The 56,130-nt window shown below is 68.6% G+C and carries 54 protein-coding genes (1 of these 54 only partly in view); 31 read left to right on the top strand and 23 right to left on the bottom strand.

The window, feature by feature from the left end:
- The 4 genes in view from mtnA to KF889_28520 are tightly spaced (at most 19 nt apart) and all read right to left on the bottom strand, a layout consistent with a single transcriptional unit that may run on beyond the window.
- Positions 1-289 carry the 5' end (the start) of an S-methyl-5-thioribose-1-phosphate isomerase gene (gene mtnA, locus KF889_28535; protein ID MBX3503411.1) on the bottom strand. 815 nt of this gene lie to the left of the window's left edge, so the window shows 289 of its 1,104 coding nt (coding positions 1-289); it begins with the start codon at positions 287-289; the stop codon falls past the left edge of the window.
- Entirely contained in the window at positions 286-1,044 is a 759-nt protein-coding gene (locus KF889_28530) for a hypothetical protein (GenBank protein MBX3503410.1), read from the bottom strand. The genes mtnA and KF889_28530 overlap by 4 nt, the downstream gene beginning before the upstream one ends.
- Positions 1,045-1,058: 14 nt before the next feature.
- Positions 1,059-2,267, bottom strand: coding sequence for an MFS transporter (locus KF889_28525; GenBank protein ID MBX3503409.1), 1,209 nt, complete (start codon positions 2,265-2,267; stop codon positions 1,059-1,061).
- A gap of 19 nt (positions 2,268-2,286) precedes the next feature.
- Positions 2,287-4,620, bottom strand: coding sequence for a transketolase (locus KF889_28520; protein MBX3503408.1), 2,334 nt, complete (start codon positions 4,618-4,620; stop codon positions 2,287-2,289).
- A gap of 108 nt (positions 4,621-4,728) precedes the next feature.
- Between KF889_28520 and KF889_28515 the strand changes: the two genes are divergently transcribed.
- Positions 4,729-5,193, top strand: a complete 465-nt coding sequence (locus tag KF889_28515) for an Lrp/AsnC family transcriptional regulator (GenBank protein MBX3503407.1) — start codon at positions 4,729-4,731, stop codon at positions 5,191-5,193.
- Between the two features lie 51 nt (positions 5,194-5,244).
- On the opposite strand, the gene KF889_28510 is transcribed toward KF889_28515, so the two are convergent.
- Positions 5,245-6,375, bottom strand: coding sequence for a hypothetical protein (locus KF889_28510; GenBank protein ID MBX3503406.1), 1,131 nt, complete (start codon positions 6,373-6,375; stop codon positions 5,245-5,247).
- Positions 6,376-6,479: 104 nt separating this feature from the next.
- Here KF889_28510 and KF889_28505 point away from each other — a divergent pair, with 104 nt between their 5' ends.
- Both KF889_28505 and KF889_28500 read left to right on the top strand, forming a co-directional pair.
- Positions 6,480-8,129, top strand: coding sequence for an AMP-binding protein (locus tag KF889_28505; GenBank protein MBX3503405.1), 1,650 nt, complete (start codon positions 6,480-6,482; stop codon positions 8,127-8,129).
- A 2-nt stretch (positions 8,130-8,131) separates the two neighbouring features.
- Entirely contained in the window at positions 8,132-9,220 is a 1,089-nt protein-coding gene (locus tag KF889_28500) for an acyltransferase (GenBank protein MBX3503404.1), read from the top strand.
- Here the strand turns inward: KF889_28500 and KF889_28495 are convergent, their stop codons facing one another.
- From KF889_28495 to KF889_28485, 3 genes are all read right to left on the bottom strand, one after another.
- Positions 9,221-9,622, bottom strand: a complete 402-nt coding sequence (locus KF889_28495; protein ID MBX3503403.1) for a YcxB family protein — start codon at positions 9,620-9,622, stop codon at positions 9,221-9,223.
- 165 nt (positions 9,623-9,787) lie between these two features.
- A complete protein-coding gene (locus KF889_28490) occupies positions 9,788-10,948 on the bottom strand; it encodes an ArgE/DapE family deacylase (GenBank protein ID MBX3503402.1) in 1,161 nt (386 codons plus the stop codon).
- 10 nt (positions 10,949-10,958) lie between these two features.
- Complete coding sequence (locus KF889_28485) at positions 10,959-12,206, bottom strand: Zn-dependent hydrolase (GenBank protein ID MBX3503401.1); 1,248 nt, start codon at positions 12,204-12,206, stop codon at positions 10,959-10,961.
- A gap of 91 nt (positions 12,207-12,297) precedes the next feature.
- Between KF889_28485 and puuE the strand changes: the two genes are divergently transcribed.
- Entirely contained in the window at positions 12,298-13,212 is a 915-nt protein-coding gene (puuE, locus tag KF889_28480) for an allantoinase PuuE (protein ID MBX3503400.1), read from the top strand.
- Here puuE and KF889_28475 read toward each other — a convergent pair.
- Positions 13,121-13,816, bottom strand: a complete 696-nt coding sequence (locus tag KF889_28475) for a TetR/AcrR family transcriptional regulator (GenBank protein ID MBX3503399.1) — start codon at positions 13,814-13,816, stop codon at positions 13,121-13,123. The two genes, puuE and KF889_28475, sit on opposite strands and share 92 nt — an antisense overlap.
- A gap of 73 nt (positions 13,817-13,889) precedes the next feature.
- Here KF889_28475 and KF889_28470 point away from each other — a divergent pair, with 73 nt between their 5' ends.
- Entirely contained in the window at positions 13,890-14,804 is a 915-nt protein-coding gene (locus KF889_28470; GenBank protein ID MBX3503398.1) for an alpha/beta fold hydrolase, read from the top strand.
- A gap of 22 nt (positions 14,805-14,826) precedes the next feature.
- Positions 14,827-16,389 (top strand): AMP-binding protein, encoded by a 1,563-nt coding sequence (locus KF889_28465; GenBank protein MBX3503397.1) that lies wholly within the window; start codon positions 14,827-14,829, stop codon positions 16,387-16,389.
- A gap of 36 nt (positions 16,390-16,425) precedes the next feature.
- On the opposite strand, the gene KF889_28460 is transcribed toward KF889_28465, so the two are convergent.
- From KF889_28460 to gpt, 3 genes are all read right to left on the bottom strand, one after another.
- Complete coding sequence (locus KF889_28460) at positions 16,426-17,175, bottom strand: SDR family oxidoreductase (protein MBX3503396.1); 750 nt, start codon at positions 17,173-17,175, stop codon at positions 16,426-16,428.
- Between the two features lie 73 nt (positions 17,176-17,248).
- The gene (locus tag KF889_28455) at positions 17,249-18,580 is read right to left on the bottom strand and encodes an FAD-dependent monooxygenase (GenBank protein ID MBX3503395.1); all 1,332 of its coding nucleotides are present in this window, start codon (positions 18,578-18,580) and stop codon (positions 17,249-17,251) included.
- Between the two features lie 182 nt (positions 18,581-18,762).
- Positions 18,763-19,263, bottom strand: coding sequence for a xanthine phosphoribosyltransferase (gene gpt, locus KF889_28450; protein ID MBX3503394.1), 501 nt, complete (start codon positions 19,261-19,263; stop codon positions 18,763-18,765).
- A gap of 157 nt (positions 19,264-19,420) precedes the next feature.
- Between gpt and KF889_28445 the strand changes: the two genes are divergently transcribed.
- The 17 genes from KF889_28445 (at position 19,421) to KF889_28365 (ending at position 35,670) form a co-directional block, all read left to right on the top strand.
- Positions 19,421-20,215: a YjbE family putative metal transport protein gene (locus KF889_28445; GenBank protein MBX3503393.1), complete on the top strand. Its 795-nt coding sequence runs from the start codon at positions 19,421-19,423 to the stop codon at positions 20,213-20,215.
- A 9-nt stretch (positions 20,216-20,224) separates the two neighbouring features.
- Positions 20,225-20,656, top strand: a complete 432-nt coding sequence (locus KF889_28440) for a universal stress protein (GenBank protein MBX3503392.1) — start codon at positions 20,225-20,227, stop codon at positions 20,654-20,656.
- 29 nt (positions 20,657-20,685) lie between these two features.
- Positions 20,686-21,852: a deoxyguanosinetriphosphate triphosphohydrolase gene (locus tag KF889_28435; GenBank protein ID MBX3503391.1), complete on the top strand. Its 1,167-nt coding sequence runs from the start codon at positions 20,686-20,688 to the stop codon at positions 21,850-21,852.
- Positions 21,853-21,904: 52 nt separating this feature from the next.
- Positions 21,905-23,656: an arginine--tRNA ligase gene (locus KF889_28430; protein MBX3503390.1), complete on the top strand. Its 1,752-nt coding sequence runs from the start codon at positions 21,905-21,907 to the stop codon at positions 23,654-23,656.
- Between the two features lie 101 nt (positions 23,657-23,757).
- Positions 23,758-24,588 carry an SPOR domain-containing protein gene (locus KF889_28425; GenBank protein MBX3503389.1) on the top strand — a complete coding sequence of 277 codons (831 nt, stop codon included), beginning with the start codon at positions 23,758-23,760 and terminating at the stop codon, positions 24,586-24,588.
- Entirely contained in the window at positions 24,561-25,628 is a 1,068-nt protein-coding gene (nagZ, locus tag KF889_28420) for a beta-N-acetylhexosaminidase (protein MBX3503388.1), read from the top strand. The genes KF889_28425 and nagZ overlap by 28 nt, the downstream gene beginning before the upstream one ends.
- Positions 25,629-25,726: 98 nt before the next feature.
- Positions 25,727-26,539: a segregation/condensation protein A gene (locus tag KF889_28415; protein MBX3503387.1), complete on the top strand. Its 813-nt coding sequence runs from the start codon at positions 25,727-25,729 to the stop codon at positions 26,537-26,539.
- On the top strand, positions 26,536-27,237 hold the full coding sequence (gene scpB / locus KF889_28410; GenBank protein ID MBX3503386.1) for an SMC-Scp complex subunit ScpB: 702 nt from the start codon (positions 26,536-26,538) through the stop codon (positions 27,235-27,237). The genes KF889_28415 and scpB overlap by 4 nt, the downstream gene beginning before the upstream one ends.
- Positions 27,238-27,245: 8 nt before the next feature.
- The gene (locus tag KF889_28405) at positions 27,246-28,265 is read left to right on the top strand and encodes a tetratricopeptide repeat protein (protein MBX3503385.1); all 1,020 of its coding nucleotides are present in this window, start codon (positions 27,246-27,248) and stop codon (positions 28,263-28,265) included.
- Between the two features lie 92 nt (positions 28,266-28,357).
- Positions 28,358-29,881, top strand: a complete 1,524-nt coding sequence (locus tag KF889_28400; protein ID MBX3503384.1) for a tetratricopeptide repeat protein — start codon at positions 28,358-28,360, stop codon at positions 29,879-29,881.
- Positions 29,882-29,930: 49 nt separating this feature from the next.
- The gene (locus KF889_28395; protein MBX3503383.1) at positions 29,931-31,058 is read left to right on the top strand and encodes an ABC transporter ATP-binding protein; all 1,128 of its coding nucleotides are present in this window, start codon (positions 29,931-29,933) and stop codon (positions 31,056-31,058) included.
- 127 nt (positions 31,059-31,185) lie between these two features.
- Positions 31,186-31,452 (top strand): twin-arginine translocase TatA/TatE family subunit, encoded by a 267-nt coding sequence (locus KF889_28390; GenBank protein MBX3503382.1) that lies wholly within the window; start codon positions 31,186-31,188, stop codon positions 31,450-31,452.
- A gap of 32 nt (positions 31,453-31,484) precedes the next feature.
- On the top strand, positions 31,485-32,030 hold the full coding sequence (tatB, locus tag KF889_28385; GenBank protein ID MBX3503381.1) for a Sec-independent protein translocase protein TatB: 546 nt from the start codon (positions 31,485-31,487) through the stop codon (positions 32,028-32,030).
- Positions 32,031-32,105: 75 nt separating this feature from the next.
- Positions 32,106-32,867: a twin-arginine translocase subunit TatC gene (gene tatC / locus KF889_28380; protein ID MBX3503380.1), complete on the top strand. Its 762-nt coding sequence runs from the start codon at positions 32,106-32,108 to the stop codon at positions 32,865-32,867.
- A 75-nt stretch (positions 32,868-32,942) separates the two neighbouring features.
- Positions 32,943-34,220 carry a serine--tRNA ligase gene (gene serS, locus KF889_28375; GenBank protein ID MBX3503379.1) on the top strand — a complete coding sequence of 426 codons (1,278 nt, stop codon included), beginning with the start codon at positions 32,943-32,945 and terminating at the stop codon, positions 34,218-34,220.
- A complete protein-coding gene (surE, locus tag KF889_28370; protein MBX3503378.1) occupies positions 34,217-35,005 on the top strand; it encodes a 5'/3'-nucleotidase SurE in 789 nt (262 codons plus the stop codon). The genes serS and surE overlap by 4 nt, the downstream gene beginning before the upstream one ends.
- A 20-nt stretch (positions 35,006-35,025) precedes the next feature.
- Positions 35,026-35,670, top strand: a complete 645-nt coding sequence (locus KF889_28365) for a protein-L-isoaspartate(D-aspartate) O-methyltransferase (protein ID MBX3503377.1) — start codon at positions 35,026-35,028, stop codon at positions 35,668-35,670.
- A gap of 6 nt (positions 35,671-35,676) precedes the next feature.
- Here the strand turns inward: KF889_28365 and KF889_28360 are convergent, their stop codons facing one another.
- Complete coding sequence (locus KF889_28360; protein ID MBX3503376.1) at positions 35,677-35,925, bottom strand: hypothetical protein; 249 nt, start codon at positions 35,923-35,925, stop codon at positions 35,677-35,679.
- Positions 35,926-35,967: 42 nt separating this feature from the next.
- Positions 35,968-36,888, bottom strand: coding sequence for a LysR family transcriptional regulator (locus KF889_28355; protein MBX3503375.1), 921 nt, complete (start codon positions 36,886-36,888; stop codon positions 35,968-35,970).
- Between the two features lie 84 nt (positions 36,889-36,972).
- On the opposite strand from KF889_28355, the gene KF889_28350 reads away from it, so the two are divergent.
- The 4 genes from KF889_28350 to KF889_28335 all read left to right on the top strand — a co-directional run bounded on the left by KF889_28350 (position 36,973) and on the right by KF889_28335 (position 40,268).
- The gene (locus KF889_28350; GenBank protein MBX3503374.1) at positions 36,973-38,175 is read left to right on the top strand and encodes an acyl-CoA dehydrogenase family protein; all 1,203 of its coding nucleotides are present in this window, start codon (positions 36,973-36,975) and stop codon (positions 38,173-38,175) included.
- A 300-nt stretch (positions 38,176-38,475) separates the two neighbouring features.
- Positions 38,476-38,712 carry a TonB family protein gene (locus KF889_28345; GenBank protein MBX3503373.1) on the top strand — a complete coding sequence of 79 codons (237 nt, stop codon included), beginning with the start codon at positions 38,476-38,478 and terminating at the stop codon, positions 38,710-38,712.
- A 235-nt stretch (positions 38,713-38,947) separates the two neighbouring features.
- Complete coding sequence (locus tag KF889_28340) at positions 38,948-39,271, top strand: hypothetical protein (protein ID MBX3503372.1); 324 nt, start codon at positions 38,948-38,950, stop codon at positions 39,269-39,271.
- 10 nt (positions 39,272-39,281) lie between these two features.
- On the top strand, positions 39,282-40,268 hold the full coding sequence (locus tag KF889_28335) for an LLM class flavin-dependent oxidoreductase (GenBank protein ID MBX3503371.1): 987 nt from the start codon (positions 39,282-39,284) through the stop codon (positions 40,266-40,268).
- A gap of 156 nt (positions 40,269-40,424) precedes the next feature.
- Here the strand turns inward: KF889_28335 and KF889_28330 are convergent, their stop codons facing one another.
- Together KF889_28330 and KF889_28325 are read right to left on the bottom strand one after the other, a co-directional pair.
- Complete coding sequence (locus tag KF889_28330; protein ID MBX3503370.1) at positions 40,425-41,417, bottom strand: LLM class flavin-dependent oxidoreductase; 993 nt, start codon at positions 41,415-41,417, stop codon at positions 40,425-40,427.
- Between the two features lie 30 nt (positions 41,418-41,447).
- Positions 41,448-41,870, bottom strand: coding sequence for a VOC family protein (locus tag KF889_28325; protein ID MBX3503369.1), 423 nt, complete (start codon positions 41,868-41,870; stop codon positions 41,448-41,450).
- 194 nt (positions 41,871-42,064) lie between these two features.
- On the opposite strand from KF889_28325, the gene KF889_28320 reads away from it, so the two are divergent.
- Both KF889_28320 and KF889_28315 read left to right on the top strand, forming a co-directional pair.
- A complete protein-coding gene (locus KF889_28320) occupies positions 42,065-42,712 on the top strand; it encodes a hemolysin III family protein (protein ID MBX3503368.1) in 648 nt (215 codons plus the stop codon).
- Entirely contained in the window at positions 42,712-43,335 is a 624-nt protein-coding gene (locus tag KF889_28315) for a DsbA family protein (GenBank protein ID MBX3503367.1), read from the top strand. The genes KF889_28320 and KF889_28315 overlap by 1 nt, the downstream gene beginning before the upstream one ends.
- A 110-nt stretch (positions 43,336-43,445) precedes the next feature.
- Here the strand turns inward: KF889_28315 and KF889_28310 are convergent, their stop codons facing one another.
- The 7 genes from KF889_28310 to KF889_28280 form a co-directional block, all read right to left on the bottom strand.
- The gene (locus KF889_28310; protein MBX3503366.1) at positions 43,446-44,096 is read right to left on the bottom strand and encodes a glutathione S-transferase family protein; all 651 of its coding nucleotides are present in this window, start codon (positions 44,094-44,096) and stop codon (positions 43,446-43,448) included.
- Positions 44,097-44,209: 113 nt separating this feature from the next.
- Entirely contained in the window at positions 44,210-44,608 is a 399-nt protein-coding gene (locus KF889_28305; GenBank protein MBX3503365.1) for a nuclear transport factor 2 family protein, read from the bottom strand.
- An 80-nt stretch (positions 44,609-44,688) separates the two neighbouring features.
- Entirely contained in the window at positions 44,689-45,216 is a 528-nt protein-coding gene (locus tag KF889_28300; GenBank protein ID MBX3503364.1) for a methylated-DNA--[protein]-cysteine S-methyltransferase, read from the bottom strand.
- Positions 45,197-46,555 carry a helix-turn-helix domain-containing protein gene (locus tag KF889_28295; GenBank protein ID MBX3503363.1) on the bottom strand — a complete coding sequence of 453 codons (1,359 nt, stop codon included), beginning with the start codon at positions 46,553-46,555 and terminating at the stop codon, positions 45,197-45,199. Before KF889_28295 ends, KF889_28300 begins: the two co-directional genes overlap by 20 nt.
- Positions 46,556-46,730: 175 nt before the next feature.
- The gene (rpoD, locus tag KF889_28290) at positions 46,731-48,773 is read right to left on the bottom strand and encodes an RNA polymerase sigma factor RpoD (protein ID MBX3503362.1); all 2,043 of its coding nucleotides are present in this window, start codon (positions 48,771-48,773) and stop codon (positions 46,731-46,733) included.
- Positions 48,774-48,982: 209 nt separating this feature from the next.
- Positions 48,983-50,881 carry a DNA primase gene (gene dnaG / locus KF889_28285; GenBank protein MBX3503361.1) on the bottom strand — a complete coding sequence of 633 codons (1,899 nt, stop codon included), beginning with the start codon at positions 50,879-50,881 and terminating at the stop codon, positions 48,983-48,985.
- A gap of 60 nt (positions 50,882-50,941) precedes the next feature.
- The gene (locus KF889_28280; GenBank protein MBX3503360.1) at positions 50,942-51,400 is read right to left on the bottom strand and encodes a GatB/YqeY domain-containing protein; all 459 of its coding nucleotides are present in this window, start codon (positions 51,398-51,400) and stop codon (positions 50,942-50,944) included.
- Between the two features lie 199 nt (positions 51,401-51,599).
- On the opposite strand from KF889_28280, the gene carA reads away from it, so the two are divergent.
- Entirely contained in the window at positions 51,600-52,811 is a 1,212-nt protein-coding gene (gene carA / locus KF889_28275) for a glutamine-hydrolyzing carbamoyl-phosphate synthase small subunit (GenBank protein MBX3503359.1), read from the top strand.
- An 8-nt stretch (positions 52,812-52,819) separates the two neighbouring features.
- Positions 52,820-56,130: carbamoyl-phosphate synthase large subunit (carB, locus tag KF889_28270; protein ID MBX3503358.1), on the top strand; the 3,311-nt coding region annotated here is incomplete at its 3' end.

Below are 56,130 nucleotides of genomic sequence, written 5' to 3'. Positions count from 1 at the left end.
GCAGATTGACGGCAGTGGGCCGTGTCGCCATCAGGCGCTCATACGCGCGCCCCAGCATCGCGTCCGACCCGTCAGCGGCCATCGCCAGGGCCATGCCGTAGCCGGCGGTCGCGCCAATCAGCGGCGCGCCGCGTACGATCATGCCGCGGATCGCCGCTGCCGCGTCATCGAGCGTGCGTAGCGCGCGAATCTCGAAGGCGTGCGGCAGCCGTGTCTGGTCGATGACCTCGACGGTGCGGCCGTCCGCAGCCAGCCAGATCGTGCGATAGGGTTTGCCGTCGACGTTCATGCCACGCGCTCCACGGCGCGAGTCACGGCCCACTCTCCGACGAGGAGGATCGCCGCCACCAGCAGGCCGACGACCCAGATCACCAGGGTCGCCGCCATCGCCAGCGCAGTGTTGAGCATCGCCGTCGCCGCCAGGACCATGTGCCCCAGCCCGTCGCGGCCCGCCACCATGTCGCAGACGACCGCCAGCAGCAGCGCCAGCAACGTGGCATGGCGCAGCCCGCGCAGCAGGGCCGGTACCAGGCCGGCGATGCCGCTTGCGGTCAGCACGCCCAGCATGGCGGCGACGAAGGCCAGCGCGGCGCCAGTCGCGGCGGCGCGAATCCGGGTTTCCTCACCGACTCCCGACCAGAGGATGAAGATCGGCAGCAGCGTGACGATCAGCAGGGGGCTCAAGTCGCCGATCCAGATGGCGAGGAAGCGCAGGGCGCGGCCAAAGCCCGGCATGGCGATGGCGAACGCCCCGAGAACGACGCAGACGGGTGCGGCGATGGCGAGCCCGATCAGCGTGGCGAAGGCCACCGTGCGCACGGTGACGACGATCGCCGCCGAGAGATTCGGCCAATGGTCGGACAGCGCTTCGAGGACGCGTCCGGGCGCTGGCAGGATGTGCTCCGGCTGCACCTGGGCGGCGGCGGCGAACTGCCAGGCAGCGAAGCCTACGGCGAGCAGGGCTACGCCCAGGACCAGGCCGCCCGTGGGGTTGGTCCTGCTGAGTCCCCCAGCCATCGCCGATCGTGATCGTGCGTCGTTCATGCGTCGTCACTCTTTCAGGCCGCCGGCCGTCGTGCCAGCCGCGACAGGGCGAGGATAGTACCCAAGGATAGCGCAGCGGCGACAAGCGAGGCCAACAACGTCACCGTGACGCCGCCGCGCTCCATCAGCGCGGCGAAGACCACTGGTGCGATGGCGGTGACGACATTCAGCGGCACCGCCAGCCAGCCCATGTAGCGGCCGTACTCCGACCGTTCGAACAGCGCCAGCGGCAAGGTCGCGCGCACGACGGCCTTCAGCCCGTTGGCGATGGCGTACAGGGCCACGATCGCGAAGCCCGCGGCAACCGTGGAGCTGCCGGCCAGGCCGACCAGCAGCGCCACGGGCAGGGCGGCGGCGCCGATGATCGCCGAGTTCATGCTCGACAGGCGACTGGCAAGCGCGATCTCCATCAGGCGCACGATGATCTGGATCGGCCCCATGAACGACGCCAGGACGACCGCGGTCGCCGGCGAGTGGCCAAGCTCGCGCAGGATCTCGATCAGATAGAGCGTCATGCCGGTGTAGACGATGCCGCCGGTCGACAGACCGATCGCCAGCAGGGCGAAAACCATGGGCCGGCGCACGGGCGTCGGCGGCGGCGCGCCTGGGCTGCGCGGCGGTGTCGGTGGCAGGCGCGGTGGCGCCGAGGACGGCAATACCAGCAGGTGGATGGGCAGGCAGACCAGCAGGTGCAGGCCGGCGTAGAGCAGCACGGTGCTGCGCCAGCCCAGGGTCGCGTCGAGCGCGCCGCCCAGCGGCCAGAACACCGTCGAGGCCAGCCCGCCCACCGTCGTCAGAAGGGCCAGCGCCCGACGCGCGCCATCGCCGGCGATCTGGGCCAGGGCGATGGAGGAGATGGTGCCCATCATGACGACGCCGGCGATGCCCAGCAGCAGCCAGGCGGCGATGTAGGTGATGGCCCCCTGGGCCTGCGACAGGGCCGCCAGTCCGATCGCCCCCAGCACGGAGCCGGTGGCCATCAGGCTTCGCGCGCCCCTGCGATCGACGGTACGGCCGATGCGCGGCGCCAGCAGCGCGGCGACGACGAACATGATGGTCGGCCCGGCAAAGACGATCTCGGCCGGCAGGCGCAAGTCCTCGCCGATGTGACGGCCCATCACCGAGGGGGTGAAGAAGGTCGAGCCCCAGCCGACGATCTGCGTGACGCCGAGCCCGATGATCGAGACGGGCAGCGGGCGCGGATTGAACGAGTCGGCGGTCACCGCCGCAGTGTAGCGAGCGCTAGGCGCCGACCGCCACCGCCACCGCGTCGATGATCGCCGCCGCGTCGAGCCGCAGCTTGCCATAGAGGTCGGGGATGTCGCCGGACTGGCCGAAGCTTTCGATGCCCAGCGGCATGACGCGATGCGGGCCGACCGAGCCCAGCCACGACAGGGTGAGCGGATGGCCATCGAGCACGGTGACCAGCCGGGCGTTGCGCGACAGCGGCGCCAGCAGGCGCTCGACTGGCGCCGGTTCGCGCGACAGGCGACCCGTCGTGCGGCCGCGCTCGCGTTGCGCGGCGAGCCAGTCCTGGTGCAGGCGGTCGGGCGAGGTGACGACCAGCAGACCGGTGCCGGCGAAGTCGCGGACGACGCTGTCCCACGCTTCCAGCGCCGCGGGCGTCACCGCTCCCATGCAGACGATGGCGAGATCGGCGTCGGGCGCCGGCGGACGCAGCCAGTAGCCGCCATCGACGATATCGCGCGCCAGTTCCGGGCTCAGCGGGCGCTGCGGCTGGTCGAGCGGGCGGGTCGAAAGGCGCAGGTAGAGCGAGCCGCCCTCGGGCTTCTGCAGATGCTCGAAACCGAAGCGCAGCAGCACCGCCAGCTCGTCGACATAGGCCGGCTCGTAGCTCAGCAGGCCGGGCTGGCCGATGCCGATCAGCGGAGTCGACACCGATTGGTGCGCGCCGCCCTCCGGCGCCAGTGTGACGCCCGAGGGCGTGGCGACGAGGATGAAGCGGGCATCCTGGTAGCAGGCGTAGTTCAGGGCGTCGAGGCCGCGGGCGATGAATGGATCGTACAGCGTGCCGATCGGCAGCAGGCGGGCGCCGAACAGCTCGTGCGAGAGGCCCAGCGCGGCGAGCTGCAGGAAGAGATTGTTCTCGGCGATGCCCAGCTCGACATGCTGACCGCGCGGATCGAGGCTCCAGCGCTGGGCCGAGACCACCTTGAGCTCGCGGAACACGTCCTCGGCCGCGGTATGTGCGAACAGGCCCTTGCGGTTCACCCAGCCGCCGAGATTGGTCGACACCGTCACGTCGGGCGAGGTCGTCACGATGCGCTCGGCCAGGGGACCACCGGCGGCGGCGATCTCGTCGAGGATGCGGCCGAAGCCGGCCTGCGTGCTGGTGCGTTTCTCGCGCGGCGGCGGCAGTGAGTCGGGAATTGCGATCTCGGGCGCGCTGAGGCGGCGTGCGCCCTGGCGGTTGAACGGCGCCTTGTCGATGAAGGCGCGCAGTTCCTTGGCGTCGGTCTCGAGCCCGGCGAAGGGCTCCCATTCAGATCCCGACGGCACCCCCATGCGCGCCTGCCAGTCGCGCATCTGCTCGAGGTTCATCAGGCCGGCGTGATTGTCCTTGTGGCCGGCGAAGGGCAGGCCGTGCCCCTTGATGGTATAGGCGATGAAGCAGGTCGGCCGGTCGTCGTCCACCGACTCGAAGGCGTCGAGCACGGCCTGCATGTCCAATCCCGCGAGGTTGGTCATCAGGGCGTGCAGCTGTTCGTCGTCGTGCGTCTCGAGGATGCGGCGCACGCCGGGGAAGCGATTGAGGTCGCGCTTCAGCGCCTCCCTCCAGGCCGCGCCCCCCTGGTAGACCAGCGCCGAGTACAGTGAGTTGGGGCAATCGTCGATCCACTTGCGCAGATGCTCGCCGTCGGGAGCGGCGAAGGCGGCTTCCAGCTTGCGGCCGTACTTCAGCGTCACGACGCGCCAGCCGACCAGCTCGAACATCTCGGCGACGCGGCCGAACAGGCGGTCGTTGACCACGGAGTCCAGGCTCTGGCGGTTGTAGTCGATCACCCACCACAGGTTCCGCACGTCGTGCTTCCAGCCCTCGAGCAGGGCCTCGAAGACATTGCCCTCGTCGAGCTCGGCGTCGCCGACCAGCGCGATCATGCGGCCGATCGGCCGCTCGGGCGCCAGCTTCTTCAGCCGCACATAATCCTGCACGATCGAGGAGAACAACGTCATCGCCACGCCGAGCCCGACCGAGCCGGTCGAGAAGTCGACGTCGTCGGTGTCCTTGGTGCGCGAGGGATAGGATTGCGCGCCGCCCAGGCCGCGGAAGCGCTCGAGCTTCTCGCGCGTCTGGCGGCCGAACAGGTACTGGATGGCGTGGAACACCGGCGAGGCGTGCGGCTTGACCGCGACGCGGTCCTCGGGCCGCAGCACCGCGAAATAGAGCGCAGTCATGATAGTCGCCAGCGAGGCGCACGAGGCCTGATGCCCGCCGACCTTCAGGCCGTCGCGGTTGGGCCGGATGTGGTTGGCGTGGTGGATGGTCCACGCCGAAAGCCACAGCACTTTGCGCTCCAGCTCGCGCAGGAACCGCAGACGCTGGATGGGGGCCATGGTGGTCATATGGGAGGCATACGCCGGGATGTCGGGCAAGTCCTTGCGTTTGTGTTGATGTAGCCCGCGTGAAGGGTAGAATATTCCTGAGAATTAAGGATTCCAGGTATGATCTCCCTAGACGCCATCGATCGGCGCATTCTCGGCCAGCTGCAGAAGGACGGCCGGATCAGCAACGCCGATCTGGCGGAGCGCGTCGGCCTGTCCTCCTCGCCGTGCTGGCGGCGCGTGAAGGCGCTCGAGGAATCCGGCGTCATCAAGGGCTATGCGGCACAGGTCGATGCCCGCGCCGTGGGCCTGTCGGTCAACGTCTTCATGAGCGTGTCGCTCAGCACCCAGGTCGAGAAGTCGCTGCAGGCCTTCGAGCGGGCCGCCGCCAGCCGGCCGGAGGTCATGGAGTGCTATCTGATGACCGGCGACAGCGACTACCTGCTGCGCGTCGTCGTGCCCGACCTCGACGCCTACGAGCGCTTCGTCATGGACTTCACCAAGATCCCGGGCATCGCCCAGATCCGCAGCTCATTCGCCCTGCGCCCGGTGAAACAGGGCGCGGCGCTGCCGCTGGAGCGATGAGTCGAGCCGGTCTTTGTCCGACTCCGTGAAGGCGGCGAGAAGGAACCTGCCCTAGTTTCCCTTGTCGGCGGGCTTGGCCGGCGTCGGCGCGCGATAGCGCTCGCGGGCAGCCAGCGCGTCGCGCAGCTCGAGGTCGCGCCGCGCGGCGAGCGACAGCAGGCAGCGGTCGTGATGCGAGACGCGATCCTCGTCCGATACGTGCGCCACGCTCCAGCTGCAGTGGCGGTCGCGATAGCTGGCCCAGGTCTCGTGGGTCTGCGGATGCGGGACGACGCCGCCATTGACTGCCTGTCGCCCGGCCTCGGCGAGCCGACCCTCGTAGTAGGCGACCGCCTTGCGCGTCATGCAGCGATCCAGCGCCTCGCGTTCGGCCGCCAGGCCGTTGCACAGCGCGCGGATCGGCGAGGGAGCCAGCGCCGCCAGGGTCTGCGGCGGCTGGGTCGCGGGATTGGCCGGTCCGGCCACCGGCGTCGCCGGCACGCGTCCCTGGTAGGTGTCGTGCTTCTTGTCGCATTCGGCGAGAGTGGCCAGCACGCGCTGCGCGACGCGGGCCTCGCCCTCGGCGGCGATCTCGGCGCGCAGACGGGTCTCCACATCGCTGCCGCTGACGAACTCGGCGCTGTGGGCGTGCGCCAGGTAGCGCAGGGCCGCCGCGGTGTCCTCGTATCGCCTGATGCGCGAGGTCAGCGCGACGGTGCGCTGGGCGGGGATGGCGGCCGACAGGGCGCGCGCGGCGTAGGCGCAGTCGCGCATGACGGCGGCCCGCCAGGTGCCGACCATATGGCGCATCGCCGCCAGGCGGTTGCTGAACCGCACCAGCAGGCAGTCGCGCGCGACGACCTCGCGGGCGGGATCGAGGTCCCCCGTGCCGTCGGCCTGGCAGGCGGACGCGCTGCCGGAGAGCCACGCCGCCTGATCCTCGTCGAAGCGCGAGCGCTCGTCGGGCGTGATGCTCAGCCGCAATGCCCGCGCCGATTCGTCGATGCGCTGCGCGAGCCGGGTCATGACGACGGCCGAGCACAGGATCCGCGTCGCGACCCGCACCGGTGGCGTCGGATGGACGCAATCGGCGGGTGTGAGGACGGGTGGTGTCGCGGCCAGCGGCTGCGCCGACGATGGCGCCGGCAGGGCCGACAAGGAGAGGAGCAGGGCGCCGACTAGGGGCAGCCGGATCGATGGCATGGGCGGAATTCGGCGCTCTTGGTTGATTGTCGGCACAATACCACAAACCAGCGGCCTTGTTGTAGGGTGAGCCGCAAAAGGAAAGTGCAGCGGGAGAGAAGCAGATGCTGTCCTACGACCACGGCACATCGAGGACCAAGCTGATCGGCGAGACCATTGGCGCCTTCTTCGATCGCCAGGTGGCGGCCTATCGCGAGCGCGAGGCGCTGGTCGTGCGCCATCAGGGTATCCGCTGGAGCTGGGGCGAGCTGGCGCGCCGGGTCGACGATCTCGCCGCCGGCCTGCTGTCGCTGGGGCTGAAGCGCGGCGAGCGCGTCGGCATCTGGTCGCCCAACAACTCGGAATGGACGCTGACGCAGTTCGCCACCGCCAAGGCCGGGCTGGTGCTGGTCAATGTCAACCCGGCCTACCGCCGGGCCGAGCTCGAGTACGCCATGAACAAGGTCGAGTGCAGCGCGCTGATCCTGGCGCCTTCGCTCAAGACCTCGAACTACCTGGAGATCGTCGAGGACCTCGTGCGGGAGAAGAAGCTGCCGCACCTGAAGCACATCGTGCGGCTGGGCGGCGAGAAGACGCCGGGCATGCTGAACTTCGACGACATCGCAGTGGCCGGCGGCAATGCCGAGAAGGCGGCGCTGGCCGATATAGGCCCGACCCTGCAGTTCGACGATCCGATCAACATCCAGTTCACGTCAGGGACGACCGGCTTTCCCAAGGGCGCGACGCTCTCGCACCACAACATCCTCAACAACGGCTTCTTCGTCGGCGAGGGCCTGAAGCTCACGCCCGAGGACCGGCTGTGCATTCCCGTGCCGCTCTATCACTGCTTCGGCATGGTGATGGGCAACCTCGGCTGCCTGACTCATGGCTCGACCATGGTGTATCCCGCCGAGGCCTTCGATCCACTGGCCACCCTGCAGGCCTGTGCCGAGGAACGCTGCACGGCGCTCTACGGCGTGCCGACCATGTTTATCGCCCAGCTCGATCATCCGCGTTTCGCCGAGTTCGACCTGGAGAGCCTGCGCACCGGCATCATGGCCGGCTCGCCCTGTCCGATCGAGGTGATGAAGCGCGTGCAGAGCCGCATGAACATGCACGAGGTCACCATCGCCTACGGCATGACCGAGACCTCGCCGGTCTCGACGCAATGCGCCACCGACGATCCGGTCGAGCGCCGCGTCTCGACCGTCGGCCAGGTGCTGCCGCATATCGAGATCAAGATCGTCGACGGCGAGGGCAGGATCGTGCCGCGCGGCGAGACCGGCGAGTTCTGCACCCGCGGCTACTCGGTGATGACCGGCTACTGGAACGACGCGGAGAAGACCGCCGAGGCGATCGATGTCGGCGGCTGGATGCACACCGGCGATCTCGCGACCATGGACGCCGAGGGCTACGTCAACATCGTCGGCCGCCTGAAGGACATGGTGATCAGGGGCGGCGAGAACGTCTATCCGCGCGAGATCGAGGAGTTCCTGTACCGCCATCCCAAGGTGCAGGACGTGCAGGTCGTCGGCGTGCCCGATCCGAGGTACGGCGAGGAGGTCTGCGCCTGGATCAAGCTGCGCGACGGAGAGAGCGCGACCGACGAGGAGATCCGCGAGTTCTGCAAGGGCCAGATCGCCCACTACAAGATCCCGCGCTACGTGCGCTTCGTCGATTCCTTCCCGATGACCATCACCGGCAAGGTGCAGAAATTCATCATCCGCGACGAGGAGATCAGGCAGCGCGGCCTTGTGGCGCAGAAGACCGCGTAGCGATGGAACGCAACGCCAGCATTGACGCGTTCCGCGCGCTCGGCGCGCTGCTGGTCTTCTCCTTTCACACGCGCTTCCTGATCGGCAAGGAGTTCTCGACCGGCTGGACCGGCGTATCGCTGTTCTTCGTGCTGTCGGGCTACCTGATCGGCGGCCGGCTGCTCGAGCTCGCCGACCGCGAGCTGCCGCTGAGATCGGCGCTGGCTTCGTTCTACTGGCGGCGGACGATCCGCATCTTTCCTGTCTACATCGTCTTCCTGCTGGTCGTCACCGCCGTGGCCATGCTCACGCGCGACCGCGCGCTGCTCGATCCGCTGCCGTGGGCGTGGACCTACACCTCCAACTTCTTCCATGCTTCCTCGGCCTACGTGTTCGATCCCGTCATGGGGCCGACCTGGAGCCTCGCGGTCGAGGAGCAGTTCTATCTGCTGTTTCCTTTCGTCGTGCTGGTCCTCGGGAGGCGCGGGCTGGCGACCGCGCTGTTCGTCATGATCGTCGCCGGCCCGGTCGTCCGCGCCGCCCTGGCGATCGTCATCGACCACTGGCCACAATACTTCACCGCCAAGCACGAGGCGGTGTACGTCGCGGGGTTCACCCACATCGACGCCTTCGCCTTCGGCGCGCTGATCAACCTGTTGCCGGCGGCGCTGTGCGCCCGGCTCGGCCGCGGCTACGTCATCCTGGCCGCCACCGGCCTCGCCATTGTGCTGGGCTGGCTGACCACGGGAACCATGGACGGTGCGCTGTGGTTCTCGCCGACTGATGCCGGCGCGCAGCTGATCTGGGGCTATACCGCCGTCGACGTCGTCTGCATGCTGCTGATCTGCCGCGCCGTCGCCCGGCCGACCGATTCGCTGGGCCGCGCGACGGGGCCGATGGCGATGATCGGGCGCTGGTCCTACAGCTTCTACCTGATCCACCTGCCGATCATCTTCCTGGTGTCGCGCGCGCCTTCGACCCTGGGCGTCGATCTGCCCGGCTGGTTGCTCCTGATCATCGCCTTCGGACTGACGCTGGCAATCGCCCGCACACTCTATGAATGGGTGGAGAGGCCGGCCCTGCGCCTGAGAACGCGATTCGCAACCACCTGACTAACCGCGAACGGCGGGTTTGCCAATCGATTCCAGGCAGGCCCTGAAGGCGGCTTCATCGGCCGGCGACGTGAAGGCGCGCTTGGGTATCACGTGATACTGCCCATCGACCGGGTATATCCGATAGACACGACTGTCCTCTGCCCAGCGTCGATAGTCAGACCAGCTTGTACGCGACGTGTATCTCACCGATGAGAACGTCACGGCCACAGAATCCCACGACATCTCGGCGGCGTCGCGCAAGGCGGCGTATTGCGCGAACTGACGGCGTCCGACCTTGGGCAGATACAGCCAGTAAATCGCGGCAAGATAGACGGGAGCGCCAACCGCGCCGCCCGTCAACGCTAACGCGGCAACAAGAGAACCGCCCCATAGCCATGCGCCGGCCGCCGCGATCCACATGATTGCTATGCACGCATATGAGAACGTCCAGCCGGCCATCGTTCGCCAATGCGAACGCAACGCGCCGACAACGTCATCGGTGTCGAGCTGGAAAGAAGCCGTGTGCGTGACACCGCTATTCGACGGCGGTGTATTCGAGGGTACGCCGGCCCCGTCGAGCACAACTCAGCCCGCCAGTCCGTTCAGCGCGCCGACGACGGCGAGCTGGATGTGCGCGGCGTCGACCATCTGCGAAACCGGCACGCTTTCGTTGGCAGCATGGCCCTGCGCGCCCGAGCCGGGACCGAAATTGATGATCTCGATGTCGTCGTCGGCGAAATAGCGGCCGTCGCTGACGCCGGTGGCGTTGAGGAACTTCGCGCCTCTGCGCAGACGGGCGCGGATGGCCTTCTCGAAGGCGTCGACGCCCCGGCCGCTCTCCGGCGCGAAGAAGCCGTTGGTGCCGGTGAGGAACTCGACCTTGTAGCTGCCGCGCGGCTCGCCGGACGAGTCGACGACCTTTTTCAGCTCGGTGAAGGCGGCCTTGACCTTCTCGTTGGGCAGCAGCCGGCGGTCAATCTCGACCGTGCAGGCGCTGGGCACCACGTTGGTGTTGTGCCCGCCATGGAACATGCCGACGTTGACCGTCGACTTCATCGCGCCCGACACGCGGCCGGGCAGCACCTTGTCGTAATAGGTCTGCAGCACGGCCACGAGATGCATCATGCGCAGGATGGCGTTGTCGCCGGCAGCCGGGTTGCCGGCATGCGCCGCCTTGCCCTTCGTCGTGATGCGCGCCCACAGCACGCCACGCTCGGCGACGATCAGCTGGTTCTCGGTCTGCGCGCCGAGGATCAGCACATCGGGCTTCACCTTCCTTGTGGCGCGCAGATGCGCCATGCCGTCGGGACCGAGATTCTCCTCGTCGGCGACAAAGGTGAAGACGACCTCGCCGGCGGCCGGACCGCCGCGTCGCGCGATTTCCTCGGCGAGCCAGAGCTGCACCGCCATGCTGCCCTTGCAGTTGCCGGCACCCAGGCCGTAAACCTTGCCGGCCTTCAGCACCGCCTTGAACGGATCCGTGCTCCAGTTGGCGCGCTCGCCCACGCCCACCGTGTCGACATGCGCGTTGAAGACGACGCTGGCTCCTTTGGTCTTGGCCTTCATCCGCGCAACGACGTTATCGACCTTCTTCGTCTTGGTGACGGTCTCGACCTGATAGCCGGCAGCCTTCAGGCGCCTGGCGGCATAGGCGCAGATGCCGACGCTCTCGCCGGGCGGGTAGGGGCTGGGAATCGCGATCAGGTCCGAAAGAATCGAAACGAGGCTCTTGTCGAGAGCGGGCATGGATGGATCCTCAGCGGTTGGCCAGGCGCACCAGCGTCTCGACCAGCACGCGGGTGCCGGCAGCGAGGTCCTGGGGCGTGGCATTCTCGATCTCGTTGTGGCTGATGCCCCGCTCGCAAGGCACGAAGACCATGCCAGTGGGGCAGAGCCGGGCGATATGCATGGCATCGTGGCCGGCGCCCGAGGGCATATCCATGTTGGGCAGCATCAGGCGCTGTGCGGCGCTGCGCACGAGGTCGACGACCTCCTTGTGGAACACCGTCGGCGCCACGTTGGTGACCCGCTCGATCGTGGCGGTGCAGGGCGCGGCATGCTGTGCCAGGGCCTCGTGCAGCTTCGCCTCGTAGCGGTCGAGCGCCGCCATCTCGGGATGGCGCATGTCGATGGTGAAGGTGACGCGGCCCGGCACCGTGTTGGGCGAGCCGGGATAGACCTCGACGCGGCCGACGGTGAAGCGCAGCGTGTCCTCGGTGTCGCGGGTCGCTGCCTGCATCGCGCCGGCGATCGCGACGGCAGACACGAACGCGTCCCTGCGCGCCGCTCGCGGCGTCGTGCCGGCATGCGCTTCCTCACCCGTGATCGCCACGATATAGCGCCGGCTGCCCTGGATACCGGTGACCACGCCGATGGTCTTGCGCGCGTCCTCCAACCGCGGTCCCTGCTCGATATGCACCTCGACATAGCCGTCGAGCGCGTTGCCTGCCGGGCGTGCCGGCGCGGGCGCGGCGGCCAGCGTCTGCGCCAGTGCGTCCCTGAGCACCACGCCATCCCAGTCCTTCGCCTCGAGCATCGTCTGCAGGTCGTAGTGGCCGGCGAAGACGGCCGATCCCATCGCCCCGGGCTGGAAGCGGCTGCCCTCCTCGTTGGTCCAGGCCACCGCCTCGACCGGCCGCCTGGTCGGCACGCCGGCGTCCTCCAGTGCCTCCAACGCCTCGAAGGCGGCGAGCACGCCGTACATGCCGTCGAAGCGGCCGCCGGTGGGCTGGCTGTCCATGTGCGAGCCGCTGAGGATCGCTCGCGCAGCGGGATCGGTGCCGGCGCGACGCACGAAGAGATTGCCGATGCCATCGGTCGAGATCGAGAAGCCGCGCGCCGTTGCCCATGACATGAGCAGATTGCGGGCAGCTGCATCCTCGGCGGACAGCGCCTGCCGGTTCACGCCGCCTTTTGGCGTGCCGCCCAGCCTGGCCATGTCGGCGTGGCGCTGCCACAGGCGATCCTCTCGCACGGCACTCGTGGCGAGATCGACGCTGTCCATGGCGTCCGCACTCCATCCGCTGTGATTTGCCCCGTCCGTTGCTATACAGGCGGCGAGGCCGCGCGACAATCAGCGGCCGTCGGAGGCGGCGATGGCGCTGAACTATCTCGCGCGCGATTTCCACGGCTACGGACCCAATCCGCCCGACCCGCAATGGCCCGGCGGCGCACGCATCGCCGTCAGCTTCGTGCTGAACTACGAGGAAGGCGGCGAGAACACCATCCTCAACGGCGATCCGGGCTCCGAGGTCTATCTCACCGAGGTGCCGGGCGGTCAGCCGCTGATCGGCCATCGCGATTTCAGCACGGAGTCGGTCTACGAGTACGGCGCGCGCGCGGGTCTGTGGCGCATCCTGCGCCTGTTCGCCCAGCGCCGCGTCCATTTCACGTCATGGGCCGTGGGCCGTGCGCTGGAGCTCAACCACGCCGCCGGCCGCGCCATGGCCGACGCGGGCCACGAGGTGGCGAGTCATGGCTATCGCTGGATCAACTACAGGGATTTCGGCGAGGCCGAGGAACGCGACCACATGCATCTTGCGATCCGCGCCATCGAGGCGGCCTGCGGCAAGCGGCCGGTCGGCTGGTACACCGGGAGGTTCAGCGAGCACACGCTGAAGCTCGTCGTCGAGAACGGCGGCTTCCTCTACTCGAGCGATTCGTACGCCGACGACCTGCCGTACTACGTGCGCGTCGAGGGCGCGCCACACCTGATCGTGCCGTACACGCTCGACGTCAACGACATGAAGTTCGCGGTGCCGCCGGGCTTCTCGGCCGGCGAAGGCTGGTTCAACTACATGAAGGACGCCTTCGACACGCTCTACACGGAAGGCAAGGCGGGCGCGCCAAAGATGATGTCGATCGGCCTGCATTGCCGCCTCGCCGGCCGGCCGGGGCGCGCCGCATCCCTGGCCCGCTTCATGGACCATGTGCTGAGCCACGAGCGCGTCTGGGTCGCGACCCGCGAGCAGATCGCGCGCCACTGGACGACGGTGCATCCGCCGGGCTGAGCCCTGCCAGGATGATGTCGAGGCCGGCGCGCAGTTCGTAGTCGGGATCGACAGATGCCGCTGCGTCGGCGATCTCCAACAGCTTCGGGAAGCGCGCCGGGTCGAGTTCCCGCGCCCGTGCGATGTCGGGATCATCGTCGCCCGGCTGGCGCGCCAATCGCACTTGCGCGAGGCCGGTGACGAAGCCCAGCACGGCGCGAAACGCCGCCAGCAGCGCCGGCCCCGACCGGCCGCTGCGCGACAGCGCCGCTAGCAGGGCCTCGGCGGGCAGCAGGGTTCCCTCATGCAGCGTGCGGCGGCTGAGGATGAGCGGGACCGCATGGGGGTGTGCGTCGATGGCGTCCCACATCGCCTGCACGATGGTCCGCACGTCGCGACGCCAATCATCGCTTGCATCAGGCCACCGGGCGTTTGCCAGCACCGCCTCGACGACCAGCTCATCGAGCGCGTCGCGATCACGCACGTAATTGTAGATCGTCATCGGTCCGGTGCCGAGCGCGCTCGCCAGGGTCCGCATCGACAGGGCCGCGACGCCCTGCGAGTCGACCAGGTCGAGCGCCGCCTGCTGCAGTTGCGCGCGCGTGAATCGGGCTGGAGCGGGCATCGGAGCCTCTTGTTTACGTACGATGTACGTGATACACAGGGGTACACGTACACCGTACTCAATGGAGCGACCGATGACCATGCGTTTGAGTTTCCGCTCGGGCGGGCAGAACTGTGCGGCGTGGCTGACGCTGCCGGACGGCGAGGGACCGCACCCGGTCATCGTGCTGGTGCATGGCGGCGGCGCCACGCATGCCATGATTCTCGATCGCTACGAGCGGCGCTTCTCGGCCGTGGGCTTCGCCGTGCTGGCCTTCGACTTCCGCCATCTCGGCGAGTCGGACGGAGAGCCCCGCCAGCTGATGAGCCTGAAGCGCTATTTCGAGGACATCGACGCGGCGCTGGCTTTCGTGCGTACGCGGCCTGAGCTCGACGCCAACCGCATCGCGCTCTGGGGCACGTCGTTCGGCGCCAGCCACGTCGTGGCGACGGCGGCGCGGCGCGCCGACATCGCGGTGGCAATTGTGCAATGCCCGGTGTTGCAGGGCAGGGCGCCGGCGCTCAGTGCCGGGCCGGCGCACCTGCTGCGGCTGACGGGTCCGATCGTGTCGGATCTGGTGCGCGGCGCCCTGGGCCTGCCGCGTCGCTACGTGCCGATCGTCGGCCGGCCCGGCGAGAGGGCCTTCGTCAACCTGCCGGGCGCCTATGAGGGCTGGCACTCGGTAGTGCCCGAGGGCTACGCCTTCGATCCGCGCGTGCAGGCCGCGGCTGGCCTGACCCTGCTGTTCTATGACGCCGCGTCGATGGCGCGCCGAGTGCGCTGTCCGCTGTTGGTGTGCGTCAGCGACCGCGAGACCCTGATGGATCCCGCCATCGCGGTCCGCGTGGCGAACGAGGCGCCGCGAGGCATCACCCGCCACTACGACACCGATCATTTCGAAGTGTACCATCCGCCGCACATCGATCGGATCGTCGCCGACCAGATCGCGTTCCTGACGGAACACCTGCGGCCGGAGGCGCGGCCCATCGCCAGAGATGAGGCGGCATGATCCGCGGGAGGGAAATGGCTCGATGACCAACCAGCTCTACGACGCGCCGACCGGCACGAGCCTGGTGTTCCGCGCGCTGCGCCGCTTTCCCGACCGTACGGCCTTCGCCTGGGATGGCGGGTCGATCAGCTACGCTGGCACACTGTCCCTGATCGGCCGCATGCAGGCGGCGATGGCGGCGGCCGGGCTGAAGCATGGCACGCACGTCGCGTTGCTCAGCGCCAACCGCGTCGAGGGTTGGTGCGCCGGCGTTGCCGCCGGCGCGCTCGGCCTCGTCATCACGTGGCTGCATCCGCTGGGCTCGATCGACGATCATCTCGAGCAGATCGACGACGGCGACATGGATGCGCTGATCGTCGATGTGCCGGCCTACGCCGAGCGTGGGGGCCAGCTCGCGGCGCGCGCCTTGCGGTTGGAGACGGTGTTCACGCTGGGCACAGCCGCCTTCGGTACCGACCTCCTGTCGGCGGCGGAGAAGGTCGGCGAGGCGAGCGCATGCGACCTGACCAACCCGCACGATTACGCCATCCTCAACTACACGGGCGGCACGACCGGCAAGTCCAAGGGTGCGATCCGCCGCCATCACTCGGCCGGCGCGATCACGCCTTCGATCCTCGCCGATTTCGAGTTCCCCAGGGATCCCCGCTATCTCGCCGTGGCGCCGATCACGCATGTCGCCGGCACCAAGGTGACGCCGGCGCTGATGCTGGGCGGCACCATCCACCTGATGAAGGGATTCGACCCGGCGAAGGTGCTGGCGACCATCGAGCGCGAGCGCATCAACTTCACCCTGCTCGTGCCGACGATGATCTACGTGCTGCTCGACCATCCGCAGCTCGACAAGACCGATCTCTCCTCGCTCGAGCTGCTGCTCTACGGCGCCTCGCCGATGTCGCCGACGCGGCTGGTCGAGGGGCTGGAGCGGATCGGCCCGGTGTTCTCGCAGCTGTACGGGCAGACCGAATGCTATCCGATCAGCGTGCTGCGCAAGGCGGACCACGATGCGAAGCGGCCCGAGCTCTTCGCCTCCTGCGGCGCGCCGGTGGCCGGCGTGCAGGTCAAGCTGCTCGACGAGGATCTCAACGAGGTGGCGATGGGGCAGGCGGGCGAGATCTGCGTGCGCTCGCCCTACACCATCGAGTCGTACTGGAAGCGGCCGGAGCAGACGGCGGAAGCCTTCAAGGGCGGCTGGCTGCACACCGGCGACATCGCGCGCGCCGACGAGCAGGGCTATCTCTACATCGTCGATCGCAAGAAGGACATGATCGTCACCGGCGGCTTCAACGTCTTCCCGCGCGAGGTCGAGGACGCGCTGACGTCGCATCCCGACGTCGCCATGGCCGCGGTGATCGGCGTACCCGACCCGAAATGGGGCGAGGCGGTCACTGCGCTGATCGTGCGCAAGCCGGGCGGCAGGGTCGAGGCCGAAGCGCTGATGCAGCTGGTCAAGGATCGCAAGGGTCCGCAGCAGGCGCCCAAGCGGGTCGAGTTCGTCGATCAGCTGCCGCTCACCGCCGTCGGCAAGGTCGACAAGAAGGTCCTGCGCGCCACGTACTGGGCGGGCAGAGAGCGTATGGTGGGATAGGCCAGTCCTTCTCGCGCGCAGGCGGGAGACGGAAGGCTATCCCCGTCCGACGAACGGCATCTTGGTCGCCATCACGGTCATGAACAGCATGTTGGCGTCTGGCGGCAGGGTGGCGGCGTAGACGACCGCGCGCGCGACGGCCTGCACGTCCATGGTCGGCTCGACGCGGGTGGATCCGTCGGGCTGCGGCACGCCGCGCGCCATGCGCTCGGTCATCGGCGTGGCGGCGTTGCCGATGTCGATCTGGCTGCAGGTGATGTCGAACTCGCGGCCGTCGAGCGAGATCGCCTTGGTGAGCCCGGTGATGGCGTGCTTGGTGGCGGTGTAGGGGGCGGAGCGCGGCCTGGGGGCGTGAGCGGAGATCGAGCCGTTGTTGATGATGCGCCCGCCCTGCGGCGTCTGCGCCTTCATCATGCGGATGGCTTCCTGCGCGCACAGGAAGGAGCCGGTGAGGTTGATGTCGACCACCGCCTTCCATTGCTCGTAGGTCAGGTCCTCCATCGGGATCGGCGGCGCGCCGGTGCCGGCGTTGTTGAACAGTACGTCGATGCGGCCCAACCCGTCCTTGAGCTTGGCGAAGATCGCCTTGACCTGCTTGGGGTCGCCGGCGTCGCCCTGCAGCACCAGCGCCTTCACACCTGCGGCGCGCGCCTCGGTGGCGACGGGTTCGAGCATCTCCGCGCGGCGACCGACCAGGCCGACATCGAAGCCTTCCTTGGCCAGCGCCAGCGCGGCGGCCTTGCCGACGCCTGACCCCGCGCCGGTGACGAGGGCGACTTTAGCCATTGAGCGCTCCTTCCCCTGGGACGGGCTGAACCATGGGCTGAATCGACGGGTGGCTGCAAGCGCAGCGGCGGGATCAGGTGCTGAGAACGGGGCGCGCGGTCAGCACGCGCCAGAGGATCTCCGGCGCCAGCAGGCGCTCGGGACGGCATGTCAGCGAGGCGACCTCGAAGAAGGCGCGGCAGACCACGGGGTCGACCGTGGCGGCGTGATGCACGCGCGCGACATAGGCGTTGAGCAGGCTCAGCAGGGGCGGACGTTTGCCAATCACCTGGGGAAAGCGGAAATCCTCGCCGGTGGTCAGCCGCCAGGGCACGTCGATCACTTGGGCGGCGCGCCTGAAGAACTGCGCTGCGATCTGCCCCGGCGCAACGCCACCGGCGAGACAGGCTTCGAGCGCCTCGACCTCCAGCGCCGCCACCGTCATGCCCTGGCCATAGGCCGGATTGAAGCTGCACAGCGCATCGCCGATGACCAGGTAGCCCTCGGGAAAGGCGCTCAGGCGCTCATAGTGGCGGCGCAGGTTCGACGCGAACTTGTAGAGCCGGATGTCGTCGAGCGGCTCGCAGGAGCGTACGACCTCGTGGATTTCGGCATTCGGCAGCGAGGCGGCGTAGTCGGTGAAGCCCTGCGGATCCGTCGGCGGTTCCTCGCCGAGGAAGCCGACCAGGGTCACCTGCCAGCGACTGTCCTCGACCGCGAAGCAGAAGCCGCCCCGCCGCAGGATCGGCGGCGTGCCGATGATGATGTGGCCGATGGTGGGCAGGTTGGTCAGGCGCCGGAAGGTGCGCGTGGCGTAGGCGAGGTCGATGCGCATCGCCGTCTCGGGCGGGCGCTGATAGCCCATGAACTCCAGCCAGCGTGGCGCCTGCGTGCCGCGTCCGGTGGCATCGACGACGAGATCGGCCTCGATCACCTCGCGCGTGCCGCCAGCGCCCAGGACATAGACGCCGCTGACGCGGCGGTGCTGCTCCGAGGTGGTGAGGTCGGTGACAGTCGTGCCCGAACGCAGGTGAATCGTCGGCGAGTCCAGCGCGCGGCGCCGCACGTGGCCTTCGAGGAATGGACGCGTCATCAGGGTGGCGCCGATGCCCGTCGGCGCGCGCAGCTTCAGCCCGCCGAACTGGTGCCAGTTGACGTCGCCGACGGCGTCGCCGGGCACCGCCCCGCCTCCATGCAGCTCGGCCATTATGCCGGGAAACAGTCGCTCGACGGTGCGCAGGCCGCGCGCCCAGAAGCCGTGCACGTGACGATCCTGCGGCGTGCCCTTGCGCGGCTCGGCCCACGCGCTGACGCTGTCGCGCTCGATGACCGTGATGCGGTCGTAGTAGTCGGCGAGCACGCGCGCGGCCAGCAGCCCGGCCATGCTGCCGCCCATCACGATGGCATGTGCTCCCCTGCGTGCCACGCTGCCTCCGCCGATCGCGCTGGGCGGGGTTGCTGTTTTCCGCTCCTGTGGCGCCGTGCCTTCTACGGCCGCGATCGGTTGGCGGATGCTAGCACCGCGCGCGAAACAGCGGATCAACCGCCATCCGGCCGGAGGCGATTTTTCACGATAGGCTGTTCACTGGCGCGAGGCGCCGATCCGCTCTAGCGTCGCTTCTGCTTGAGCTCGACGATCGGCGTCGACATCACCGCTTCCTGGTCCCAGGGGAACAGGATCCAGGTGTCCTGGCTGACCTCGGTGATGAAGGTGTCGACCATCGGCTTGCCGGCGGGCTTGGCGTAGACCGTGGCGAAATGCGCCTTGGGCAGCAGCTGGCGGACGTGCTCGGCGGTGACGCCGGTGTCGACCAGGTCGTCGACGATCAGCCAGTCCTCGCCCTTGTCGGCCTCGGCCCGCGTACCCTTGAGCACCTCGACCTTGGCGCCGCGTTTCGTCTTCTCGTAGGTCGAGCAGCAGATGGTGTCGATCAGCCGCAGCTCCAGCTCACGGGCGACGATTGCCGCCGGCACCAGGCCACCGCGGGTGATGGCGATCAGGCCCTTGTAGGGACCGGTGTCGGCCAGGCGCCAGGCCAGTGCCTTGGCATCGCGGTGCAGCTCGGTCCACGATACCGGAAACATCTTGCTGTAAGTCGCCGCCGCCATCGCCTCCCCCTCGGGCCATCCAGGCGCCTGGGATAGCATCCGGCTGAAACGGGCGACAGCGTTTCGCTTTGATGTTTACAGTGGAGCGGCGCGCGCTATGGTGCGCCGCCCTGCCGTCCGGCCGCGTTGGAGCCCGAGGAGCGAGATGGATTTCGTGATGCCCGACCTGTCGAGCGCAGCCTTCTGGGCGGCGCTGGGCAAGATCATCGTGGCCGATATCATTCTCGCCGGCGACAACGCGGTCGTCATCGCGCTCGCCGCCCGCAACCTCGAGGAACGCCACCGCAAGCCGGCGATCCTCCTCGGCAGCTTCGGCGCGATCGCCCTGCGCGTCGTCTTCGTGTTCATCATAGGCCTGCTGCTGAGCGTCCCGTACCTCAAGCTGGTCGGCGGCGTGCTGCTGCTGTGGATCGGCGTGAAGCTGCTGACCCAGGACGACGAGGGCGAGGCCGGTGGTGGTGGGAACATCAGGGGCAGCCGCAACTTGTGGGGCGCGATCTGGACCATCATCATCGCCGACGCGGTGATGAGTCTCGACAACGCCATCGCCATCGCCGGCGCGGCCAACAACGACGGCGTGCTGGTCATCCTCGGGCTGCTGATCAGCATCCCGATCATCATTTACGGCAGCACCCTGCTGACCTCGCTGCTGCGGCGATACCCGGTCCTCGTGGTGCTGGGCGGTGCGCTGCTGGGCTGGATCGGCGGCGAGGTGATGTCGAGCGATGGCAAGCCGCCCCAGGCCGACGTGGCGCCCCCCGGCACGATCGCCTTCTGGCTGGAAGCGCGCATCCCCTATGCGCACTATGTGTGCGCTGCGGCGGGCGCGGTGTTTGTCGTCGTGGTCGGCAAGCTTCTGGACAGGCGGCGGCGGGCCCGGCTCGCGCGGCAGGCGCCGGAGCTGATCGATCTGGCCGGCGACGACGGCGCCAGCGCGGACAAGCGGAACTAGGAGGATGGCATGAGCGACAAGGGCTCGATCCTCGTTCCGGTCGACGGTTCGGCCAATTCCGACCGCGCGGTGAAGCATGCGATCGCCTTGGTCGTCGGCGGGTTCGCCGACATGCTGCACCTGGTGAATGTCCAGGCGCCGGTGGGCGGCGTGGTGTCGACCTTCATCGATCGGGGGACCATCAGCGACTATCATCGCGAACAGGGTGACGCGGCGCTGCGATCGGCCCGACGCCTGTGCGAAGAGGCCGGCGTGCGAGCCCAGGTTCATATCTTTGTCGGCCGGCCCGGAGAAATCATCGGCGAATACGCCCGCAAGATCGCACCGAGGCAGGTCGTGCTCGGCACGCGCGGCCACTCCGGGATATCCGGGGTTGTCATGGGCTCCGTGGCCCAGGATGTGCTGGCGCATGTCGACGTGCCCGTCACGCTGGTGAAGTAGGCCGCCTCCGGCCGAGGCGGATCGAGGCCATGGCCGAACTTTCGATCTGGGCAACGCACGCCGCCGTCTCGCGCGGACGGCTCCACCGCGAACCCGAGACGACGACCCGCTCGCCGTTCCAGCGCGATCGCGACCGCATCATCCATTCGACCGCGTTCCGCCGGCTGAAGCACAAGACGCAGGTCTTCGTGAACCACGAAGGCGATCACTACCGCACGCGGCTGACGCATTCGCTCGAGGTGGCGCAGATCGCCCGCTCGATCGCGCGCACGCTGGCGCTGGACGAGGACCTCGCCGAGGCCCTGGCGCTGGCGCACGATCTTGGCCATACGCCCTTCGGCCACTCGGGCGAGGAGGCGCTCGACGCGGCGATGAAGGAGCATGGCGGTTTCGACCACAACGCCCAGACCCTGCGGATTGTCACCAAGCTCGAGCATCGCTACGCGGAGTTCGACGGGTTGAACCTGACCTGGGAAACGCTGGAGGGCGCGGTCAAGCACAACGGCCCGCTGCTTGCCGGCAACAAGACGCTGGCTGACCTGCCGGCGGCCATCGTCGAGTTCAGCGGCGAGTGGGACCTAGATCTCGCCACCTACGCCGGGCCCGAGGCACAAGTCGCCTCGCTGAGCGACGACATCGCCTACAACAACCACGACATCGACGATGGCCTGCGCGCCGGCCTGTTCGCGATCGAGGACCTGCTGCCGCTGCCTTTGGTCGGCGACATGTTCAAGGAAGTCCGCCGGCGCTACCCGGCGATCGAAGAGGGGCGCCTGACCCACGAGGCGATCCGCCGGCTGATCAACGTCATGGTCGAAGATGTTGTCGGCGAGACGCGAAGGCGCCTGGCCGAGGCGGCGCCACGCGATGTCGCGGACATTCGCCGTCTGGGCCGGCCGATCGTGGCGTTCTCGCCGGGGATGGCCGAGGCGAACGGCGCCGTGCGCAAGTTCCTCTACGCGCGCATGTACTTCCACTGGCGCGTGCACCGCATGAAGTCGAAGGCGAGCCGCGTCGTCACCGATCTCTTCAGCCTGCTCTTCGCAGACCCGCGCTGCCTGCCGGACGAATGGCGCGAGCGCGCACTCGAGCACGACCAGCGCGGCCGCGCACGCGTCGTCGCAGACTATATCGCCGGCATGACCGACAACTATGCGCTCGACGAGCACCGACGGCTGTTCGACCCGTACACCTGAGCGTGTTATCAGGACCAGCCTGTCCACTGCCGCAACCGCTTCCCTTGAGTCCATGAACCTGTTCCGTCACATCGCCGACGAGATCATCGGCGCGCTCCGTGCAATGGAAGCCGCCGGCGAGCTGCCGGCCGGCCTCGATCTCTCCGCCGTCACCGCCGAGCCGCCGCGCGACGCCGCGCATGGCGACGTCGCGACCAATGCGGCGATGGTCCTTGCCAGGGGAGCGCGCAGGAAGCCGCGCGAGATCGCCGATGCGCTGGCAGGCCGGCTGCGTTCGATCGCGAGCGTCACAGAGGTGGCCGTGGCCGGGCCGGGGTTCATCAACATCCGGCTCGCCGACGATTTCTGGCGCGCGCATCTCGTAGAACTGCTGAAGGCCGGTGCGGCCTACGGCGACTCCGACCTCGGCAAGGGCGCCAAGGTCAACGTCGAGTACGTCTCGGCCAATCCCACCGGGCCGCTGCACGTCGCGCACGCGCGCGGCGCGGTCGTGGGCGATGCGCTGGCCAACCTGCTGCGCAAGGCCGGCTACGCCGTCACCAAGGAGTACTACATCAACGACGCCGGCGCGCAGGTCGACACGCTGGGCCGTTCGACCTTCCTGCGCTATCGCGAGGCGTTGGGCCAGGAGATCGGCGAGATTCCAGCAGGCCTCTATCCGGGCGAGTATCTCAAGGAGGTGGGAATCAGGCTTGCCCAGCGCGACGGCGCGAAGTGGACGAATCAGCCCGAAAGCGAATGGCTGGCGCCGATGCGGCAGTTCGCCATCGACGAGATGATGGCCGACATCCGCGCCGATCTCGAGACGCTCGGCGTGCACATGGACGTCTTCACGTCGGAGCGCTCTCTTGTCGACAGCGGAGCCGTGGACGCGGCGTTCGACTCGCTGACGAAGCAGGGCCTGATCTACCAGGGCACCCTCGAGCCGCCCAAGGGCCAGAAGCCCGATGACTGGGAAGAGCGCGAGCAGACGCTGTTCCGCGCCACGCAGTTTGGCGACGACATTGATCGGCCGCTGAAGAAGTCGGACGGCTCGTGGACATACTTTGCCAATGACATCGCCTATCACCACGACAAGTTCCGCCGCGGCTTCGCCGACATGATCGATGTCTGGGGCGCCGACCATGGCGGCTACGTCAAGCGCATGCAGGCGGCGGTCAAGGCGATCACGGCAGGCAATGGCGAACTCGACATCAAGCTCTGCCAGCTGGTGCGCGTGCTGAAGAACGGCGAGCTGGTGCGCATGTCCAAGCGCGCCGGCACCTTCGTCACCCTGCGCGACCTGCTCGATGAGGTCGGTCCCGATGTCGTGCGCTTCACCATGCTGACGCGGCGCAACGACGCGGCGTTCGACTTCGACCTGGTGAAGGCCACCGAGCAGTCGCGCGACAACCCGGTCTGGTACGTGCAGTACGCCCATGCGCGCACCCGCTCGGTCTTCCGCCAGGCGGCTCAGGCCAACCTGCCGGTACCAGACGCCGCGGCGCTGTCGACGGCTCCCCTGGCCCGCCTTACCGATCCGGGTGAGCTGGCGCTCATCAAGACCCTCGTTCAGTGGCCGCGGCAGGTCGAGGCGGCCGCCCAGGCCCACGAGCCGCACCGCCTGGCGTTTTACCTCTACGAGCTTGCCTCGCAGTTCCACGCGCATTGGACCCGGGGCCGGGACGAAACCGGCTTGCGGTTCATCATTGAGTCCGATTCTCAATTGACCTTGGCGCGCATGGCGTTGGTACAAGCGGTTGGATTCGTGATACAATCAGGATTGCAAGTGTTCGGCGTCACCCCCGCCGAGGAGATGCGTTGATGTTTCAAAAAGACCCGCTGCCGGCAAGCGGGCCCATCGTCTACCATCCATCGCCGGCCCACGGCCCGACCGCTGAACGGCCCCCATTGCGGTCGATCTCCATGGACGATCTCGCCGCCAGTTCGGCGGCGGCGGCGCCCTCGACCCCGTCGATGCTGATCGCCGCCGGGCGCCGCAAAGGCGTGCTGCTGACGGCGATGATCAGCATCGCCGCCCTGGCGAGCTTCGGCGGCGTGGTCTACTGGGCCCACAAGCAGGATATCGAGCGCGGTGGCGCCGGCCTTACGCCGGTGATCCCGACGCCGCCGGGACCGGCCAAGGTGCGTCCCGACGACCCCAAGGGCATGGTCGTGCCCAACCTGGACAAGGACGTATACACGCGCGTCGATCCCAAGGCTGTGCCGTCGCAGACCGAGCGTCTGCTGCCGCCGCCGACAGTTCCCACCATGCCGCCGCGCCCTTCGGTCGCTGCGCCTCCGGCGCCGGCCGTCGCGCCGGTGCCTCTGCAGCCGCCGTCGCCGGAACCCGGCCAGCCACCGGTGGCGCCGACAGCGACCGCCGCCGTGCCGCCACCGCCACCGGCCACGCCCGATGCCGCGGCGCAGCCGACGGTGAAGGATACCGGCGCCGGGTCCTTGACCAAGCTGATCGACACGCTGGAGCCGCCGACCGCGCGGGCCGGTGGCTATCGCGTGCAACTTGCGGCCGATCGCTCGGAAGACGCCGCGCGCGCGATCTGGGCGCGGCTGCAGAAATCCCACGGCGACGTGCTGGGCTCGCTGTCGATGCAGCCCGTGCGCATCGATCGCGGCGACAAGACGGGCTGGGTCCGCGTCCAGGCCGGCCCGCTCGACGACAGGCAGGCGAAATCGACCTGCGATCGGCTCAAGTCGCGCAACGTCGACTGCGTGATCATCCCGCCGGCGCGGTAGCGCAGGTGTCCGCTCCCCGCGCGGCGATCTTCGGCTGCGCCGGCCCGGCGCTGGGCGCCGAGGAGCGCGCGTTCTTCCGCGATACCGACCCGCTCGGCTTCATTCTCTTCGCCCGCAACGTCGAGGCGCCCGATCAGGTGCGCCGCCTGGTCGACTCGCTGCGCGCATCGGTGGGCCGCGACGATGCGCCCGTGCTGATCGACCAGGAGGGCGGGCGCGTGCAGCGGCTGAAGCCGCCGCATTGGCGGCTGGCGCCACCGGCCTCGGTGTTCGGCGAGCTCTACGCCAGCGATCCCGCCGCGGCGATGATGGCAACACGACTCAATGGCCGCCTGCTCGCCGCCGATCTCGCGCCGCTGGGCATCGACGTCGATTGCGCCCCGGTTCTCGACCTGCCAGTGCCCGGCGCGCATGGCGTGATCGGCGACCGCGCCTTCGCCGGGACCGTGCAGGCGGTGGTGGCACTCGGCCGGGCCCTGGCCGACGGGCTGCTGGCTGGCGGCATCATTCCGGTCATGAAGCACCTGCCGGGCCATGGCCGGGCACGCGCCGACAGCCACCAGGAGCTGCCAACGGTCGAGACCAGCCGTGCCGAGCTGGAACGGACGGACTTCGCGCCGTTCCAGGCACTGGCCGACCTGCCTTGGGGCATGACGGCCCATGTCCTCTATCGTTCGCTATCGAGCAACCAGCCGGCCACCACCTCGGCGCGGATCATCGGCGACGTGATCCGCGGCCATATCGGCTTCGACGGCGTGCTGATCTCTGACGATCTGTCGATGAACGCGCTGGGCGGCACCCATGCCGAGCGCGCCCGCCAGTCGCTGGCCGCAGGTTGCGACGTCGTGCTCCACTGCAATGGCGATTTCGCCCAGATGCGCGAGATCGCCGCAGTGATCGGGCCACTCTCACCGCGCGGCGCGGCGCGCGTCACCCGGGCGGCGGCGCTGGCTCGAGCGCGATATGACGGCGCGGGCGGCGACGATCTCGCATTGTACCGCCGCAGGCTGGCCGAGCTGCTCGATCGGCCGGTTGCTTAAGTCATTGAATTGGAATGATAAAATTGGCAGACGTGGGGATAAGTCGCGGCTGATTTGACTCGCGACGCCTGCGTCTGTTGGACTATTGGTAGTAGGCGATGAGCGACGACGTCCCCATCTCTAGCGAATTCGACCAGGGTGCCCCCGATGTGCTGGCGCCGGGCGAGGGCGAGCTGATCCTCGATCTCGAAGGGTACGAGGGGCCGCTCGACGTCCTGCTCACCTTGGCGCGCGATCAGAAGGTCGATCTGCGGCGCATCTCGATGGTGGCCCTGGTCGACCAGTATCTGGTGTTCGTCCAGCAGGCGCGTCGCCTGCGGCTCGAGCTGGCGGCCGACTATCTCGTGATGGCCGCGTGGCTCGCCTATCTGAAATCACGCCTGATGCTGCCCGAGCCGCCGCAGGACGAGGAGCCGACCGGCGAGCAGATGGCCGATGCGCTGCAGTGGCAGTTGCGGCGCCTGGAGGCCATGCAGCAGGCCGGCACGCGGCTGATGGCGCATCCCCGGCTGGGGGTCGACACCTTCGGCCGCGGCAGGCCGGAAGGCGCGCTGGTGTTGCGCAAGACGAAGTGGGACGTGCAGCTCTACGAGCTGCTCAAGGCCTATGGCGATCAGCAGCGGCCCAAGGATGCCGACGCCTATCACATCCGCGCCATGCAGTTCTTCTCGGTCGAGGAGGCGCTGGAGCGGCTGGAGCGCATGCTGGGCATCGCCATCGACTGGGCCTCGCTGTCGGCCTTCCTGCCGCCCGGATTGAGCGATCCGATGAAGCGTCGCTCGGCCGTGGCCGCGACCTTCGTCGCCACCCTGCAGCTTGCCAAGGACGGCGTCGTGCAGTTGCGTCAAACCGAGTCGTTCGGCCCTTTGATGTTGCGCCGACGCGCCGGCGAAGAGGCTCCCCCGACATGACCGACCAGCTCGAAACGCCCGAGAGCGAAGCGACGGCCCCCGAGATCGTCGCCGATCCCCACGCGCAGAACCTGCGCCTGGTCGAAGCCCTGCTCTTCGCATCGGCCCAGCCGCTCGACGCCTCGACGCTCGCCGAGCGCCTGCCCGACGACGCCGACGTCGATTCGCTGCTCGCCGAGCTGGCCGAGATGTATGCCGGCCGCGGCGTGAATCTGGTCCGTATCGCCGGTGGCTTCGTCTTCCGCACTGCACCCGATCTGGCGCAGAAGCTGCGCATCGAAACCCAGGTGACGCGCAAGCTTTCGCGCGCCGCCGTCGAGACCCTGGCGATCATCGCCTACCACCAGCCAGTGACGCGCGCGGAGATCGAGCAAATTCGTGGCGTGGGACTGAGCAAGGGCACGCTCGACTTCCTGTTCGAGCAGAGCTGGATCCGGCCGATGGGCCGGCGCCGCGCGCCGGGCAAGCCGGTGACCTGGGGCACCACGGAGTTCTTCCTCGAGCATTTCGGCTTGTCGGGGGTCGAGGACCTTCCGGGCATGGACGAGCTCAAGGCCGCCGGCCTGCTCGATCCGCGCGCGCAGCCCAGCATCTATCGGCCGGAGGAACCCGACCTGCCGCTCACCGACGAGGGCGACGAGGGGCCCGCCGAGCCGCTCGAGACCGGCGACGACGCACCGGTCAAAGCCGCCGACTGACCCGCGCCATGCGCCGCGCCGCCTCTTTGGTGATCGCGGCGGTGCTGAGCGCGCCCGTCCTCGCGCAGGACGCCACGGAGCAGTGGCGGATCTGCAGCGACGAGGCGACACCCATCATATCGCGGATCAACGCCTGCACGGCGGCGATCGAGGCGCAACGCGCCACGCCGCGCAATCAGGCCAAGGCCTACTACAATCGCGCGCGGGCACATGAGGGCGCCAACGACCTACCGGCGGCGCTTGGCGATCTCGATCATGCGATTCGCCTCGACCCATCGGACGCGGATTTCTTCCTGGCGCGTGGGCGCGTTCATGGCACCGCCGAACGCTATGATCAGGCGATGGCCGATTTCGCCGAGGTGATTCGGCTCAGGCCGCAGGACCATCGCGGCCATCACAATCGCGGCGTGGTTTTGGCTCGGTTGGGACGGCACGCCGAGGCCATCCGCGATCTCGATGAGGCCGTTCGCCTCGCCTTTGCTGATATCGAACCGCGGCTGACGCGTGCCATCGTCCGTCACCAGACCCGAGACTACCCCGCGGCGATTGCCGACTACGACGAGGTGCTCAGGCTGGGCGGTGAGAACGCTGACGTCCTGGCCAGGCGCGCCGCATGCTTTGAGGCGCTGGGCCAGCATGAGCGCGCGATCGAGGATCTGACGCGCGCCATCCGCCTCGCGCCGGCGGACCCAAGCCCGTGGAATTCGCGGTGCTGGGTGCGGGCCATCGCCGGGCAGCTCGAGCCGGCGCTGGCGGATTGCGAGGAGGCGCTTCGCCTGAAGCCCGGTGACGCGGCCATCCTGGACAGCCGGGGGCTGGTGCATCTGAAGGCGGGTCGCCACGACGCCGCCATCGCCGATTACGACGCCGCCCTGCGCGTCGACGGCAGGATCGCGACCTCGTTGTACGGCCGCGGCATCGCGCGTCAGCGCGCGGGGGACATGGCGCGTGGTGCGGCGGACATCGCTGCCGCCAAGGCCATCCGGGCGGACATCGCCGAGGAGATGGCGCGATACGGCGTGCGATAGAACGACACGGCCCTGCGTCGCCGCTGCCCATTGACGCGCTGGGCCGCCCGCGGTGTCCTGCCGCCAACAAGCGTGGGGGAGATATGCGTCGCGTGGTGTTCATCGCGGCCCTCCTGGTGGCGGTTCCGGCCGCGGCTGAAGAGGTTCGCGAGCAGAACTGGCAGACCTGCCTGGGCGCCCGGGGTGTTGGCACCGAACAGCAGGTCAGGAGCTGCACCGCTCTCATCGATTCCGGCTTCGAGACGCAGCGCGCATTGGCCGTCGTGTTCTCGAATCGCGGCGTCGCGCTGCGCTTGCAGGGCAAGCGTGACCGGGCTTTCGAGGATTTCGAGGAGGCGATCCGGCTCGATCCGGCCTATGCCAACGCCTGGTACAACCGCGCCCTCGCCTGGCGGCAGCGCCGCGAAGCCGATCGCGCGATCGCGGATTTCGACCGCGCCATCGCACTGAACCCGAAGGACTCGGATTTCTACAATGGGCGCGGCAGTGCCTACGACGACAAGCGCCTCTTTGACGAGGCGATCCGCGATTACGACGAGGCCGTCCGACTGCGGCCGGACAATTTCAGCGCCTTCAACAATCGCGGCGTCGCCTGGGCGGGCAAGGGCGCATACGAGCGCGCGATCGAGGACTACGACTCGGCGCTGCGCCTCAATCCCGACCACGCCAATGCGCTGTACAATCGCGCCGCGGCCTGGCAGCGCCTGGGCAAGCTGGATCGGGCGATCGAGGACTACGATCGCGCGATTCACATCAATCCGTGGGATGCCGACTACTTCAACGCGCGCGGCGGCGTATGGGATGCCAAGGGCGACCACGACCGCGCCATCCGCAATTTCGACGAGGCGCTCAGGATCAACCCCCGCCTGGCGTCGGCCTACAACAATCGCGCCGTGTCGTGGCGCAGCAAGGGCGAGCACGGCCGCTCGATCGAGGATCTCGACGAGGCGCTGCGCCTGGCGCCGTCTTACGCGACCGCTTTGCGCAATCGGGCCGCGGCTTGGGGGATCAAGGGTCAGTACGACAGGGCGATCACCGATTTCGACCGCATCATCGAGCTCAATCCCGGCGACGCGCGCGCCTTCAACGACCGCGGCATCGCCCACGAGAGCAGACGCGACTTCGAGCGCGCGCTGAAGGACTACGACGAGGCGATCCGGCTGGCGCCATCCTTCGCCGCCGCCTTCCACAACAGGGGCGACGTCTGGATCGCCAAGGGGCAATTCGCCCGCGGGCTCGAGGACTACGACCAGGCGGTGCGGCTCAGCCCCTCGTCGGCCACCTTCCTGTCGAGCCGCTGTCGCGCAGGTGCGATCCTGGGGCGTCAGCTCCAGGCGCTGGCCGATTGCGACACCTCGCTGCGCCTGCGACCCGGCCATGCCGGCACGATCGGTGCGCGCGGCCTTGTCCACCTGAAGGACGGCCGCCTCGACGCGGCGCTGGCCGACTACAACGCCGCCCTGGCGGCCGAGCCGAAGCAGGCGGCGACGCTCTACGGCCGCGGCATCGCGCGGCGGTTGAAGGGCGACGACAAGGGCGCGGCCGCCGACATCGCGGCCGCCACGGCGATCACGCCGGACATCGCCGAGGAGATGGCGCGCTACGGCCTGCGCTGAGCGCCAGCCGCCACTGGCACGCAATCGCAACAGCCGGTAAGAACACGACATGCGTCTGACCGGCTCCGCACTGGACATCTCCGATCTCAGCCACGCCTATGACGACCGCTTGGCGGTCGACGGCGTGTCGCTGCGCGTCGAGCCGGGGGAAGTGGTCTGCCTGCTGGGACCTTCGGGCTGCGGCAAGACGACCGTGCTGCGTCTCGTCGCCGGGCTCGAGAGGCTGCAGGCCGGCCGCATCATGGTGGGCGAGCAGGTGGTGGCCGAACCGGGCCACGAGGCACCGCCGGAGTCGCGCGGGGTCGGGCTGGTCTTCCAGGATCTCGCCCTGTTCCCGCACCTCGATATCAGCGCCAATGTCGGCTTCGGATTGCGTCGGCTGCCGGCCGCCGAACGCGCTCAGCGGGTCGAGGCGCTGCTGCGCCGCCTGCACCTGGAGGGATACGCCAGGGCCTGGCCGCACCAGCTTTCGGGGGGCCAGCAGCAGCGCGCCGCCCTGGCCCGGGCGATCGCCCCGGCGCCGGGCATCGTGCTGATGGACGAGCCGTTTTCCGGTCTCGACGCGCGCCTGCGCGGCGTGGTGCGCGACGAGGCGCTGCACCTGCTGAAGGCCGATCGGATGACTGCTCTGGTCGTCACCCACGACCCGGAGGAGGCGATGTTCATGGCCGATCGCATAGCCGTGATGCGGGCCGGCCGCATCGTGCAGGTCGGGCGGCCGCGCGATGTCTATACCCGGCCGGCGAGCGAGTTCGTTGCCGAGTTCCTGGGCGACGTCAACCGCATCGACGGCGTGGCCCGCGGCGGGCGTGTCGAAACGCCATTCGGGCCGCTCCTGGCCGACGGCTTTGCCGAGGGGCAGGGGGTCCATGTGCTGATCCGGCCCGAGGCGCTCCGGCTGGCTGGTGTCGCGGCCGGGCCGGGGACCGGGCCGACCCAGGGCGCGGTCAAGGCGCGGGTGCTCGCGGCGCGGCTTCTGGGGCGCACCAGCTGGGTGCATCTGTGCTTCAACACCGATTCCACGCACCGCCATGATTCCGCCGCGCCCGACAGCGAAGAACACAGTCACTGGCACGCGCGCGTGCCGGGCCAGTTCCTGCCCGAGGAAGGCACCGAGCTGGCGGTGTCGTTGGACGCTCGACAGGCCTTCGTCTTCGCCGTCGGCGACACTACATAGGGAATGAACGGTCAACCGGCCGCAGGCGCGATCCGCCCCGGCCGGTTGCGGCGTAAAGCCCTATAATGCAATAACCCGATCAAGCTTGCGGGCTCGATTGCCCGCGATCGCCCGGAGGAGGCGTGCAATGGGAAGCTTCAGCATTTGGCATTGGCTGGTCGTTCTGGCGATCATCCTGTTGATGTTCGGTGGGCGCGGCAAGATTTCGCAGCTCATGGGCGATTTCGGCAAGGGATTGAGCGCCTTCAAGAAGGGCGTCTCGGGCGACAACGCCGCCGCCGACCCGAACAAGCCGACGGAGCCGGCCACACCCGGTGACGACGCCAAGACCATCGGGCAGAGCACGACGGCCGCTTCGGCCTCGCCGGCTTCGAGCCACCAGGCCAAGACCTGACCGCCTGCTGATCGCGCCGGGGCCGCAGCACCATGTTCGGCATCGACAGCCCCGAATTGCTGGTGATCCTTGTCGTCGCGCTGATCTTCATCGGCCCGAAGGAGTTGCCGGGAATGCTGCGCACGATCGGCCGCTGGGTGGCCGCGGCGCGCAACCTTGCCGGCGAGTTCCGCGGCCATGTCGACGACATGGTCAGGCAGGCGGACCTCGACGAGGTCAAGAAGACCATCGACAGCAATACCGCGCTCGACCTGCCCGGCATCGATCCGATGAAGGAGATCAGGGGCCAGGTCGACGCCGGTATCGCCGAGGCGGAGGCCGAGATGGCCCAGGCCAGGGCGGCGATCGACGCGTCGACGACGGGCGCCGAGGCGCCGTCGCCGGTCGAGACGGCCGAGCTGGTGCCGCCGCCCGCGCCGGAGCCGATCGCCGACCCGACGCCGGCGCTGGAGCCCTCGGCCGTGGCCGATCCGATCCCGGTCGAGCAGCCGGTTCCGGCCGAGCCGCAGGCCACCGCCGACACGCCCACCCCGGCCAACGAGCCGGGGCCGCCGCCGGCCAAGGTCGCGGTTGGCTAGACATCTGACCGGCGGCATCGCCGCCACGGACATTGCCGCGTGACCACGATCGACGGACCCGAAGACGACAAGCCGATGCCGCTGCTCGATCACCTGATCGAGCTGCGCAAGCGGCTGATCTACGCCATCGGCGGGTTCATGCTCGTCTTCTTCGTCTGCTTCTATTTCGCCAAGCCGATCTTCACCTTCCTGATCCACCCGGCGACGTCGGACGGCTACAAGGTGATCGTGCTCGACATCTTCGAGTTCTTCTTCGTCACCGTGAAGATGTCGGCGTTCCTGTCCCTGATCATCGGCTTCCCGCTGATCGCCACACAGCTCTGGGCCTTCGTCGCCCCGGGGCTCTATCGCCACGAGAAGGCGGCGTTCCGCCCCTTCCTGATCGCCACGCCGTTCATGTTCTACGCCGGCTGCGCGGTCATGTACTACCTGGTGATGCCTTACGTCATCAACGTCATGCTGGCGCTCTACACGCCGCCCGAGATCGAGAAGACGCTGCGGGCCTCCGACTATCTCGAGCGTGTGCTGCAGCTGGTCTTCGCCTTCGGCTTCGCCTTCGAGGTGCCGGTGCTGCTCACCCTGCTGGTGCGGGTCGGCATCGTCAGCACTGCCAGCCTGAGGGCCAAGCGGCGATACGCCATCGTCATCTCCTTCATCATCGCGGCGATCCTGACACCGCCCGACGTGATCAGCCAGATCGCGCTCGCCGTGCCGCTGATCCTCTTCTACGAGATCGCCATCCTCATCGGCATGTCGATCGAGAAGAAGAAGGCCGAGAAGGACAACGCCGAGGAGAAGCAGGAGGCGGATCGATCGAGCGAGGGCACGTCGCCCTGACTTGACCGGACGTGGCGCCGCCCGCACAACAGGCGCTGAACCCTTCGCTCTCTCCCGCCTTTCCTGGCCACCGCCATGCATGACATCCGTGTGATTCGCGACAACCCGGCTGCCTTCGACGTCGGGCTCGCCCGCCGACATTTGCCACCGCAGAGCGCAATCGTCCTGGAGATCGATCGGCGCCGCCGCGCGGCGATCACCGAGGGCGAGCAGGCGCAGGCCCGCCGCAAGGCGCTGTCGCGCGAGATCGGCGCGCTGCGCGGCAAGGGCGAGTCGGCCGACGCGCAGATGGCAGAGGTCGCCGCGCTCGACACCACGCAGAAGACCGCCGAGGCCGCCGCCGCCGCGGCCGAGAAGGAGCTGCACGATCTGCTGTCGGGCCTGCCCAATCTGCCCTCGGAGCAGACGCCCGACGGCAAGGACGAGCATGACAACGTGCCGGTGCCGCAGCGCCAGTCCGGCGCGCCGCGCAACTTCGCCTTCGAGCCCCGGGACCACGTTTCGATCGGCGAGAAGCTGGGCATGGACTTCGCCGCTGCGACCAAGCTTAGCGGCGCGCGTTTCGTCGTGCTGCGTTCGCAACTGGCGCGGCTGGAACGTGCCATCGGCCAGTTCATGATAGACCTGCAGACGACCGAGAACGGCTACACCGAGATCGCGCCGCCGCTGCTGGTGCGCGACGCGGCGGTCTATGGCACCAACAACCTGCCGAAATTCGCCGAGGACCTGTTCCGCACCGAGAATGGCTACTGGCTGATCCCCACGGCCGAGGTGCCGCTGACCAACCTGGCGGCCGACACCATCTTCGAGGAGAAGGACCTGCCGCAGCGCTACACCGCGCTGACGCCCTGCTTCCGTTCCGAGGCGGGCTCGGCCGGCAAGGACACGCGCGGCATGATCCGCCAGCACCAGTTCACCAAGGTCGAGCTCGTTTCGATCGTCACGCCCGAGCAATCGGCCGACGAGCACGAGCGCATGACCGACTGCGCGCAGTCGGTGCTGAAAAAGCTCGAGCTGCCGCATCAGGTCGTGACCCTGTGCGCCGGCGACATGGGCTTCGGCGCGCGCAAGACCTACGACATCGAGGTCTGGCTGCCGGGCCAGGGGCGCTATCGCGAGATCTCGAGCTGCTCCAACATGGGCGATTTCCAGGCCCGCCGCATGGGCGCGCGCTACCGCCCGAAGGAAGGCAAGGGCAACCGCTTCGTGCACACGCTCAACGGCTCGGGCCTGGCTGTCGGCCGCACCCTGGTGGCGATCCTCGAGAACTTCCAGAGCCAGGACGGCAGCGTCACCGTGCCCGACGCGCTGCGCTCCTACATGGGCGGCGTCACGACGCTCTCGCCGCAATGAGCTATCCGCCGCTCGATCCGACCGGCGCGCGGATCCTCGTCACCAACGACGATGGCATCAACGCGGCCGGCCTGGAGGCGCTGACCGAGATCGCCCGCGCGCTGTCCGACGACGTCTGGATTGTCGCCCCCGAGATGAACCAGAGCGGCGTCGGCCATTCGCTGTCGCTGACCAGGCCGCTGCGCCTGCGCGAGCTCGGCGAGCGCAGATTCGCCATCGAGGGCACGCCGACCGATTGCGTGCTGTTCGCCGCCAGGCACTTGCTGGCCGACAATCCGCCCGACCTGGTGCTGTCGGGCGTCAACCACGGCGCCAACATCGCCGACGACGTCACCTATTCGGGCACCATCGCCGGAGCGATGGAGGGTTGCCTGCTGGGCATCCGCTCGATCGCGCTGAGCCAGGCCTATACACGCGGCCATCCCGTGAAGTGGGCCACCGGCGTGCATCACGGGCCGGGCGTCATCCGTGACGTGCTGTCGGTGGAATGGTCGAAGGAGGCCTTCGTCAACATCAACTTTCCCGACGTCGACGCCGCCTCGGTCCAGGGTGTCGAGCTGACGCGGCAGGGCCATCTCGGCTTCGGCGGCTTCATCGAGGCGCGCAACGACCTGCGCGGCGGCCAGTACTTCTGGGTGGGCTACGCCCCCGAGGACATGGAGCCGCCGTCGGGCACCGATGCCGCCGCCCTGCGCCAGGGCCGCATCTCGGTGACCCCGCTGCACCTCGACCTGACCCACGAGACGATGTGGCGGCGCCTGCGCGACGCTCTGGCGCGCGGCTGAGAAGGCCGCCACGATAGGCCATGACCACCGTCGCCAAGCAGCGCCTGATCGCCGAGTTGCGGCGTGGCGGCATCGACGACGAGCGCGTGCTGGCGGTGATGACCGCGATCCCGCGCGAGGTCTTCGTCTCGGCGACCTTCGTCGAGCGCGCCTACGACAACATGGCTCTGCCCATCGGCTTCGGCCAGACCATCAGCCAGCCGCTGGTCGTCGCCGCAATGACCCAGGCGCTCGATGTCGGCCCGCGCATGAAGGTGCTCGAGATCGGCACCGGTTCGGGCTACCAGGCGGCTATCCTCGCCCGGCTCTGCCGCCGCCTCTACACCATCGAGCGCTACAAGGTGCTGGCCAAGGACGCCGAGAAGCGCCTGCTCGACCTGCGCATCCACAACGTTGTGTTCCATGTCGGCGACGGCACCCGGGGCTGGCCGCCGCAGGCGCCGTTCGACCGCATCCTGGTGACCGCGGCCGCCGGCGAGATGCCCATGGCGCTGATCGACCAGCTGGCCGTGGGCGGGATCATGCTGGTGCCGGTGGGCGCCGATCCGGTGAATCAGACCGTCGAGCGCGTCGTGCGCACCGAGGACGGCTTCACCCGCGAGCCGATCATGCCGGTACGCTTCGTGCCGCTGGTCGGCGGCGCGCTGCCGAGCTTCGAGGGGTGAGGGCGGCTACCTTGTCCTGACGTTGCAGGTCTCGCCCTTGAGCGGCGAGTAGCAGCGCCGGCCGCAGACCTTCTGGCCGACCTGGCAGACGATGTTGCCTTCGTTGCAGCTCTCGCCCTTGAGCGGCGAGTAGCACCGGTTGCCGCAGGTCTTCTGGCCGATCGAGCAGACCAGGGTCTGCGCGCCGGCGTTGGCGGCCAGCACCATGGCGCCGAGCAGCGCGGCGGCGAGCACCGTGGATGTCCTGCGGAACATGGCATCTCCCCGACTGAAAACGGCCATCATCATAGCACGACTTCAACTCCTGGGCGCGGGCCGGCGGAACGCCTCGATGATCAACCCGCGCAGCCAGGCATTGCCGGCATCGTCGTCGACCGATTGGTGCCAGTAGAGCAGGGCGTCGAGCGTCGCTGTCCGGAACGGCAGCGGCACGAGCCGCACCGGCAATCCGGCGGTCAGGGTCTTCGCGTAGTCCTCCGTCATGGTCATGATCAGGTCGGTCGCGGCGACGACGCGGATCGCCGCGAGATAGTTGCGGCAGCGCAGGCGCACGCGCCGCCGCAGGCCGCGCTCGCTGAGCTCGAGGTCCTCGAGGCCCGGACCGCGGCGTCGCGCCGTCACCATCACGTGGTCGAGCGCCAGGTAGGTCGCCATCGTCAATCCGCCGCGCAACGCCGGATGCCCGCGACGCGCCACGGCGACGAGCTTGCCCGCGGTCAGCCGCCGGCGTCGGATGCTGTCGGCCAGCGGCAGGGGCACGTCGATCGCCAGGTCGACGGTGCCGTTGGCGAGGCTGGTCTCGAGACTGCGGCGGCGCACCTGCGTCGTGCGCAGGACGATGCCGGGCGCGATTTTGGCGATCCGACCGAAGAGATCCGGCAGCAGCAGCGTCTCGGTCGGATCGCGCAGGCTGATGGCGTATTGCGCGGTGCTGCGCGCCGGATCGAAGCCGCCGGCATCGGCGACCAGCGCGTCGAGCGAGCCCAGCGCCTCGCGCAGCCTCTGGGCCAGGCCGCGTGTGAACGGGGTGGCGATCAGGCGCTGTCCGTCGCGCACGAACAGCGGATCGCCGAACAGCTCGCGCAGCCGCCCCAGCGCGTGGCTGATGGCCGACTGGGTGAGGTTCAGCCGCGCCGCGGCGCGCGTCACGCCGCCCTCGGAATGGATCACCGCCAGCGTGCGCAGCAGGTTGAGGTCGACGCGCCTGTCATGAAGCATATCGATGGATTTCCATGCCAAACAATCATTTTATTCATTGTTCGGGCAAGCCTACCCTGCCGTCAAGAGATCAGGAGGATTGCGATGGAGTTCGCCTATACCGACAAGGTGAAGGCCCTGCAGGAAAAGCTGCACGGTTTCATGGACAAGCACGTCTATCCCGGTGAGGAGCGCTACGAGCGCGAGCTCGAGGCCGGCGGCCGCTGGCAGCCGACCGCCGTGATGGAGGAGCTCAAGCAGAAGGCCAGGGCGGCGGGGCTGTGGAACCTCTTCCTGCCGGGCCACGAGGGAGCCGGGCTCACCAATCTCGAGTACGCGCCGCTGTGCGAGATCATGGGCCGCTCCAAGATCGGCTCGGAGCCCTTCAACTGCTCGGCGCCCGACACCGGCAACATGGAGACGCTGCACCTCTACGCCAACGAGGCGCAAAAGAAGCAGTGGCTGGTGCCGCTGCTCGAAGGCAGGATCCGCTCGGCCTTCGCCATGACCGAGCCGGCGGTGGCCTCCTCCGACGCCACCAACATCGAATGCTCGATCGTGCGCGACGGCGACCACTACGTGATCAACGGCCGCAAATGGTGGACCAGCGGCGCGCCCGATCCGCGCTGCAAGATCCTGATCGTCATGGGCAAGACCGACCCGCGCAACCCGGACCGCCATCGCCAGCAGTCGATGATCCTGGTGCCGCGCGAGACGCCCGGCGTGACCATCGTGCGCAGCCTGCCGGTGTTCGGCTACGACGACGCGCCGCACGGCCATGGCGAGGTGGTGTTCGACAACGTGCGGGTGCCTGTCGGCAACATCCTGCTGGGCGAGGGCCGCGGCTTCGAGATCGCCCAGGGCCGCCTCGGACCGGGCCGCATCCACCACTGCATGCGCGCCATCGGCTCGGCCGAGCGCACGCTGGAGAAGATGTGCAAGCGGGTGAAGTCGCGGGTGGCCTTCGGCCGGCCGATCGCCGAGCAGACGGTGACCCTGGAGCGCATCGCCGAGGCGCGCATCATGATCGAGCAGGCGCGTCTGCTGGTGCTCAAGGCCGCCTACATGATGGACACGGTCGGCAACAAGGCGGCGCGCGCCGAGATCGCGATGATCAAGGTCGCGGTGCCGGCGATGGTCACCAGGGTGATCGACATGGCGATCCAGGCGCATGGCGGCGGCGGCGTCAGCAACGATTTCGGCCTCGGCTTCGCCTACGCCCAGGCGCGCACCCTGCGCCTGGTTGATGGACCCGACGAGGTGCACCGCAACCAGATCGGCAAGCTGGAGCTGGCGCGCTACAACTGAGGTGGACGACGCGCCACCGCATGGGCACGATCTGCCGGTCGCGCAACCGGCAGATCGGGGGCCTTGGTGGCGGGGAGTCTGATCGGGTCCATCGCGCGTCGAGCGTCGGCCGCGATAGTTTTGGCAATACTCGGAGCTTGTGGTTCCGCACCCGCACGACATCAGCCACCAGCGGCGTCGCTACCAGTCACCACCAAGGTTGAGTCGCTTGAAAGCTTCATGTGGCGGCAGAGCTTGGCTACGCACATCTCGCATTATGGACAGTATCCGCGAGCGGCAGTCGAGCGGCGGGAGCAGGGCGTGGTCACGGTCCGATTTGTCATGAATCGGGACGGCAAAGTCCTCTCCGTTATGATCGCGCAGTCATCCGGCATTGAGGAACTGGACCAGGAAGCCCAGCGCCTGATCTGGCGAGCTCAGCCGCTGCCGGGCGTGCCTCGCAGCATTCGGGGAGATCGATTCACCTTTGCAACTCCAGTACGATTCGCCTTCCGCGATCGGCAGGTGTCCATCCCCGTCAGCGACGTCGGTCGATGAAGGCTCAGAGGATCATCCCAATGAATCTCGGCCTCTACATCGCCACGCGTGGCGCGAGGGCGCGGATCTCGGGCCGGAGCTGGCGAACCTGATCGAGCAGGTGAAGCTGGCGCGCTACAACTAGGCGGCGGCGGCCGCGGGGATTCGACGGCGGTCACGGCTCTTCCTATGATGGGTGCGCAGCGACGGCGACTCATGTCGTCGCTTCGGCCTGTCGGCAAAGGGGGGCTGTGGCATGACGATCTCGAAGAGCGTGGCGGCATCGGCGCTCGGGCTCTCGCTGCTGGCCGCGCCGGCGTTCGCCCAGCCGAGCCTCTACTCGCACGTCAAGAGTACCAACCTGGAGCTCGTAGCCTGCGTTGCCCGCGCCCGCGCGGTGCTGAACGAGATGGGCTTCGCGCGCGTGCAGTCGCTGACCTACTCGGCCATGGGCGCTTCGGGGCAGCATTCGATGGTGATCCGCTGCGTGCCGGAACGGACCCTGGTGTTCTTCGTCGCCGCCGGTCCGGATCTGGCCGAGTGCGATCGCCTCGCCAACACGGCGATCCGGCGCTTCTGAGATCCTCGCCATGAAGCTCGGTCTCTACATGGCCACGCAGTGGCGCGAGGGCGCGGATCTCGGGCCGGAGCTGGCGAACCTGATCGAGCAGGTGAAGGTGGCGCGCGCCAGCGGGCTGAGATCGCTGATGGTCGGCCAGCATTTCGTCTCCAAGCCGCTGCAGATGTTCCAGGCCATGCCGTTGCTGTCGCGGCTCGCCGCCGATGCCGAGGGCATGGAGGTCGGGCCCGGCCTGCTGCTGTTGCCGCTGCTCAATCCGGTCGTGGTGGCGGAGGAGACGGCGACGCTCGACTGGCTCACCGGTGGCAAGGCGATCATCGGCCTCGGGCTGGGCTATCGGCAGGAGGAGTTCGATTCGATCGGCGTGCCGTTCAAGGAGCGCGTGCCGCGTTTCATCGAGGGCGTCGAGGTGATCCGCAAGATGTGGCGCGATCCCGTGGTCGAGCACAAGGGACGCTTCCATACCGTGAGCGGCGTGCAGGCCAGCGTGCGGCCCATGCAGCCGGGCGGTCCGCCGATCTGGATGGCGGGCGATGTCGAGGTGCCGGTGAAGCGCGCGGCCAGGCTTGCCGACGCCTGGATGCCGTCGCCGCTGGTCAGCCAGTCCTCGGTCGGCCGGCTCGGCAAGCTGTTTCGCGAGACGCGCGCGGCAGAGGGCCTGCCGCCGGCGACGGAGTTCCCGGTGATCCGCGAATGCCACGTCGGCGGCTTCGACGAAGTGCGCGAGCCGCTGTTCTTCAAGTACCAGGCCTATGCCAGCTGGGGCGGCGCCAGCGGCTTCGTGCCGGCCGACCGCATCCGCCAGGACTTCGACAAGTTCGCCGCCGACCGCTTCATCATCGGCTCGCCCGACGAGGTGGTCGACAAGGTCGGCCGGTACGGCGAGGCCACCGGCACCAACCACCTGCTGCTGCGCGTGCAGTGGCCGGGCCTCGACCAGAAGATGGTGCTGCGCACGCTGGAACGGCTCGGCCGCGTTGTTGAGAAGTTGAGGTGATCCTTCTCCCCGCGAAGGCGGGGAGAAGGTGCCCGAAGGGCGGATGAGGGGCTTCGCGGCGCTGCAATCAGCATGATCGTTGCTGAGAGGATTCGAAGCCCCTCATCCGCCTCGCTACCGCTCGGCACCTTCTCCCCGCCTTCGCGGGGAGAAGGACTACTCAGCAGCAGCGCGGCCTTCGCTGAGCAACGGCATGATCTCCGCGGCGAAGGCGCGCAGCGAGGCGACATTCGCACCGGGATCGATCAGCAGCACGTTGCCGACACCGCCGTCGCGCAGGATGCGCAGGCGGGCGACGATTTCCGCCGGCGTGCCGAGCAGCGGCGCGTCGTCTTGCTCGGGCGGCACGAGCTTGCCGCCGCCGCGCGCGAGATCGCCGATGGTGCGCACGACGCGGGCGCGGGTCTCGTATGCCGCCTGGCGCTCGGCGTCGTTGCGCACGATCTGCAGCGCGCGGGTGGCGCCGACCATGGTGGGATCGTAGGCGCGGCCGATGCGCGTGCACTCCTCGCGGAACAGCGCCACGCGCTCGATGGTCAGCGCCACCGAGCCGAGCTGGTCGAGCAGCAGGTTGTAGCCCTCGCGCGCGGCGCGGCGGATCGAGTCGGGGCTGCCGGCGGCGAGCCACAGCGGCGGGTGCGGGCGCTGCAGCGGCGCGGGCTCGACGACGATGTCGTCGAAGGCCCAGCGCCTGCCCTGGTGCGAGAAGCGGCCCGGACTGGTCCACGCCTTGCGGATCACCTCGATCGCCTCGTCGAAGCGCTCGGTCGCCTCGTCCATGGCGATGCGGAAGCCCGCGAACTCCGAGGCGCGGTATCCCTTGCCGACGCCGAAATCGAGCCGGCCGCCGGACAGCAGGTCGAGCGTCGCGGCCTGCTCGGCCAGCAGCACCGGGTTGTGCCAGGGCAGCACGATCACGGCGGTGCCCAGGCGGATGGTGCGCGTGCGCGCGGCGAGATAGGCCAGCAGGGTCAGCGACGCCGAGAGCTGGCCCACGCCGGTGAAATGGTGCTCGACGAGGAAGACGCTGCGGAAGCCCAGCCGCTCGGCCTCGACGACGTAGGCGATGAAATCGTCATAGGCCTGGCTGTCGCCCGCGCCATCGTCGCGCCGCTGCGTGCGCGCCCCGCCGAACAGTCCGAACTGCATGCCCGACCTCCTGCGGTCGAGCATACCGGCTCAGGTGCCGAAGCGCACCCGGCCCTGGGCGTCGATCGGCCAGGCGGGATTCCAGGCGATCTCCCAGGCATGCTCGTCGGGGTCGGCGACGACGCCGCTCATGCCGCCATGCGGCGGCTCCGATGCCGGCCTGAGGATGCGGCCGCCATACTTCGCGAGATGATCCATGATCGGCTGCACCTGGCCGCGGCTCTCGACGTTGTGCGCCAGGGCGAAGCCGGCGGACTTCACCGGCGAGCTGCGCTGCGTGTCGGCATCGAGGCCCTTGCGCAGCCAGGTCGAGAACACCAGGCCGTTCATCTGGTAGAAGACGATCTCCGGTGTCTCGAGGACGGGTTTCCAGCCGAAGCCATCGACATAGAAGCGGTGCGCGCGTGCGAGATCGTCGACACCGAGAGTCACCAGTGCAATGAGCTGTCGCATGTTCGTTATCCTGCCGTTGGCTGGCGCGGGATGCGCCGGCTACAGTCGCGGGACGGGGCGCCAGGGACGACGCTCGACAGGATCTCCGCAGGGAACCGCGAAGACGCCCGGCTGAACCACACGGGCATGCGTGCCTTTTCCGACGATGCTAGGGTAGGGTGGCGTCAGCCGGCGCGCAAGCTTGGGGGCCGTGTATGAGCTTGATCTTTCCCAGCTACACCCGCGGCGAGCGCATCGCCGATGCCGTCGTGCATGTCGTCGGCGTCGGCATGGCGGTGATCGCCGGCGCGGTGCTGCTGGCGGTGGCCGTGCCCGGCGGCGCCGCGCAGATCGCGGCGCTCGGCCTCTATGTCTTCGGTGTGGTCGCGGGCTTCGGGTTCTCCGCCGCGTACAATCTGATCTCCTCGCCGCACGCCAAGGCCATCCTGCGCCGCTTCGACCACGCCGCGATCTTCCTGATGATCGCCGGCAGCTACACGCCGTTCGCCGCCATCGCCGTCGGCGGGTTCTGGGGCGCGGCGCTGCTGAGCGCCGTGTGGGTCGTGGCGCTGGGCGGCGTGGCGATGAAGCTGACCCTGCCCGGCCGTTTCGAACGCCTGTCGATCGCGCTGTACCTGCTGCTGGGCTGGGCGATCCTGCCGGTGCTGGGGCCGGTGGTCGAGGCGCTGTCGGGCGCCAGCCTGGTGCTGCTGCTGGTGGGCGGCCTGCTCTACAGCGTCGGCGTGGTGTTCCATCTTTGGCACCGTCTGCCCTATCACAACGCCATCTGGCACGGCTTCGTGCTCGCCGCCGCCGTCTGCCACTACATCGCGGTGATGCGCGACGGCGCGTTGCGCTACTGATGCGCCGCATCCGCTTCTACATCGACTTCAAGAGTCCCTACGCCTACCTGGCCAAGGATCCGGCGCGCGATCTCGTGCGCGAGACCGGCGCGGCGATGGAGTGGCTGCCCTACACGCTCGACATCCCGGCCTATCTCGGCAGCGCCAGGGTCGACGGCTCGGGCGACGTGCTCGAGGAAAGCCGCAACGCCCATCAGTGGCGGCGGGTGAAGTACAGCTACATGGACTGCCGGCGCGAGGCCAACCGGCGCGGCTTGGTGATTCGCGGCACGCGCAAGATCTTCGATTCGTCGCTGGCGCATGTCGGCCTGCTGTGGGCCAAGCGGCAGGGCGAGGCGGTCGAGAGCCGCTTCATCGACATCGTCTACGAGCACTTCTGGAAGCGCGAGCTCGACATCGAGAATCCCGAGGTGGTGGCGGCCACCCTGCGCGAATGCGGTGCCGACACCGCGGGCTTCGCGGCGTGGCTGGGCGGCGAGGGGCGTGAGGAGCTGAAGCGGCTGCAGCGCGAGGCCGAGGACGCCGGCGTCTTCGGCGTGCCCAGCTTCCTGTTCGACGACGGAGATCTCTACTGGGGCCGCGAGCACATCCCGCATGTGCGCGAGCGGCTCGTGTCCGGATAGTTCCGTGCTGTGTGTCATTCCAAGCGCAGCGAGGAATCCAGCGGGCACGCTGGATTCCTCGCTGCGCTCGGAATGACAGGAAAGCCCTTCGGTTCGGGACGAACCTCGCTCTACGCCGGCTCGGCGTCGCGCCGGGCCCACATGGCGCGGAAGGCCGGACGCGCCTGGCAGGCGGCGAGCCACGCCTTCACCTTGGGGGCGCCGTCGAACAGCTCGGTCGCGACGCTGGCGTAGCGCACGCACTCCGCGAGGTTGATGTCGGCGACGCTGAAGCGCTGGCCGACGGCGTAGCCGCCATGCGTCGCCAGGTGGCGGTCGAGCACGGCGAAGGGTCCGCGCAGCGCGGCGATCGCCGCCTGCGCCACCGCCTCGTCCTTGGGCCCCTCGGGATTGCCGACGCGGTTGTAGAGCACCTGGATCGAGCGCGGCTCGATCTCGGTCGCCGCCCATAGCGTCCACATGCCGATCTGGCCGTCCTCGGCAATGTTGGCCGCGGCCAGCGACCCGCCATGCTTGCGCGCGAGGTAGAGATTGATCGCCAGCGACTCGTGCAGGACCAGGCCATCGTCGTCCATGGTCGGCACATGACCATTGGGATTGATCTTGAGAAAGGCGGGCGAGCGGGTGTGCAGCAGGGTGGGGCCGCTGGCCTGGCGGTAGTGCTGGATCACCGGCACGTGGCGGAACGGCACGCCGAGCTCGTCGAGCAGCCAGATATTGCGCGACGCGCGCGAACGATAAACGCCGTAGATCGTGAGCATCAGGGACCCTCGTGAACAAGCGGCGCAAGGAACTCCTTTCGCCTTCGCGGCGCAACCGCATCCCGCGCTGTTCACTCGATTCTGCCGCTCACGATGTCGCGATCCGTCTTCCGCTATAGCGGGATGATGGGGGCGAGGGTCGCACCCGAGCGCGCGGCGCGCAGCGGCGCGGTGTCCATGTAGACGCGCTCTTCGACGATGCGGCCTTCCTTGAGGCGGAACTTGTCGATGCCGCGCCAGTCGAAGCGCCTGCCGCCGACGATCCGGGTCGATTGCCACTCCACGATCACGACGTCGCCGCGCGCCGTCCAGTCGAGCAACTGCCAGACCTGATCGGGCGCGGCCTCGCGGATGATGTCGGTGAGGCGGCCGAGCTCGCGGCCGGCCACCGGACGGTCGTAGAGCGGCGAATGCAGCAGGCCGTCGGAATGCCACAGCGCGAGGAACGCCTCGCCGTCGCGCGCCGCCCAGGCGGCGGCGAAGCGGGTGATGAAGTCCTGGTGATCGGTCATCGCGCTCTCCGTGGTCGATGCGCGGAGAGTGGAGGCGCGGCGCCTGCTGGTCTGGCGGTTTGCGGACGTGACCTTCCCGACTACGCGTCCCAGGCGCCTTCGTGCTTGAGCAGCCAGCGCTTGCGGTCGAGGCCGCCGCCATAGCCGGTGAGCGAACCGTCGGTGCCGATGACGCGGTGGCAGGGCACGACGATGGCGATGGGATTGGCGCCATTGGCCGCGCCCACCGCGCGCATCGCCGCCGGCCTGCCGATGCGCCGCGCCAGCGCGCCGTAGCTGGTCGTCTTGCCGGCCGGGATCCTGCGCAGCTGCTTCCACACCGAGCGCTGGAACGGCGTGCCCGCCATCTCGCAGGCGATGCCGCCGAGCGCGCCGATGTCGCCGTCGAAATACGCCTTCAGGGCGCGCAGCACGGACTTGGGCGCGGGCCCTTCGATCAGCTCGATGTCCTTGCCGTACTGCAGGCGCAGCAGGCGGCGCATGCGCGGCTCGTGGTCGCGGAAGTCGAGGGTGCGCAGCGTGCCCTGCGCGTCGGTGATCAGCAGGGCTTCACCGATCGGCGTCGGGAAGGAGCTGACGGTCAGGCGGTCAGGCTGCGCGACGGGCATGGTGGGCCTCGATATGGCTGGAGAGAATGTGGGCCGCGGCATAGGCACGCCACGGCCGCCAGCGCTCGGCGCGCGCCGCGAGATCGCCGCTGTCGCCGCCCAGGGCGCGCATCGCGCGCGCCAGCTCGGCGTCGCCGGCATGGAACGCATCGGGCTCGCGTCGATGCCATGCCGCGACGTACTGCGCGATGGCCGGCGGCACGCCGAATGCCTCGATGGATTCGGCCTCCTCGAGCTGCCCGTTGGCGAAGGCATGCACGAGCGGACGGACACCCGAGGGCAGGTTCGGCGCAGCCGCGAGCTGGTCGGGATCAGGAAACGTGTCGCAACCGGCAAGCAGGCCGGCGAGCGCGTCCCGGTCGGGCAGTGCCGCGCGGACGGCAAGCTCGAAGCCATCCCAGGCGCCGGGCACGCGCAGGCCGGGCCGGCGCTTGACCAGCGGGGCGAGCAGGGGGTCATCCGAGAGCTGCTGGCCGATCACGACCGGATCGGCGGCGAAGTCGAAGACACGACGGATGCGGGCGATGATCGAAGGCAGGCTGCGCAGGCGCGGGAAGCGCACGGTGACCTCGGCGAAGGCGCCGACGCCGGGCGCGACATGGATGGTACCCTGCGCTCCGTCGAGCGCGATCGTGCGCGCATAGCCGCGCTCGTCGACCGTCTCGATGCCGGGGATGGCCCGCGCCGCCAGCGCGGCGAACATGGCCGGCCAGTCATAGGGTTCGCGATAGGGCAGGCGCAGCGAAACTTCGCCGGTGGCGCCGGCCGAGGCCTCGGGCGCGCTGCCGCGGCGCAACTGACCGGGCGGGCGGTGGTATAGCCGCTGGAAGGTCTCGTTGAAGCGCCGCACGCTGCCGAAGCCGGCGGCCATCGCCACCTCGATCATCGGCAGCCGTGTCTCGTGGATCAGCTTCTTGGCCAGGAGCACGCGCCTTGTCTGCGCCACCGAGATCGGCGAGGCGCCGAGGTGCTGCCTGAACAGCCGGCGCAGCTGGCGCTCGCCCATGCCCAGCCGTTCGGCGAGGCTGTCGACGTCGCTACTGTCGAGCGCACCGCCTTCGATCAGGTCAAGCGCGCGTGAGACGGTGTTCGACGTGCCGCGCCAGAAGGCGAGGTCGGGGCAGGATTCCGGCCGGCAACGCAGGCAGGGGCGGTAGCCGGCCTCCTGCGCCGCGGCGGCCGTGGCGTAGAACGTCGAGTTCTCGCGCTTGGGCGTGCGCGCCGGGCAGATCGGCCGGCAGTAGATCCCGGTGGTGCGCACCGCGATGAACAGCCGGCCGTCGAAGCGACGGTCGCGCACCTGGATGGCGCGGTAGCAGGCGTCGTCGTCGAGGTCCATGGCCGGATCATCCGCCCGGTGCCCCCTGGAGTCTCGCGGTTTTCGGACGCCATCAACAGCAACGGCGCCCGCAAGGGGCGCCGTTCGATAGGGGCACGCTGTCATCCCGAGCGCAGCAAGGGATCCAGGGAAGCTGCCTGGATCCCTCGCTGCGCTCGGGATGACAGGAAGCGTCTCAGCCCTGGTCGAGGAAGCTGCGCAGCAGGCGGCTGCGGCTGGGATGCTTCAGCTTGCGCAGCGCCTTGGCCTCGATCTGGCGGATGCGCTCGCGGGTGACCGAGAATTGCTGACCGACCTCTTCCAGAGTGTGGTCGGTGTTCATGCCGATGCCGAAGCGCATGCGCAGCACGCGCTCCTCGCGCGCCGTCAGCGTCGCCAGCACCTTGGTCGTGGTCTCGCGCAGGTTGGACTGGATCGCCGCGTCGAGCGGGATCACGGCGTTCTTGTCCTCGATGAAGTCGCCGAGATGCGAATCCTCCTCGTCGCCGATCGGCGTCTCGAGGCTGATCGGCTCCTTGGCGATCTTCAGGACCTTGCGCACCTTCTCCAGCGGCATGCCGAGCTTCTCGGCCAGCTCCTCCGGGGTGGGCTCGCGGCCGATCTCGTGCAGCATCTGGCGCGAGGTGCGCACCAGCTTGTTGATCGTCTCGATCATGTGCACGGGGATGCGGATGGTGCGCGCCTGGTCGGCGATCGAGCGCGTGATCGCCTGGCGGATCCACCACGTGGCGTAGGTCGAGAACTTGTAGCCGCGGCGGTACTCGAACTTGTCGACCGCCTTCATCAGGCCGATGTTGCCTTCCTGGATCAGGTCGAGGAACTGCAGGCCGCGGTTGGTGTACTTCTTGGCGATCGAGATCACGAGACGAAGGTTCGCCTCGACCATCTCCTTCTTCGCCCGGGTCGCCTCGCGCTCGCCCTCCTGGACGGTGCGCACGATGCGGCGCAGCTCGCTGATCGGCAGGCCCGAGGACGCCGACAGGGCGCCGATCTCGCCGCGGATCATGGTGATGTCGGCACCGCGGCGCTTGGCGAGTTCCTTCCAGCCCTTGTTGGGCAGCTTCTGCACCTTCTCGAGCCAGTTGGGATCGAGCTCGTGGCCGATATAGGCGCCGAGGAACTCGTCGCGCTTGATCTTCACCGTCTCGGCGAGGCGGAAGATCTTGCCTTCCTGCTGCGCCAGCTTGCGGTTCATGTCGTAGAGCTGGTCGCGCAGCTGCTCGATGCGGCCGTTGTTGATGTGGATGGTCCGAACCAGCTCGACGATCTTCTTGCGGTAATGCTCGTACTTGCGCTCGAAGTCGGGCGACGGCTTGTGACCGCGCTGCAGGGTCGACAGCCGGCGGTTCTGGACCTTCGACATGTCGCCGTAGGTCTTGGCGATCTTCGACAGGGTCTTGAGAACCTCGGGCTTGAGCTTCTCCTCCATCGCCGACAGCGAGACGTTGGCCTCTTCCTCGCTCTGCTCGTCCTCGCCCGGCGCGGCGGCTTCGCCGCCCTCGCCCTCGGCCGAGGCCTCGGCGGCCGGCTTGGGCGCCACCGGCTTGGGCATCGACGGTGGACGCTGCGGCGTCGGCACCGAGGGGCGCGGGCCGGGCGGCACGGTGCCGTTGGCGTCGGCCTTGGCCGCCGCTGCATCGGGGCCGCCGCCATAGGTCGCCTCGAGGTCGATGACGTCGCGCAGCAGCATGCGGTTGTCGTTGAGCGCGTCGCGCCACTCGAGCAGGGCGGTGATGGTCAGCGGGCTCTCGCAGATCGCGCCGATCATCTTTTCCTGGCCGGCCTCGATGCGCTTGGCGATGGCGATCTCGCCCTCGCGGCTAAGCAGCTCGACCGAACCCATCTCGCGCAGGTACATGCGCACCGGATCGTCGGTGCGGCCGTAATCCTCTTCCTCCTCGACCTCCGAGGCGGCGACCGCGACCTTGCCGTCGGTGGCCGCCGGCTTCTCCTCGCCGCCGACGTCCTCGGTCTCCTCGTTGTCCACCAGGTTGATCCCCATTTCGGAGATCATCGCCATGGTGTCCTCGATCTGCTCCGAGGTGACCTCCTCGGCGGGCAGGGCGGCGGAAAGCTCGTCGACCGTGACGTAACCGCGCTCCTTGCCCTTCTGCAGGAGCTTCTTCAGCCCCGCGCCCAGGGTATCCAGCAGCGGCGAATCAATCGGGTCTTCAGGCTTCTCGGTCGTATCCGGGGCAGTTGCCAGCTTGGTCGCCATCGGCGCGACACCTTCCCTAAGCGGCGCGGTTCCGGGGGCGGGTTCTGCGACCCGTCGAGGCGGGCCGGTCGCAAACCTGGGAACAAGCGCCTGATAATGACAATAAAACCCGTCGCCGGGGGAGCGACAGGTACCTCTACCTTATAGACACCGCCTCCCTGTGCGGCCAGTGAAAAACGGTCCAGCCGCCCGCAGGGCAGGCAGTCCGGCTAGCCGCTGCTGCCCGTGCGGGCGCTGCGGATCGACTGGTGGCGCAGGGCCTGCAGCCGTTCCCAGTTGGCCTCGCTCGGGTCGCTGGCGAAGCTCGCCTCCGCGGCTCGCAGGTCCGAGGCCTCGGCGAACGCCAGCCGATGGCCTTCGGCCTCCCGCCGCCAGCGCTCCCGCGCGGCCACTTCCGGCTCCGTTCCCGGGCCGAACCCCCTGATCGCCTCCTGACGAAGGGTCTCGGCCATGGCGGTCAATCCTGCGGCGTTGAGATGGCGAGCGATGGCCGCCGCTTCAAGCGCTGCGACGTCCTCGCCGGGCGCCGGATGGTCGACTTCGGCCGCCGCCTCGAGCAGGGCCGAGCGCAGCCGCTCGCGTTCGTGGCCGGTCAGGGGCAGGGCGGCGACGTCCTCGGCCAGGCTCTCGAGCCAGGCCGGATGCAGCAGGACGGCGCCCAGCAACAGGCCCTCCCGGCGGCCGGGATCGAGGTCGTGGTTGGCCGTCGCCAGCGCCGCCCCCTTGTGAAACCAGGCGATGTCCTCCAGCGAGGGCTCCCGCCGGAAGGGCCGGTCCTGGAAGCGGGGACGGCGGGGTCCGGGTGCGCCCGGCCGGCCGAACTGGCCGCGCGAGCGGAACCGGGGCCAGGCGGCCTCGAAGCGCTGGTCGAGCTCGTTGCGGTACTGCTCCTTCACCGCCGGATCGGCGATGGTGGCGGCACGTTGGCGCAGGGCGGCGCGGATCGCGGCCCGGCGCTCGGGCGTGTCGTCCGGCTGGCCCAGCGTCTCGATCTCCCAGACCATGTCGACCAGCGGCCGGGCGGCCTTCAGCGCCGCCTCGAACGCTCCCCGGCCGCCATTGCGGATCAGGCTGTCAGGGTCCTCGCCAGGCGGCAGGCTGACGAAGCGCAGGCTCTTGCCGGGTGCCAGCAGGGGCAGGGCGCGTTCGGCCGCGCGCTGGGCGGCGCGCCGGCCGGCATTGTCGCCGTCGAAGCAGAGATAGGGTTCGTCGGCCATGCGCCAGAGCAGCGCCAGCTGCCCCTCGGTGAGCGCGGTCCCCAGGGGCGCCACGGCACCGTCGAAGCCGGCGACATGCAATGCGATCACATCCATGTAGCCCTCGGCGACAATGACCGGCCGGTCCCTGGCGGCGGCTTCACGGGCGAGGTGCAGGCAGTAGAGGTTGTCGCCCTTGTGGAAGAGCGGGGTCTCGGGCGAGTTCAGGTACTTGGGCTCGCCCTGGCCGATCACCCGGCCGCCGAAGGCGATGACCCGGCCGCGCCGGTCGTGGATCGGGAACATGACCCGGCCGCGAAAGCGGTCGTAGGGCGCACGGCCGCCCTCGTCGGGCCGGATCACCAGGCCGCAATCGACCAACTGCTGCTCGGTGGCGTTCTCGCGCTTCAGCGCGACCTGCAATGCTTCTCTATTGTCGGGCGCGAAGCCGAGCTGGAAGCGCTCGATCGTGGCATCCGACAGGCCGCGCCCGTGGAGATAATCGAGCCCGGTCCTGCCGCCGGGCATGCGCAGCTCCTTCTCGAACCAGCGTGCCGCCGCCGCGGCCACTCCATGCAGGGTCGCCGCCGCCTGCGCCCGTTCGCGCTCTTGCGGTGTTGCGACTGGCACCGCGAGCCCGGCATCGTGCGCCAACTTCTCGACCGCATCGGGAAATGACAGCCCCTCGATGCGCATGGTGAAGCCGATGGCATCGCCATGCGCGCCGCAGCCGAAGCAATGGAAGAACGCCTTCTGGTCGTTGACCCAGAAGCTCGGCGTCTTCTCGTTGTGGAACGGGCAAAGCCCCGCGTACTCCCGCCCCTTGCGCTTGAGCGCGACCTTGCGCCCGATCACCTCCGAGAGGGTGATCCGGTTGCGCAGTTCCTCGACGAACTCCGGCGGGAAGGCCATGCCTCAGCATACCGCCGAACGAAGCGGCGGCGATGCTGTGATAAGCGGGGACTGATCTGCCTAGCCACCCAGCGCCTTCTTCGCCGCGGCGGAGGCGGCGGCGAAGTCCATCTGGCCGGCGTAGTTGGCCTTCAGCCAGGCCATCAGCGGGCCCATGCCCTTGATGCCCGAGGCGCCGGTCTCGGCGATGCCCTTGGCGATCACCACCTCGATGCCGGCGGCATCGAGCTGCCGCGGCATGAACCTGCGGATGACGTCGATCTCCGCCTGCTCCTTGTCGGCGAGGTCCTGGCGGTTGCCCTGCTGGTAGGCGGCGATGCTTTCGCCGCGCTGCTTCACCATGCCCGAGAGCATCTGCAGGATCTCGGCGTCGGCGACACCGTCCCTGTTGCCCTTGGCGCGCGCCTCGATGTCCCATTCCTTGAGGCGGGCGATCATCAGCCGGATGGTCGAAACACTCGCCATGTCCTTGGCGCGCATAGCGTCTTTCAGCGCCTCATTGAAGCGGTCGCGCAGCATCGGAGCCTCTGTGGCGGGGCGGGAAAGCGGCAAAATAGCCGCAGCGGCCGACCCGGGCAATTGAAATAACGTGTTGAAAAGAAAGCGATTTTGGAAACGGCCGGGGGTTGACGCGGTGCCGGCCGATCATTACAAGACGGCGAATTTCGCGCCTGCCCGGGCCCTTGGGGCCGGCGCCCACGCGATCGGACGCATACCCATGTCCCAATCCTCCTCGACCGGCGCCGTTCCGGGCGCCGCGACTCGGGTCGCGCCTACACAACCCGACGGCGCGACCGCCGCGCTGGTGCTGGCCGACGGCTCGGTGTTCTGGGGCCGCGGCGTCGGCGCCTCGGGCGAGGCGGTGGGCGAGGTCTGCTTCAACACATCGATGACCGGCTACCAGGAGATCATCACCGACCCCAGCTACGCCGGGCAGATCATCACCTTCACCTTTCCGCATATCGGCAACGTCGGCACCAACGACGAGGACATCGAGACCATCACGCCGGCCGCCCGTGGCGTCGTGCTGCGCGAGGACATCACCGATCCGGCCAACTGGCGCGCGGCGCGCCACCTCGATGCCTGGCTGAAATCGCACAACCTGCCCGGCGTCTGCGGCATCGACACGCGGCAGGTTACGCGGCGCATCCGCGACGGCGGCGCGCCCAACGGCGTCGTGGCACATCAGCCCGACGGCAGGTTCGACGTGCCCTCGCTGGTCAAGAAGGCTGCTGACTGGCCGGGCCTCGAAGGCATGGATCTCGCGCTCGAGGTCAGCACACGGCAGAGCTACGGCTGGGACGAGCTCGTCTGGACGCTGGGCAAGGGCTACGGCAAGCAGAGCGACGCCAAGTACCACGTCGTCGCCGTCGACTACGGCGCCAAGCGCAACATCCTGCGCTGCCTCGCCAATGCCGGCTGCAAGGTGACGGTGCTGCCGGCCACGGCCACGGCCGAGGATATCCTGCGCCACAAGCCGGATGGCGTGTTCCTGTCCAACGGCCCCGGCGATCCGGCGGCCACGGGCACCTACGCCGTGCCGGCGATCCAGGGCGTGCTCGATGCCAAGGTGCCGCTGTTCGGCATTTGCCTGGGCCACCAGATGCTGGCGCTGGCGATCGGCGGCAAGACCGCGAAGATGACGCGCGGCCACCGCGGCGCCAACCAGCCGGTGAAGGACCTCACCACCGGCAAGGTCGAGATCACCTCGCAGAACCACGGCTTCTGCGTCCTGCCCGAGTCGCTGCCGGCCAACGCCGAGGTCACGCACGTCTCGCTGTTCGACGGCGTCAACGAAGGCCTGCGGCTGACCGACAAGCCGGCCTTCTCGGTGCAGTACCATCCCGAAGCGTCGCCCGGCCCTGAAGACAGCCACTATCTCTTCGACCGCTTTGTCGATCTGATCGCGGCCAACAAGAAAAAGAACTGAGGCCGACGATGCCCAAACGCACCGACATCAAATCCATCCTCGTCATCGGCGCCGGGCCGATCGTCATCGGCCAAGCCTGCGAGTTCGATTACTCCGGCGTGCAGGCGTGCAAGGCGCTGAAGGCCGAAGGCTACCGGGTGATCCTGGTGAACTCGAACCCGGCGACGATCATGACCGATCCCGGGCTCGCCGACGCGACCTACATAGAGCCGATCACGCCCGACATGGTGGCGCGCATCATCGCCAAGGAGAAGCCGGACGCGGTGCTGCCGACGATGGGTGGCCAGACGGCGCTGAATACGGCGATGGCGCTGCATCGCGATGGGCGGTTGAAGGAACTCGGCGTCGAGCTGATCGGCGCCAATGCCGCGGCGATCGACAAGGCCGAGGACCGCCTGCAGTTCCGCGACGCCATGACCAAAATCGGGCTGGAATCGCCCAAGAGCCAGGTCGTGCACAATCGCGAGGAGGCGAGCAGGGCGCTGGAATTCGTCGGCCTGCCGGCGATCATTCGCCCCTCGTTCACGCTCGGCGGCACCGGCGGCGGCATCGCCTACAACAGGGATGAATATTTCGAGATCGTGCAGGGCGGCCTCGAGGCCTCGCCGACCACCGAGGTGCTGGTCGAGGAATCGGTGCTCGGCTGGAAAGAGTACGAGATGGAGGTCGTGCGCGATCGCCACGACAACTGCATCATCATCTGCTCGATCGAGAACGTCGATCCGATGGGCATCCACACCGGCGACTCGGTCACCGTCGCGCCGGCGCTGACGCTCACCGACAAGGAATACCAGATCATGCGCAACGCCTCGATCGCGTGCCTGCGCGAGATCGGGGTCGATACCGGCGGATCGAACGTGCAGTTCGCCGTGAATCCGCAGAACGGCCGCATGGTCGTGATCGAAATGAACCCGCGCGTCTCGCGCTCCTCGGCGCTGGCGTCGAAGGCCACCGGCTTTCCCATCGCCAAGGTCGCCGCGCGCCTGGCGGTGGGCTACACGCTCGACGAACTGGTCAACGACATCACCGGCACGCCGGCCTCCTTCGAGCCGACGATCGACTACGTCGTCACCAAGATCCCCCGCTTCGCCTTCGAGAAGTTCCCCGGCGCCGAGCCGTCGCTGACGACCTCGATGAAGAGCGTCGGCGAGGCGATGTCGATCGGCCGCAACTTCCAGGAGTCGCTGCAGAAGGCGCTGCGCTCGATGGAGACCGGGCTGACCGGCCTGAACGAGATCGAGATCCAGGGCGCGCCGGCGAAATCGGCGATCCATGCCGCGCTGTCGCGGCCGACGCCGGATCGCGTGCTGACCATCGCGCAGGCCTTCCGCCATGGGCTGACGGTCGACGAGGTCGCCGCCGCCTGCCGCTACGAACCGTGGTTCCTGCGCCAGATCGAGCAGCTGGTGAAGATCGAGGCGGAGGTGCGCAAGGACGGGCTGCCCAAGGACCGGCAGGGTCTGCTGCGGCTGAAGAAGCTGGGCTTCTCCGACGAGCGCCTGGCCGAGCTGGCCGGCAGCAATATCAAGGGCAGCGACGTCACGGCCAGGCGCCTCGAGCTCGACGTGCGGCCGGTCTACAAGCGCATCGACACCTGCGCCGCAGAGTTCGCCTCGCGCACGCCCTATCTCTATTCCTGCTACGAGGGCGACGGCGTGCAGGCGCCGGAGTGCGAGGCCGAGGTCAGCGATCGGCGCAAGGTCATCATCCTCGGCGGCGGTCCCAACCGCATCGGCCAGGGCATCGAGTTCGACTATTGCTGCGTGCACGCGGCCTACGCGCTGCGCGACGCCGGGTTCGAGACCATCATGGTCAACTGCAATCCGGAGACCGTGTCGACCGACTACGACACCAGCGACCGCCTGTACTTCGAGCCGCTCACCGTCGAGGACGTGGTTGAGCTGGTGCGCAAGGAACAGTCGAACGGCGAACTGCTGGGCCTGATCGTGCAATTCGGCGGCCAGACGCCGCTGAAGCTGGCCAAGCCGCTGGAGGCCGCCGGCATCCCGATCCTCGGTACCTCGCCCGACGCGATCGACCTCGCCGAGGATCGCGACCGCTTCAAGCGCCTGCTGGAGAAGCTGCAGCTGAAGCAGCCCCAGAACGGCATTGCCTATTCCATCGAGCAGTCCCGACTGGTCGCCGCCGATGTCGGCCTGCCGCTGGTCGTGCGGCCCTCCTACGTGCTGGGTGGTCGCGCCATGGCGATCATCCGCGACGAGGAGCAGCTCAACGACTATCTGTTCGGCGTGCTGCCGGAGATGGTTCCGCCCGACATCAAGGCGCGCTACCCCAACGACAAGACCGGCCAGATCAACACTGTGCTGGGCAAGAACCCGCTGCTGTTCGACCGCTACCTGCGCGACGCGATCGAGGTCGATGTCGACGCGCTGGCCGATGGGGACGGCAACGTGTTCGTCGCCGGCATCATGGAGCACATCGAGGAGGCCGGCGTGCATTCAGGCGATTCCGCCTGCTCGCTGCCGCCGTACTCGCTGCCGGCCGAGGTCGTCGCCGACATCGAGCGCCAGACCGTGGCGCTGGCCAAGTCGCTGGGCGTCGTCGGCCTGATGAACGTGCAGTACGCGGTCAAGGAGACCCTGGTCTACATCCTCGAGGTCAATCCGCGCGCCAGCCGCACAGTGCCCTTCGTCGCCAAGGCAACCGGCCTGCCGATCGCCAAGTACGCCTCGCGCCTGATGGCCGGCGAGAAGCTGGGCGACCTCGATCTGCGCGAGTCCACCATCGGCCGCCACGTCGCGGTGAAGGAAGCGGTGTTTCCCTTCGCGCGCTTCCCCGGCGTCGACGTCACGCTGGGCCCGGAGATGCGCTCGACCGGCGAGGTCATGGGCATCGACAGCGATTTCGGGCGCGCCTTCGCCAAGTCGCAGCTCGGCGGCGGCACCAAGGTACCGACCGAGGGCACGGTGTTCGTCTCGGTGCGCGACAGCGACAAGCAGGGCGTGGTCGAGGCCGCACGCACCCTGCGCGACCTCGGCTTCCGCATCATCGCCACCGGCGGCACGGCGGATTACCTGAGCGCGCGCGGCGTCGAGGCCACGCGCATCAACAAGGTTTCCGAAGGCCGCCCGCACATCGTCGACCTGATGAAGGACGGCGGCGTGCACCTGGTGTTCAACACGACGGAGGGCGTGCAGTCGACGGCCGACAGCTTCAGCCTCAGGCGTACGGCGCTGATGAACAAGATTCCCTACTACACGACGGCGGCGGGCGCCCGGGCCGCCGTCGCCGGCATCAGCGCGCTCCGCGCCGGCCCGCTGGACGTGGCGCCGCTGCAATCCTATTTCGGGCGGGCGTT

Source organism: Alphaproteobacteria bacterium (genome assembly GCA_019635875.1).
Lineage (GTDB): Bacteria > Pseudomonadota > Alphaproteobacteria > Reyranellales > Reyranellaceae > JAFAZJ01.
This window is presented reverse-complemented; position numbering and strand designations above follow the sequence as displayed.

Excerpts from the sequence above, each read along its gene's own strand:
- KF889_28530 (MBX3503410.1), bottom strand. The coding sequence starts at position 1,044 with ATGAACGACGCACGATCACGATCGGCGATGGCTGGGGGACTCAGCAGG.
- KF889_28520 (MBX3503408.1), bottom strand. The coding sequence starts at position 4,620 with ATGGCCCCCATCCAGCGTCTGCGGTTCCTGCGCGAGCTGGAGCGCAAA.
- KF889_28515 (MBX3503407.1), top strand. The coding sequence starts at position 4,729 with ATGATCTCCCTAGACGCCATCGATCGGCGCATTCTCGGCCAGCTGCAG.
- KF889_28510 (MBX3503406.1), bottom strand. The coding sequence starts at position 6,375 with ATGCCATCGATCCGGCTGCCCCTAGTCGGCGCCCTGCTCCTCTCCTTG.
- KF889_28505 (MBX3503405.1), top strand. The coding sequence starts at position 6,480 with ATGCTGTCCTACGACCACGGCACATCGAGGACCAAGCTGATCGGCGAG.
- KF889_28500 (MBX3503404.1), top strand. The coding sequence starts at position 8,132 with ATGGAACGCAACGCCAGCATTGACGCGTTCCGCGCGCTCGGCGCGCTG.
- KF889_28495 (MBX3503403.1), bottom strand. The coding sequence starts at position 9,622 with ATGTGGATCGCGGCGGCCGGCGCATGGCTATGGGGCGGTTCTCTTGTT.
- KF889_28490 (MBX3503402.1), bottom strand. The coding sequence starts at position 10,948 with ATGCCCGCTCTCGACAAGAGCCTCGTTTCGATTCTTTCGGACCTGATC.
- KF889_28485 (MBX3503401.1), bottom strand. The coding sequence starts at position 12,206 with ATGGACAGCGTCGATCTCGCCACGAGTGCCGTGCGAGAGGATCGCCTG.
- puuE (MBX3503400.1), top strand. The coding sequence starts at position 12,298 with ATGGCGCTGAACTATCTCGCGCGCGATTTCCACGGCTACGGACCCAAT.
- KF889_28475 (MBX3503399.1), bottom strand. The coding sequence starts at position 13,816 with ATGCCCGCTCCAGCCCGATTCACGCGCGCGCAACTGCAGCAGGCGGCG.
- KF889_28470 (MBX3503398.1), top strand. The coding sequence starts at position 13,890 with ATGACCATGCGTTTGAGTTTCCGCTCGGGCGGGCAGAACTGTGCGGCG.
- KF889_28465 (MBX3503397.1), top strand. The coding sequence starts at position 14,827 with ATGACCAACCAGCTCTACGACGCGCCGACCGGCACGAGCCTGGTGTTC.
- KF889_28460 (MBX3503396.1), bottom strand. The coding sequence starts at position 17,175 with ATGGCTAAAGTCGCCCTCGTCACCGGCGCGGGGTCAGGCGTCGGCAAG.
- gpt (MBX3503394.1), bottom strand. The coding sequence starts at position 19,263 with ATGGCGGCGGCGACTTACAGCAAGATGTTTCCGGTATCGTGGACCGAG.
- KF889_28445 (MBX3503393.1), top strand. The coding sequence starts at position 19,421 with ATGCCCGACCTGTCGAGCGCAGCCTTCTGGGCGGCGCTGGGCAAGATC.
- KF889_28440 (MBX3503392.1), top strand. The coding sequence starts at position 20,225 with ATGAGCGACAAGGGCTCGATCCTCGTTCCGGTCGACGGTTCGGCCAAT.
- KF889_28435 (MBX3503391.1), top strand. The coding sequence starts at position 20,686 with ATGGCCGAACTTTCGATCTGGGCAACGCACGCCGCCGTCTCGCGCGGA.
- KF889_28430 (MBX3503390.1), top strand. The coding sequence starts at position 21,905 with ATGAACCTGTTCCGTCACATCGCCGACGAGATCATCGGCGCGCTCCGT.
- KF889_28425 (MBX3503389.1), top strand. The coding sequence starts at position 23,758 with ATGGACGATCTCGCCGCCAGTTCGGCGGCGGCGGCGCCCTCGACCCCG.
- KF889_28415 (MBX3503387.1), top strand. The coding sequence starts at position 25,727 with ATGAGCGACGACGTCCCCATCTCTAGCGAATTCGACCAGGGTGCCCCC.
- scpB (MBX3503386.1), top strand. The coding sequence starts at position 26,536 with ATGACCGACCAGCTCGAAACGCCCGAGAGCGAAGCGACGGCCCCCGAG.
- KF889_28405 (MBX3503385.1), top strand. The coding sequence starts at position 27,246 with ATGCGCCGCGCCGCCTCTTTGGTGATCGCGGCGGTGCTGAGCGCGCCC.
- KF889_28395 (MBX3503383.1), top strand. The coding sequence starts at position 29,931 with ATGCGTCTGACCGGCTCCGCACTGGACATCTCCGATCTCAGCCACGCC.
- KF889_28390 (MBX3503382.1), top strand. The coding sequence starts at position 31,186 with ATGGGAAGCTTCAGCATTTGGCATTGGCTGGTCGTTCTGGCGATCATC.
- tatB (MBX3503381.1), top strand. The coding sequence starts at position 31,485 with ATGTTCGGCATCGACAGCCCCGAATTGCTGGTGATCCTTGTCGTCGCG.
- tatC (MBX3503380.1), top strand. The coding sequence starts at position 32,106 with ATGCCGCTGCTCGATCACCTGATCGAGCTGCGCAAGCGGCTGATCTAC.
- serS (MBX3503379.1), top strand. The coding sequence starts at position 32,943 with ATGCATGACATCCGTGTGATTCGCGACAACCCGGCTGCCTTCGACGTC.
- surE (MBX3503378.1), top strand. The coding sequence starts at position 34,217 with ATGAGCTATCCGCCGCTCGATCCGACCGGCGCGCGGATCCTCGTCACC.
- KF889_28365 (MBX3503377.1), top strand. The coding sequence starts at position 35,026 with ATGACCACCGTCGCCAAGCAGCGCCTGATCGCCGAGTTGCGGCGTGGC.
- KF889_28360 (MBX3503376.1), bottom strand. The coding sequence starts at position 35,925 with ATGTTCCGCAGGACATCCACGGTGCTCGCCGCCGCGCTGCTCGGCGCC.
- KF889_28355 (MBX3503375.1), bottom strand. The coding sequence starts at position 36,888 with ATGCTTCATGACAGGCGCGTCGACCTCAACCTGCTGCGCACGCTGGCG.
- KF889_28350 (MBX3503374.1), top strand. The coding sequence starts at position 36,973 with ATGGAGTTCGCCTATACCGACAAGGTGAAGGCCCTGCAGGAAAAGCTG.
- KF889_28340 (MBX3503372.1), top strand. The coding sequence starts at position 38,948 with ATGACGATCTCGAAGAGCGTGGCGGCATCGGCGCTCGGGCTCTCGCTG.
- KF889_28335 (MBX3503371.1), top strand. The coding sequence starts at position 39,282 with ATGAAGCTCGGTCTCTACATGGCCACGCAGTGGCGCGAGGGCGCGGAT.
- KF889_28330 (MBX3503370.1), bottom strand. The coding sequence starts at position 41,417 with ATGCAGTTCGGACTGTTCGGCGGGGCGCGCACGCAGCGGCGCGACGAT.
- KF889_28325 (MBX3503369.1), bottom strand. The coding sequence starts at position 41,870 with ATGCGACAGCTCATTGCACTGGTGACTCTCGGTGTCGACGATCTCGCA.
- KF889_28320 (MBX3503368.1), top strand. The coding sequence starts at position 42,065 with ATGAGCTTGATCTTTCCCAGCTACACCCGCGGCGAGCGCATCGCCGAT.
- KF889_28315 (MBX3503367.1), top strand. The coding sequence starts at position 42,712 with ATGCGCCGCATCCGCTTCTACATCGACTTCAAGAGTCCCTACGCCTAC.
- KF889_28310 (MBX3503366.1), bottom strand. The coding sequence starts at position 44,096 with ATGCTCACGATCTACGGCGTTTATCGTTCGCGCGCGTCGCGCAATATC.
- KF889_28305 (MBX3503365.1), bottom strand. The coding sequence starts at position 44,608 with ATGACCGATCACCAGGACTTCATCACCCGCTTCGCCGCCGCCTGGGCG.
- KF889_28300 (MBX3503364.1), bottom strand. The coding sequence starts at position 45,216 with ATGCCCGTCGCGCAGCCTGACCGCCTGACCGTCAGCTCCTTCCCGACG.
- KF889_28295 (MBX3503363.1), bottom strand. The coding sequence starts at position 46,555 with ATGGACCTCGACGACGACGCCTGCTACCGCGCCATCCAGGTGCGCGAC.
- rpoD (MBX3503362.1), bottom strand. The coding sequence starts at position 48,773 with ATGGCGACCAAGCTGGCAACTGCCCCGGATACGACCGAGAAGCCTGAA.
- dnaG (MBX3503361.1), bottom strand. The coding sequence starts at position 50,881 with ATGGCCTTCCCGCCGGAGTTCGTCGAGGAACTGCGCAACCGGATCACC.
- KF889_28280 (MBX3503360.1), bottom strand. The coding sequence starts at position 51,400 with ATGCTGCGCGACCGCTTCAATGAGGCGCTGAAAGACGCTATGCGCGCC.
- carA (MBX3503359.1), top strand. The coding sequence starts at position 51,600 with ATGTCCCAATCCTCCTCGACCGGCGCCGTTCCGGGCGCCGCGACTCGG.